The sequence below is a fragment of the Marinobacterium sp. MBR-109 genome (genome assembly GCF_040547565.1).
Lineage (GTDB): Bacteria > Pseudomonadota > Gammaproteobacteria > Pseudomonadales > Balneatricaceae > Marinobacterium.
On record NZ_JBEPPZ010000003.1, the window covers coordinates 167675 to 224946 of the forward strand.

Below are 57272 nucleotides of genomic sequence, written 5' to 3' on the forward strand. Positions count from 1 at the left end.
GCAGGGCCATAACGCCAAGCCGGTGCTGATCGGTCCGGTGACCTACCTGTTGCTGGGCAAGAGCAAGGACGCAACCGATCCGCTGAGCCTGCTGGCGCAGCTGTTGCCGGTCTATGCTGAACTGCTCAGGCTGCTGGCCGAGAAGGGGGTCGAGTGGGTACAGATCGATGAACCGACGTTGGTGACCGAGCTGGCATCGCAGTGGCAGGAGGCGTTCCGCACCGCCTATGCCGCGCTGGCTGACAGTGGTGTGAAGCTGCTGCTGACCACCTATTTCGGTCAGTTGAGTGAAAACCTTGAACTGGCCTGCAGCCTGCCGGTCGATGGCCTGCACCTGGATGCGGTCAATGCCCGCGATGAAGTCGAGCCAGCAATCGAGCGGTTGAGCGCGGAGCAGGTGCTGTCATTGGGTGTGGTCAATGGTCGCAATATATGGAAAACCGATCTGAGTGCGTTGCTGGACTGGCTGGAGCCGGTGGCGGCACGGCTGGGGAGTCGCCTCTGGATCGCTCCGTCCTGCTCGCTGTTACATGTGCCGGTGGATCTTGCCAGCGAACAGAAGCTGGATGCCGAGATTCGCTCCTGGCTGGCGTTTGCCCAGCAAAAGCTGGATGAAATATGGGTTATCCACAGCGCATTGAACAATGGTCGGGCGTCTGTTGCGGCTGAACTGGCCGAGAATCTGGCCGCGCTGAACAGCCGCCGTACCTCGCCGCGGGTGCATAATCCCGGGGTACAGCAGGCCGTTGCCGCCATCGACCCGGGCCTGGGCAAGCGCAAGAGTGCCTATCCGCAGCGGGCAGCGCTGCAACGCGAGAAGCTGAACCTGCCGCTGTACCCGACCACCACCATCGGCTCCTTCCCGCAAACGCAGGAAATCCGTAAGGCGCGACTCGCATTCCGCAAGGGGGAGCTGGATGCCGGTGACTATACAGCCCGTATGCAGCAGGAGATCGAGTTTGCCGTCAAACAGCAGGAGACGCTGGGACTGGATGTGCTGGTACACGGCGAAGCCGAACGCAACGACATGGTGGAGTATTTTGGCGAGCAACTCGACGGCTATGCCTTCAGCCAGTTTGGCTGGGTGCAGTCCTACGGCTCCCGCTGCGTCAAGCCGCCGATCCTGTTCGGTGATATCAGTCGCCCGAAAGCGATGACCGTGGAGTGGATCAAATATGCTCAGTCACTGACTGACAGGAAAATGAAGGGCATGCTCACCGGCCCGGTCACCATCCTTAACTGGTCCTTCGTGCGTGATGATCAGCCACGGTCACACAGCTGCTATCAGCTGGCGCTGGCGATCCGCGAAGAGGTGCAGGATCTGGAGCGTGCCGGTATCGATATCATCCAGATCGATGAAGCAGCGTTGCGCGAAGGTCTGCCATTGCGCCGCAGCCAGTGGGCGGAGTATCTGAACTGGGCGGTGGAGTCGTTCCGCATCAGTGCCAACGGCGTGTCGGACAGCACTCAGATTCATACCCACATGTGTTACTCGGAGTTCAACGACATCATCGAGGCGATCGCGCACATGGATGCGGACGTGATCACCATCGAGACCTCCCGTTCCGATATGGAGCTGCTGGATGTGTTCGACGAATTCCACTACCCCAACGAGATCGGTCCGGGCGTGTACGATATCCACAGCCCCAACATCCCGTCGGTAGAACAGATGGTGAAACTGATGCGTCTCGCGGCGCAGCGCATCCCGGCAGAACGCCTCTGGGTGAACCCGGACTGTGGCCTGAAAACCCGCCAGTGGAGCGAGGTAATCCCCGCGTTGCAGAACATGGTGGATGCCGCCAGGGTGCTGCGTGAGGATCGGGCGGCTGCGGCCTGAAAATGAGGGTGCCCGCTGCAAGGGCGGGCACCTTTGTATCCGTTAACAACTATCAATGGTTCACATGAATCAGCTCATCCACCGGATAACCGGCCTTGCGGGCGATGGCAATCAGCCGCTCCAGCGTATCGGCATCCATATCGGGGCTGCGCGACAATATCCACAGGTAATCCCGATCCGGGCCGCTGACCAGTGAGTACTGATAGCCCTCGTGGTCCAGTTCCATGATCACATAGGCACCGTAGAAGTGACCGAAGAACGAGACTTTCAGGTAGCCGGTGTTGCTGTCCTCAACGAAATACGCCTTGCCTTCGGCCTCGCGCCATTCGCCCCTGGCGGCGTCGTAACCCCGGTTGATCACTTTCACCCCACCATCGTCTCTCAGGCTGTACTCGGCCTGCACCTGGCTCAGGCCGCGCTCGAACGAATGATCCAGCCGGGCGATCTCGTACCAGGTGCCCAGATAGCGGTTCAACTCGAAGTTGCTCACCGGCTCCACCCGATCGGGCAGGCTGGTGCAGGCCGTCAGCGTCAGCAACGTAAGGCCGAGAAAAAACGTGCGCATGGGATCTCCTTGCTCAATGTCCTTAAGGTATTTAAGAATAGCCGACTGAATCATACGCAGAGGGCCAGGAATGGAGCAGATTCGGGTAGCTGTATATGGCACCCTCAAACAGGGGCAGGGCAACCACCACTTTCTCAACGGTGCCGAGTATCTTGGCTCAACACGACTGGATGGGGTCGCGCTCTACGACCTGGGCCCCTGGCCGGCGGCGAAGCGGGAGCTGGGCCAGACGCAGGTCGAGGTGTACCGTGTGAGTGCGGCGACGTTTGCCGCACTGGATGAACTGGAGGAATACTGTGCCCATGCACCGCACACCGGACTGTATGACCGGGTTCAGGTGGACACGCCCCATGGCCGTGCCTGGCTCTATCTCTACAACCCGACGGTTGAGCCAGGGCAACGGCTGATATCGGGTAACTGGGTCAGCCGCTGATCTCTCGGACCTTGCCGTTTGCCGCTTTTTCGGCGGTATCCAGATAGATCAGGGTCCAGTCCGCCCCCGGACTGACCTCGTCGGAATCGGACAACAGCAACAAATGCCGGTCCGGGCTGATCAGCGCAATCGGCATGCGTGCGTCTGTAGTGTCCTGCTGCCACTGATTGAAATCGTAGCTCTCGCTGAAGCGTGTGGCGCGAAAACGTGCACCGCGACTGATCAGGCCAGAGAGCAGGCCGAAGTTCAATGGCTCAGGCCCCAGTGGCTGGCCCTGATGCGCTTCGGCCAGCTTGAGCCGCGCCTGTTGGTGTTTTTCCGTGCGGACCGTGAAGATCTGCCGAGCCGGAAAGTCGCGTCGGAAGTGTTGGCACAACAGGGCGTTCCATTCCCGCTGCGGTGTCAGCGTCAACAGATGCCCCAGTCCGGCCAGGTCCAGCCGATCATCGACCACCGCGGCCAACGGGTTGCCGCACAGGGTTCTGAGTCCGCGCATGCGGGCGTCCCGAATCGCATCCCAGTGGGTGTCCACCACCAACAGAGGAACGTCCTCTTTCTGAAGACACTCGGCCAGGGCCAATGCGGCTGGGTTGGCGCCTATGAGCAACAGGCCGCGCGGTTCCGGTTCGGTCACGTTCAGCGCCTTGGCAACCGGGCGAGCCGTGGCACTCTGAAACACCACGGTGCCAATGATGACGGCAAAGGTCAGTGCACTGATCAGCCCGGCGTCTTCATACCCGGCCTGCTCCAGCTTGAGAGCAAAGAGTGCCGAGACCGCCGCCGCGACAATGCCGCGCGGGCCGATCCACGCGATCAGGCCTCGCTCCGGCCAGCTGAGATGACTGCCGAGCGTGCTGGCCCAAACCGATAATGGGCGGGCGATGAATTGAATAACGGCCAACAGTACCAATGCCGGCCAGCCCAGTGCCAGCAATGCCTGCAGGTCCAGCCGGGCAGCCAGTAGAATGAAAAGCCCGGAAATCAGCAGGGTGGCAAGATGTTCCTTGAAAGCCAGAATTTCGTCGATATCGATCCCTTTGGCATTGGCCAGCCAGATCCCCATCAGCGTCACGGCCAGCAGACCGGACTCATGAGCGAGGTGGTTGGACACTGAGAAGGTCACCAGCACAACGGCAATGGCGGCCAGCACTTCCAGATACTCCGGGATCCAGTAACGTCGCAATGCCAGCGCCAGCAGCCAGCCCGCCAACAGGCCAATGATGGTGCCGGCCAGCGTGACCTTGAAAAAGATCATCAGGCTGGCGAGAAAACCGTTTTCACCGCTGCCGGTGGCGATCAGCCACTGGAACACCAACACTGCCAGCAGAGCACCCAGAGGGTCGATCAGGATGCCCTCCCAGCGCAGCACCTCGGCAATGCGGGGTTTGGCGTGCAAGGTGCGCAGCATGGGTACAACAACGGTCGGACCGGTAACGACCACCAGCGCACCGAACAGGGCGGACAAGGCGGGCGGCAGTCCGATCAGCCAGTGGGTTGCAAGCGTAATCACACCCCAGGTCACCAATGCGCCCAATGTCACCAGCCGGCGGACGACGGTGCCGGTCTCGCGCAGCTCGCTGAACTTCAGCGTCAGGCTGCCTTCGAACAGAATCAGAGCGACGCTGAGTGACACCAGCGGGAACAGCAGCTCATCCAGAAAAAGATCCGGTGACAGCCACCCGCCGATGGGCCCCACCAGAATGCCGGTCAACAGAAGAAACAGAATCGCCGGAAGGTGCAGTCGCCAGGCCAGCCACTGACAGGCCAGACTGGCCAGTGCCAGAGAGGCGAAACCCAATGCGGGGGTGAAAAGATCGTTCAGGGTCACAGGCTGTCCTTGTCGGCAAGTTGGGTGTCATCGGGGCTGCGCCCCGTCGTTACTGTATAGTGTTCCATGCACGCGGTTTCCAGCTGCGGGAAGGTAGGCAGTTGAATATGCGCCACAGCAGTCCAATATACTGGGTGGTCACAGGTATGAGGAGAGTGACAGGTGTTTCGATTTCCCGCCGAACCGCTGAGTGAACACAATCTGGCGGAGCAGCTTGAAATGCTGGGCGGAATGCTGATTCAGCAGGGCGATGTGCTGCAGTTTTCACTGCTTGACCATCACTTTGCGCTCACGCGTATCGAGCAGCCGGAAGCGCTGGCCCGCTGGCTGCAACAGGCCGCTGACGCCGCGCCCGATCTGCGAACCCTTTACATCGAGCTGCCGGCCGGCGAGCATGCAAGCACAGCGCCGCCCGCTCGCTTTGAGCACCGTAGTGTTGCCACTGTCGAAGAGGTGTTCACTTGCCATCGCCGTGTTACCGAGAACCTTGAATGTGACCGTGTTCTGATCAGTCTGGCGCTGCAGGACAGCCCTGCCACACTGGTCTGTGAGTATATCGTTTGAATCCGCAACAGGAGTGATCCCCATGTCATCCACTCAGCCCACCCTTTTTGTGCCGCACGGGGCAGGCCCCTGTTTTTTCATGGACTGGAATCCGCCCGATGCCTGGGATCGGATGGAAGCGTTTCTACGCGGCATTCGCGATACATTGCCGGAGCCGCCCAAGGCGATCCTGCTGGTATCGGCCCACTGGCTTGAGCCCGCGTTCAGCACCACCTCGAGTGAGCAGCCGGATCTGATCTATGACTACTACAATTTTCCGCCACACACCTACGAGCTGACCTACCCGGCTCCCGGCCAGCCGGCATTGGCACAGCGTGTGGTTGAGCTGTTGCAGCAGGCCGAGCTGCCGGCTGCAACCGATGCCGACCGAGGCTTTGACCATGGCATGTTCATTCCGCTCAAGCTAATGTTCCCTGAGGCGGAAATCCCGGTAGTACAGCTGTCACTGCGTCGGGATCTGGATGCCGAGGCGCACCTGCAGGCTGGACGGGCGCTACAATCGCTGCGGGATGAGGGTGTATTGATCGTGGGCAGCGGTATGAGTTTCCATAACATGCGTGGCTATCGCGATCCGCGTTTTGGCCCGATCTCGGATGAGTTTGATGACTGGCTGGCGCAGGCGATCGCAACTGACCCTGCCGCCCGCTGGCAGGCGCTGGCGCACTGGGATCAGGCCCCGAGGGCGCGTGAGTGTCACCCGGAACGGCAAGAGGAGCACCTGCTGCCGCTGATGTTGGTGGCGGGTGCCGCCGGTGATGATCAGGGACAACATGTGTTTGTGGATCGGGTACTGGAGACAAGCCTGTCCGGGTACCGTTTCGGCTGATATCAACCGGGAATTTTTCCCGTCAGATGCGGGATTTTTCCGCTCTGTTGCGAGCGTAGTACCAAAGTACGCCAGTACTGCTACCTGTTGCTGACGACAGCGTTTTGTTGCCCAACACATACTGTGGCAACAATTTTGCCAGCCCTCTCATTGGCAGAGGCTGTCCTCTCGGCAACAGGAGTGACCCCATGTTTTTTCGCAAGAAACTGCTCAGCAGTGCCATCGCCTCTTCGCTGATGCTGGTCCCATTCGCCTTGCAGGCGGAGCAGGTGGACAGCATAAACACACTGACGGTTACCGGCATTTTGCCCGACCGACTGGAAGCGGTTCCCGGTTCATTTGATATTGTGGACGAGCGTGACCTTGAACGTCGTCGTCCGTTTACCGTAAAGGAAGCGCTGAAGACCGTCCCGGGCATCAACGCGGTTGATGAAGACAGCTATGGCCTGGCCCTCAATATCGGGGTGCGTGGCCTCAACCCCCGCCGTACATCCCGCACCCTGTTGATGGAAGATGGCATGCCGCTGTTTCTGGGCCCCTATGGCGATCCCTCGGCACACTACTCGACCCCGCTGGACAGGGTTGAGCGCATAGAGGTGGTAAAAGGCTCGGGGCAGATACTGCACGGACCACAAACCGTGGGTGGCATGATCAACTTCGTGACGCGCCCGGTGCCCACCGATGGCTTTGAAGGCGCTGTCACCATGGACGCCGGTAATCAGGGGTTCAGAGGTGCGCATACGCGCCTGGGCTACGGAAATGACACCGGCGGCATCATGATTGATGCGTTGCAGAAGCAGGGGGATGGCGTTCGTCGTGGACATGATTTTGATGTCACCGAGTTTTCCATCAAGGGGCAGCTCAATCTGACGGATCGGCAAACGCTGATTGCCAAGGTCAGTCGCTTTGAAGAAGATTCGGCCATTACTGAAACCGGCCTGGGGCAGCTGGAGTACGCGCAGGACAAATATCAGGCGCCCACCTCCGACCATGACCGTTTCGAGCATCAGCGCGACAGTGTGCAGCTGAAACATATCTTTGATATCAACGACAGTGCCACGCTCAATACTCAAGCCTATTATGCGGATTCCTATCGCTCGTCTTTCCGGCAGGTCAATGAACCGGGCGATGGCAGCTACATTATTGACGGCGTTGCCTATTCAGAGCTGGATCGCTGTGGCACGGCGGCGACCGCTGCCAATGCAGACGCCTGTGGCGGGCGTCACCGTCCCCGCGACTATGAATACTGGGGTGTTGAATCCCGTTTGGACTTCAATCACACCCTGTTTGGCCTCGACAGTGATGCTGTCGTCGGCGTTCGGTACCACGAAGAGGACATTCGCCGTCGTCAGTTCCGTGATGGTGACCCGCGTGCCCGCGATCTGGACTGGCTCAAGTCGTTTGGCACAGACTATCTGCGTGAAGATATTCGCATCGATGTGGAGGCGATATCCTACTTCGCCCAGAACACGTTCCACCTCGGTGACTGGTCCTTTACCCCCGGGGTTCGGATCGAGGACCTGAGCATCAAGACCGATGTGGTCTGGGCAGAAGGCGACCCACAGGATATTCGTCAGACCAACCGTTCAACCGATGTTCTCCCGGGCTTCGGTATCGCCTGGAATGGCATCGACAACACAACCGTCTTTGCCGGTGTGCATCGGGGTATTGCCCCTCCGCGCCCGGATCGTGATTTGGGAGAGGTGGGTGATGGTGTGGTGCTGTCCAAAACCAGCCCCGAAAAAAGCACCAACTGGGAACTGGGCTTGCGCAGTAACTATTTCGACGGAGTGTCTCTGGCAGGAACGCTGTTCTACACCGATTTTCAGGAGATCGTAATTCAGGACAGTGGCCGTTTCTTTAATGCCGGTGAGTCGGAACAGGCCGGTATCGAACTGGCCGGACGGGTCGATTTCGGCACCTTCTATAACAGTGCCCATAACGTTTATCTGACCGGTTCCTATACCAACCTGTTCAAGGCCGAGTTCAGCAAGGCGGTACCGTCGGAGAATATTGCAGCGGGTAACCGCATGCCGTATGCCCCCCGTCACATGGCCTCACTCAGCCTGGGTTACGAAAACCCCTACGGGTTGGATACCCGCATCGGTGTGGACTACATCAGCCGACAGTTTGTGGATGGCGAGAACACGCGTGTCGAAAGCGCCAATGGTGAAGAGGGCATGATTGACGGCTACAGCCTCTGGAACGCCTCCATCAACTACAGAAAGCCCGGCAGCGATATCACCCTGTTCGGCAGTGTGTACAACCTGACCGATCGCGAATATCTGGTCAGCCGAGTGGATGGCAAGGTAGCGGGGCGTCAGCGCCAGTTCCTTGCCGGTATTCGCTACGAGTTTTAACCCCCCCCTGAGCCTTCAGCCGCCAACTCTGTTTCCCCGGGGTTGGCGGTTTTTTCATTATTGGCTTAATTCTCTATTGCAAATAAGAATGATTATATTTAAGATTAATTCCGTTCATTGACAGGTCTAGCTCACTGTAGGCACTGCAGATGTGTGCCGAAGGTGATTGGCGCCGCTTCCTCCATCTCCCCGGGGGAAGCGGCATTTTTTTGTTCGTTTTCGTTCAACTTCACTTGAACAGCCTCCGTTTGACCTCCTCGCCCCAACTGCCTATTATCCGCGCCTTGCTTCCGGTGTACTGAACAGCTGTTCAGGACTTAAACGGGAAGTCGGTGCGCATCGTTTTATGAAAACCGATGCCATGCCGACGCTGCCCCCGCAACGGTAGAGGCGTGAGGCGATGACGACAGGCCACTGTATCGATCCGATATGGGAAGGTGTCATCCCTCCTGACTGCACAGTCTGACGCCTGAGCCCGGAGACCGGCCAGAAGTGATCATTCATCCATCAGTGTGCGGGTGGCACACATGAGAAAGGTCTTTCCCATGCCGAAACGTTCCACGTTGGCGCTGGCCATTGCGCTCGCGCCCAGTATTGCCTTTGCTGCTGAAACCTCGCTTGATGAGCAGCTGAAACTCTCCACCATCGTGGTGACCTCTTCCCGCCAGCCCCAGCTGCAGCAGGACACGACTGCCGCTACCGAAGTGTTCACTCGGGCAGACATTGAACGCCTGCAGCCTTCAACCGTTGTTGAACTGCTTGATCGGGTACCCGGCGTACAGATGACCCAATCCGGCGGTCGCGGCAGTATGACCGGCCTGTATATCCGCGGCACCAAGTCCTCCCAGAGTCTGGTTCTGATCGACGGTGTCCGCATCAATGGCGCTGACAGTGGCAGTGCCGCGCTGGAAGCACTGGCGGTTGATCAGATCGAGCGCATCGAAGTGTTGCGAGGGGCCCGTTCCGCCATTTACGGGGCAGATGCCATTGGCGGTGTGGTTCAGATCTTTACCCGTCGCGGTGAAGGGGATGGGCTGCGTGCCCGTGTACATTTGGGTTACGGTACGGAGCAAACCTGGGAGCGCGGCCTTGGGCTGTCAGGTGGCAATGCTGAGACGCGTTTCAACCTCAGCCTCAGCAATGACGAGACCAACGGCATTAACCGCACTCATGAATCCACTGGCCCGGACAGCGATCGTGATGCCTATCGCAATACGGCCGTCAGCTTCAACCTCAACCACCGTTTCAGCGACCGGTTTGACGCCGGCGTCAGCCTGCTGGATCAGCGCGGCGAAAGCGAATTCGATCTGAGCTGGGGCGGCGACTACCCCTATAATGACTTCCAGCTGAGCACTGCATCCGTGTATGCCAATCTGCAGGTCAGCGAGCTGTGGCATAGCCGCCTGGAACTGGGCCATGCAGAAAACCGCAGCTGGACGCGATTTGACGATCACGCCGGCAGTGATGCCTTCAATACCTATCGTGACAGCCTGGCCTGGCTCAACACCCTGCAGCTGACCCCGGCACAGCAGTTATTGGTTGGTTTTGATGGACATAAGGAGCGTCTGAACGGCAATGACAGCTTCGCTGAAACCAGCCGCTGGAACCGGGCGGCGTTTGTTCAGCACCGCTATGATCATGCACGCTTCAGTACCGAAGTTGGCCTGCGGCATGACGATAACGAACTTTACGGCAGTGAAAATACGCTGAGTGCGGCACTGACCTGGCGATTCAACCAAGACAATGATTTGATCGTCTCCTACAGCGAAGGTTTCAGGGCACCCACGTTTGTGGATCTGTACTACCCGGGCTATGACAATCCCGCCCTGCAGCCCGAAACCTCGAAGAGTTATGAGCTGCAGTGGCGCAGCCGACTGGGGCAGGGCACCGAGCTGCAGGCGTCCATCTATCGTACCGATATCGATAATGCGATTACGCTGGACTCGACCTTCACACCGCAGAATGTTGGCACGGCACGTATCAATGGTTTCGAGGCACGCCTGCAACATGAACTGTTCGGCTGGCAGACCGCACTGGCACTTGAGCTGGTCGACCCTGTTGATCGGGACACCGACATGACTCTGGCGCGGCGTGCCAAGCGCAGTCTGAGTCTGGATCTGGATCGCACGTTCGGAGACCTGTCTGTGGGCGGCAGCTGGCAGCTGGCCGACAGTCGCTGGGATGATGCCGCCAATACGCGAGAAATTGCCGGCTATGGGCTGGTGAACCTGCGCAGCCGCTGGCAGCTGAATCCCGAGCTGGCGCTCAAGCTGAAAGTTGATAACCTGTTCGATAAAGAGTACGCCACCGCGCTCTACGGTGTCGGCTGGCCCTCAACCTATTACCCCTATCGTGAAATAGGACGTACGGCATTGCTGTCACTGACATGGACACCTGCACTCTGACTCTGGAAGCGGCATGTCTGGCCTGATGCTCCGCTGTTTGCGGGGCCTCGGGCGGTCTCTGTTGCTGGGCCTCCTGCTCGCCAGCACCAGTGCCCAGTCAGCCCCCCAGCGCATCCTGTCGCTGGATCTGTGCATGGACTGGCTGTTGGCGCTGCATGCAGCGCCCGAGCAGGTTGCCGCTCTGTCGCCGATCCATCGGCGCTATCAACTGCCCTTTGATATGCCTGACTGGCCGCTGCACGATGGCTCGCTGGAGCAGATCTATCAATTGCAGCCGGATCTGATTCTGGTGGGTGAGTACAACGCGTTACTGTTGCGTCGCCGTCTTGAGGCGCTGTCACTACCGGTGGTGGACCTGTCCCTGCCGACCAGCCTTGCTGAAATCGAAGGCTATGAGCGCCAGTTTCTTGAGCTTATAGGCCAGCCGCCCTCGCGGGCACGACTGGCTCCAGCGCCCGCGCAGCCGTCGGCCGATGCGCCACGGTTGCTGTTGCTGGGTGCCAACGGGATCGGCACGGGTGCAGGCACCTTCGAAGACCAGATTCTGCGTCAGGCCGGCTGGCGTAACTACCTGACCTCTAACGGCTATATCAGCCTGGATCTGGAAAAACTGGTGGCCGATCCGCCTGACGCGATCCTCTGGTCGGCTCCGGCGAGTCCATCACTGGCGAGCCGGTTTGCCGAGCATCCGGCCCTGCAGCAGGTTGTCACACAGGATGGGTGGTTGAGCACCGACTACTGGCGCTGGCAATGTCCCGGCCCCTGGACCTGGGAGCTGATCGAACAACTGAAACGGAAGCGAGTGCAATGAACGGGATACTGGCGTTGCTGGTGCTGCTGACGGCGCTGCTGTCACTGGCCACCGGCAGCACCGATATAGCACCTTTGACGGGCCTGCTCGACTGGGCACGAGGGGTGCAGAGCATTGATGCCATTGTCAGCGGTGAAATTCGCCTGCCACGCACTCTGTTGGCACTGTTGGTCGGTGCTTCGCTGGGGCTCAGTGGCGCTGCGTTGCAGGGGCTGCTGCGCAACCCGCTGGCAGATCCGGGGCTGACCGGCGCCAGTCAGGGGGCGGCACTGGGTGCAGCCTGCGTGTTCTATTTTGGTCTGTTTCCGGCCCTGGGCGTGGCAGCACCGGCACTGGCGGGGCTGGTGGGTGCAGGGCTGGCGCTGCTGATCATGCTGCTGCTGGCAGGCCCGGCCGGGCAGGCGATGGTGATTATGGCGGGGCTGGCCATCTCGACGCTGACCGGCGCGCTGCTGGCTGCGGTACTCAACTTTGCCCCCAATCCCTTCGCCATGCAGGAGCTGGTGTTCTGGCTGCTGGGCTCGGTGTCCGAGCGCGGGCTGGATCATCTCTGGTTGCTGCTGCCCGCATTGCTGGTCGGTGGCGGTCTGATCTGGGGCCAGCGACGTCTGTTGCTGGGACTCAGCCTGGGCGAGCAGGTGGCACAGAGCATGGGACTGTCTCCCCGGCGCGGAGGTCGTCTGATTGTGCTGGGTGCGGCGCTGCTGGTGGGCACCTCGGTTGCCGTGGCGGGCGCCATCGGGTTTGTCGGTCTGATAGTGCCGCATCTGGTGCGGCCCTGGGTGCAACATCGGCCCGACAGAGTGTTGCTGCCCTCGGCCCTGCTGGGTGCCGTGCTGGTGTGTCTGGCGGATATCCTGGTGCGTCTGCTGCCGCCGGGGCAGGAGCTGAAACTGGGGGTGCTGACCTCCCTGATCGGCGCCCCCCTGTTCATCTGGCTGGTATGGAAGGAGCGCCGACGATGGATCTGATCCGGGTAGAAGCGCTGTCGCTGGCACAGCGTCTGGTATCGGTCAGTCTGGATCTGCAACCGGGCGAGCTGCTGGGCATTATCGGCCCCAATGGTGCCGGCAAATCCTCTCTGCTGGAGTCACTGGCCGGCATCCAGCCCTGTTCCGGTCGGCTCAGCTTCGAAGACCACGACATGAGCAGGCTTGAACCGCTGGAGCGGGCACGCAAGATCGCGTTTCTGCCACAGCGATCCACGGCGGCCTGGACCTTGAGTGTGCGTGATGTGATCGCGCTGGGGCGTCTGCCATGGGGGGATGAGTCAGCACAGATTATTGATCAGGCGGCACGCAGTACCGGCGTAGACGAGTGGCTGAACGTACCGGTGGATCAGCTTTCCGGTGGCGAGCAGGCACGCGTCTGGCTGGCACGATTGCTGGCGGGCGAGCCGCGCATAATTCTGGCCGATGAGCCTTTGGCCAGTCTGGATCTGTATTATCAGCAGCAGGTACTGGGGCTGCTGCGTCGCTATACCAGCCATGCCCGTGCCGTGATCCTGTCACTGCATGACCTGTCACTGGCGGCGGCCTGGTGTGACCGGCTGATATTGATGGATGCCGGCCGTGTCATTGCAGTGGGGGCACCACAGGCGGTACTGACGGCGGAAAACCTGCGTCAGGTGTTCCGGGTTGAGGCCGAAATTGATTTCAGCGCTGCAGTGCCACTGCTGCGCATGCAGGGGAGAGAACCCGTATGAGCATTGCCAACAGCCGTGATCTGGATGAGCTCTGTTACCCCTTCATCCATGAAACCTCCTGGCTGTGTGATTATGAACTGCTGACCGATGAGCTCTGTGCCCAGATCGGGGCGGTGCTGGCGGCGCTGCCGAATGAGTGGGATGACCTGCGTCAGGACCTTGAACAGCTGCAGCCGCTGGTGTTGCACGCCAACGGCTCAATCCGAGGCCGGCTGGCCCTGAAGGAGGCTGATCTCGTCTGGCTCAAGTCGAGACTGCAGCATTATCGCCAGCAGCTGGCAGCGCCACCACAGGGGTTTGTGTTGCCTCGGGGCTCGGCGCCGGTGCCTCAGCTGCATGCCGTGCGCTCCAACTGTAAAAAGGCGATTCGGGCGCTGGTACGGGTCAGTGAAGAGGGGAGAGAGGTGGCGGATATTCTACCGCGTTTTCTGAACCTGTTGTGCAACTTCAGTTTTACCCTGACGCTGGTGATCAACCAGCGCCGGGGCGAAGCGGAGACGGTGTTTGTCAGCCTCAGTTACGGGCCGGTGAAACCGGCATCCGGTCAGGTATCAGGGTAAGCGCAGAAACTGCTGTGCGGCGACCTGTCCCTGACTGGCGGCCCGCTCGGCCCAGAGTCTTGCCTCGTCGGCCTCACCTTCAGCCATAAGATGGCGGGCAAGCTGCCACTGAGCATCGGGCTCGCCGGCGTTTGCGGCCTGTCGAAACCAGTGCAGCGCCCGGGTCTCATCGGCTTCGATGCCCTGACCGTGACGGTAGGCCTGAGCCAGCTCCAGCATGCTGATGGCATCACCGGCCTCGGCTGAGCGCTGATACCAGACGAACGCCAGCGACGGGTTCTGCTCAACTCCAAGCCCTTTGGCGTACATGTTGGCCACATTGAGCATGCCTTGCTGATTGCCGGCTTCGGCCAGCACCTTGTATCGGCTGAAGGCCTCTTCATACTGTCCCATCTTGTAGACGGCATAGGCGTTGAGCACCTGAATCATCTCGCGGGCGATGCGCTGCTGTTCCCGTTCAACATCGTCGTTGGCAACAGCCGTTGTGATCAGCACAAGGCTCAACAGCAGGGTTTTCAGAGTTGATAGGCGGTTCATGGCGGCACTCCACGCAACAGGACAGTTCACGCTAACAACTCTGCGAAAGGCCGTCTTTACTACCTGAGTACCGATTTCGCTTACGCGAGGCCTGCCGATCCGCATTGACACCAGAACAGTCTGAACCGATGCTTGTTGCAGTGCACAATAAAAGGGGCTACGCATGTCTGAAGTGAAACTGAGTCTGGCGTTGCAGGGGGGAGGGGCTCACGGTGCCTTCACCTGGGGGATGCTGGATCGCCTGCTGCAGGAGGATGAGATCCGCTTTGACGGCATCAGTGGTACCAGTGCAGGCGCCATGAATGCCTTAATGCTGACGGCGGGTTGGCAGCAGGGTGGCGCGGCAGGTGCACGCGCACTGCTGTCGGAGTTCTGGCACCGATTGATGCTGCCCGACAGTTTTGATCCGGCAGGATGGAGCCGTCACTGGCCAATATGGTGGAGCGGAGTAACTCGACACCTCTCCCCCTATGACATGAACCCGTTTGATATCAATCCGTTGCGAGACCTGTTGAGTGACTTGGTCGACTTTGATCGGTTAAGGCGTGATGCGCCGTTTCGTTTGTTCATTGCCGCCACCGAGGTCGAAACCGGCAAACTGAAACTGTTTCGCGAACACGAACTGAGCACTGAACACTTGCTGGCGTCTGCCTGCCTGCCGGCGTTGTATCAGGCGGTGGAGATTGAGGGTGCGCATTACTGGGACGGTGGTTTTGCCGGCAACCCGGTGGTGTACCCGTTGCTGTTTGATTGCAAGGCACGTGACCTGCTTCTGCTGTTGCTGCACCCGCAACAGCCGGCTGCACCACCGGTCAGTGCCCAGGCGATTGCTGACCGGGTGGCTGAACTGGGGTTTCAGACTACCTTCATGCGCGAGATGCGGGCGCTGGCGGCCATGCATCAGAGGGCGCGCCGCTCGCCCTGGCGGCTGGGGCGGCCTGAGCGCCGGATACGGCAGATGCGGCTGCACGTGCTGGGACCGGATGAGGGCTTGAGTCAGCTGCACCGAAGCAGCAAGCTGGATGTGCGCCCTGATTTTCTGCTTGAGCTGATGCAGCGTGGTCAGGCGCAGATGGACCGCTGGCTGCAGCAGAGCCGCTCGGCGCTGGGGCGGAGCAGCAGTTGCGATATTGAAGCCGAATTTCTCTGATGCCTGCTGCGGCAGGTACAATCCCTTTTTTATCGGCAATACAGGCAGATACAAGGCAGTTGACTGCTCCCCTCTCTGACACCCAAAGGGTGCGCCGAGGAAGGGGATTCCCAATTCACCGAGAACTGGACACAGGTGCTTGACCTATGCCACTTACATTCTCTCCAAGGGCTAACACCGCCAGCCCGGCGGCTTTAATGTTGGTCGCTGCGTTGATGTCTCGATCATGGCACATGCCGCACTCAGGACAATCCCATTGCCTGATCGACAACGGCAGTGACGACAAGGTATGTCCGCAGCCCGAACACCGTTTCGAGCTTGGGAACCACTGGTCAATGGCGACCAGCAAGCGCCCGGCCCAATCGGCTTTGTACGTCAACTGGCGCACGAATTCACCCCAACCAGCATCGGCAATCGCTTTACTCATCGAGGGGTTGCGGATCATGTTTTTCACTTTCAGGGATTCGACACAGATCACTTGGTTCTCGTTAATCAATCTGCGGGACAACTTATGTAAGTTGTCCAGTCGGCAATCTGAGATTTTGGCGTGAAGTTTCGCCACCTTCTGCCGGGCCTTGGCACGGTTGGACGAGCCGAGCTTTTTCTTGCTCAATCGGCGCTGCGCCTTGGCCAGTCTGGCGGCGTATTTCGCGGTATGGCGGGGATTGCCGACCCGTTCACCCTTGTCGGTGATAAACAGGTCTTTCAAGCCCAGATCAATGCCGGTCATGCTAGGTGTGACCGGCAACTTACTGGGTTCAAACTCGCACAAGCAGCTCACAAAGTAGCGACCAGCCGAGTCCTTGGAAACAGTCACGGTACTGGGTTCGCCGGAAAGTTCGCGGCTCCATCGAATATCCAATGGGGTTTTGCTTTTGGCCAGATACAGCTTGCTGTCCCGGTATTTAAAGGCCGAACGGGTGAACTCCGCCGACTGACGGTGCCGCTTGCTTTTGAATTTCGGGTACTGGGCGCGACCTTCAAAGAAATTTTTGAACGCCCCTTGCTGATGGCGCAGACACTGCTGCAACGGCACCGAGCTGACGTCGCTCAAAAACGCCAGCTCGGGGTCTTTCTTCATCCGCGACAACTGCGCATTGGCTTCAACATAGCCGACTTTGAGTTGTTGCTGATAGAACGTATCGGTACGCCAACGAAGGATCGAATTGTAAACGAAACGCACACAGCCAAACGTCTGGGACAGAATTTTCTCCTGCTCAGGCGTTGGGTAAAAGCGGTATTTGTAGGCGCGTTTAGTCATATCTCACACAATAGACAAAATAATGTAAGATAGCAAACAGATTAAGAGGAGAGTCGCGGGAACAGGGGCGTCCTACAGACGCCGCGCTATCCCTCCCCGGCCTAGAAGTCCGGGGTATCTCGCGCAAGGCAGATGATCAGATTGATTCTCGGAGGCGCCCGTTCGGGCAAAAGTCGGCAGGCGGAGCAGTTGGCACAGGCCTCGGGCCTTGAGGTGATCTATATCGCCACCGCACAGGCGCAAGACTGCGAGATGCATGCACGCATCAGCCGCCACCGGGATGATCGCCCTCGTCACTGGGTAACCATTGAAGAGCCGTTGCAGCTTGCGGCCGCGGTTCTGTCACATCAGGCGTCTCACCGCTGCCTGTTGATCGACTGTCTGACCCTTTGGGTTACCAACCAGTTGCTGGCCGAGGCTGATATGCACGCCGAACGGGAAGCGCTCTGTGCGGCCTTGCGCAACGCCCGTGGCGACATCATTCTGGTCAGCAATGAAACCGGTATGGGCATTGTTCCCATGGGGGAGTTGAACCGCCGTTTTACTGACGAAGCCGGCTGGCTCAACCAGTCCGCAGCGGCCCTGGCTGATCAGGTCATGTTGATGGTGGCGGGAATCCCGATGCGACTGAAAGGGCCAGCACTGGAGGTGTCCGCATGAGCTGGATAACCCATGCGATCAAGCCGATTGACACCCAAGCTGTTGCGGCGGCACAGGCGCGCCAGCAACAACTGACCAAACCGGCCGGCTCGCTGGGTCAGCTGGAACAGCTGGCGACTCGATTGGCCGGGATGCAGGGCAAAGCCTGTCCGCAACTGCAACGGGTCAGCATCGCCGTATTTGCGGCCGACCATGGTGTTGCAGCTGAAGGCGTGTCCGCTTATCCACAGGCGGTCACCGCTGAGATGATTCGCAACTTCTCCCGCGGCGGAGCCGCCATCAGTGTGGCGGCCCGGGTGCTGGACGCCGAGCTGCGGGTCTGGAACTTGGGCACGGTGGTGGAGCTTGAGCCTCTGCCGGCGGTTGAACCCCGCGTGATTGCAGCGCAGAGCGGCAATCTGCTGCATGAGCCTGCGATGACAGAACCTCAGTTGCAGCAGGCGCTGGCGACAGGGCGAGAGGCGGTGTTGCACACCCCGGCCGAGCTGTTCATTGGCGGCGAAATGGGCATTGGCAATACAACGGCGGCCACGGCACTGGCGGCGGCGCTGCTGGAAAAACCGGTGGCGGAGCTGGTGGGCCCGGGCACCGGGCTTGATTCGATGGGTATGGCGCGCAAATGCCGCATCATAGAACAGGCCCTGCAGCGTCATGGCCGCAACAGCGGCGGCACGCACGGGCCTATGGCCCTGTTGGCCTCGCTGGGCGGGTTTGAAATTGCGGCGCTTACAGGTGCCTACCTTGCCTGCGCTCAGGAGGGACTGACGGCGTTGGTGGACGGTTTCATCTGTACCGTTGCGGCGCTTTTGGCCTGCCGGATCAACCCGGCTGTCGCCGACTGGCTGATTTTTTCACATCATTCGGCAGAGCCGGGATATAGACACCTGCGGCCTGCACTGCCATCACCGCCTCTGCTGGATCTGGGGTTGCGTCTGGGAGAGGGCAGTGGTGCCGCTGCGGCTGTGCCCCTGTTGCGAATGGCCTGTGAGCTGCATGCCGGTATGGCCACCTTCGCCGAAGCGGCAGTATCGGAGAAACCGGCTTGAGCGCACTCAGAATCGACCTGTTACGTCACGGCGAAACCGAGGCTGGCCAGTGTTTTCTGGGCCGTACGGATGCTGCCCTGACCGATAGAGGCTGGCAGCAGATGCATGCAGGTTTGGAAGGCGTCAGGCCACAGCATTATGAACGGGTTATCAGCTCACCCCTGCTGCGCTGCTCTGCCTTCGCTGAGCAGTGGGCCGGCCCTGAAGGCTTTGTGACCGACGCTCGCTTGAGAGAATACGACTTTGGCCAGTGGGACGGGCACACGGCGGCCCACATCCACGCCACCGATCCGGCTGCGCTGGGTCGCTTCTGGCACGACCCCTGGCACTGCCCGCCGCCGCAGGCCGAATCACTGGCCGATTTCTTTGCCCGTCTTGAGGCTCTGGTCGATCAACTGCAGCAGGAACATGCCGGTGCCGTGCTGCTGATCTGTCACGGGGGTGTTATACGTGCCTTGCACTGTATTCTGAACGGGCTTCCGATCAGCGAAATGTTCAGCTTTCCGGTGGCGCATGGCAGCCTGCATCAGCTGCAGGATGCGCGCCAATGAAGGCCGTGTGGCAGGCGTTTCTCTGTGCGCTGCAGTTTCTTACCCTGATTCCGGTGCGTTTGGCTGTACCGCCCGATGAGCGAACTCAGGCACGGGCTCTGCTGTGTTACCCGCTGGTCGGCGGGTTGATCGGGCTGTGTTTGCTGCTGCTGGCCACGGTTCTGCAGGGGGTGCCGACCGGGCTGGGCGCGGCACTGCTATTGCTTGTCTGGGCCGGGCTGACCGGAGGGCTGCATCTGGACGGGCTGGCTGACAGCGGCGATGGCTGGATGGGCGGGCTGGGCAGTCGGGAGCGTACCCTTGAAATCATGAAAGATCCGCACCTGGGGGCCAGTGGGGCGTTGCTGCTGATGCTGGTGTTGCTGCTGAAGTGGAGTGCGCTCTCCGCCCTGTTGAGTGCGGCAACGCTGTGGCCCCTGCTGCTGGCCCCTGTGGCGGGTCGTGGTGCTGCGCTGTTGCTGCTGGTCACTACCCCTTATGCGAGGCCTGACGGTATCGCGCGTGACATGTTGCCTCGGCTGCAGCGCCAACACGCACTCTGGGTATGTGCCGCTGTAATACTGCTGCTGGGCCTGTTCAGTCTGTGGTTGCCACTGAGCCTGCTGCTCGCCGGAGCCGGGCTCAGATGGCTGATGCTGCGCCGTCTGGGTGGCACCACCGGTGACACGGCCGGTGCCTCGATCGAGTTGATCGAAACCCTGTTGCTGGTGCTGACCGCGATTATCGGGAGCCACGCTGGTGGTTAATTACTGCTCTGGCGTATAGTCTTGTAGAAGCCCCCAAGCGAGCAGGGAAGATGCTGTGAGAAAGTCCTTGTCCATTCCGATGCTACGGTACGTGATGCTGTCGACAGTCATGCTGTCCAGCGCCTGTATGGCGACATCCGAGAAGACCGTACGGGTCGGCGTGTATGAAAACGAGCCGAAAATCATGCCCGCAGCGGATGGTCGGCCCAGTGGCCTGCTGGGGGATCTGCTACAGGTAATTGCTGAACATGAAGGCTGGCAACTGGAGCCGGTACAGTGTGAATGGCAGCGCTGCCTGAGCCTGCTGGCACAGGGCGATATTGACCTGATGCCGGATGTGGCCAGCAGCCCGGCGCGGCAGGCGCTGTACGATTTTCATCAGGTGCCGGCGTTGCACAGCTGGTCGCAGCTGTTCAGCCGGCCCGACAGCAATATCCATTCACCGCTGGACCTGGACCGAAAGCGGGTCGCAATTCTGGCCGATGGTGTCCAGCATGAATACCTGCAGCAGTTGATGGACGGGTTTGATATTCACCCCCGCATCATGCCGGTGAGCACCCTGCAGGAAACTTTACAGGAGTTGCAGCAGGGCTATGTGGACCTGGCGGTCAGCAACCATCTGTACGGCAACTATCACGCTGCTGAATATGGTGTGATCCCGACCTCTATCGTGTTTCAGCCCAGTCGGCTTTACTACGCGGCTCCACTCGGCAAAGGGTATGAGTTGCAGTCACGCATCGACTACTGGCTGCAGCGCTGGCGTGATGATGCAGACTCCCCCTACTACAGCTTGATGAAGCGCTGGGGCGGCGAAACCCCAGCGGCACTGGTGCCGCCTGCTCTGGTGTGGGGGTTGTCGGTTTCCGCCCTGCTGCTGTTGTTGGCGCTGGCATTTGTGTGGCTGCTGCAGCGACAGGTGCAGGCGCGTACTCGCGCCCTTGAGGCAAATGAAGCTCACTTGAGCGATATTCTGGCCAATATTCAGGCGTTCATATACCACAAGGATACGGACTACCGTTACCAGTATGTCAACGCTGCGCTGTGCAATTTCCTTGGCCGCAATGAGGAGCAGCTGACCGGTGCCAGCGATGCTGACTTCTTCGACCCTGAAACCGTACAGGATATCCGCCAGGCGGACCGACAGGTCATTGAGCAGGGCAAGCGTATGTTGGTTGAGGAGGTGATCACGCCGGTCGACTCAACCGAGCCCCGTGTGCTGATGACCGTCAAAATGCCGCTGTGGGATGCCAAGGGAAGGGTGCGCGGATTGTGTGGCGTATCCACCGATATTACCGAACAGCGCAAGCATCAGCAGCAGTTGCACCAGCTGTCTCATTTTGATCCGCTGACCGGACTGCCCAACCGGCGCCAGCTGCAGGAGCGTCTCAAGGTGGCGCTGCTGGCGGCAGAGCCAATCGGTCAGGAAGGGGCGATTCTGTTTATCGATCTGGACAATTTCCGTGATCTGAACGATGACCAGGGCCATGAGGTGGGTGACCAGCTGTTGCAGGCTGTGGCGGCGCGACTCAATCAGCTGCCACTGGAGCATTTCATGCAAGCCCGTTTTGGTGGTGATGAGTTTATCCTGCTGCTGGAAGGACTCAGCCCCTTCCGGGATCGGGCTCTTGTTCAGGTGGAACAGCATGTCAATACGGCACTTCAGGCACTGAGCGAACCCTTTGAGCTGGATGATGGCAACATCCATACCGGCACCGCGAGTATCGGTGTGGCCATGTTCTCTGATGCTCCCAGTGATATTCGAGAGTTGATCAAAAAAGCCGAGCTGGCGATGTATGCAGCCAAAAGTGCGGGGCGCAGCGGCTTCAGCTTTTTCGACCCCTCCATGCAGGCGCAGGTGCGGCTCAGAGCCGAGCTGGAAGCCGGCCTGCGCCGCGGGCTGGAGCAGGATGAATTCCGACTCTGGTATCAGCCTCAATTCAATCTGGATGGCAAGTTGATTGGTCTGGAAGCGCTGGTGCGCTGGCAGCATCCCGAGCAGGGCATGGTTTCGCCGGCCGACTTCATTCCGGTTGCTGAAACCAGCGGCTTGATCCTGCCGCTGGGGCGCTGGATTCTGCGGACCGCCTGCGAGCAGCTGGTCGCCTGGCAGCAACATCCTGTGCTGGCAAACGTCCGCATCGCCGTGAATATCAGCGCTCGCCAGATGCAGGATGATGGTTTTGTTGCCGAAGTATGCTCAGTACTGGACCAAACCGGTGCCGATGCGGGTGCCCTTGAGCTGGAGCTGACCGAGAGCCTGCTGGTGCAGAACATGGAGCAGACCATCGAGAAAATGCAGGCACTTCGTCAGCGCGGCGTTCATTTCGCCCTGGATGATTTTGGCACCGGCTACTCCTCCATGAGCTATCTCAAACGCCTGCCGCTGGACAAACTGAAGATCGATCAAAGCTTTGTGCGTGACCTGATGACCGACCCCAACGACGCCGCCATTATCCGTACCATTGTGGCGCTTGGCCAAAGCCTGGATCTGTCCGTTGTGGCAGAAGGGGTCGAAACGGATGAGCAGAAACAGGCCCTTGTGACTTCGGGTTGCCGAGGGTTTCAGGGCTACCTGTTCAGCCGGCCGGGCTCGGCACAGGAGCTGGAGCACAGTATACATGGACAGACGTAACCCGTTGCAGGATGCATTTTTCACCCGCCTGTTTCATGGCGTGAGTGATGCGATTTATGTGATTGACCCCGATAGCTCATCGATTCTTGCGGCCAATGAGGCGGGCTGTCGGGCCCTGGGCATGAGCGCAGAAGAGCTGATTGACCAAAGCGTACTGAGCCTGAACCAGGATGTCACCGGCCCCAACCAGTGGCGTGAAATATCAGCCGCCATCATCGCCGCGGGCAACTACACCTTCATGGGACGGCATGTGCGCAAGGATGGCACCGATTTTCCGGTGGAGGTGGTCACCGACTATCTGGAATATCAGGGACGCGGCTATCTGGTCTCGGTGGCACGCGATCTGAGCGAGCATCACCGACATCGTGAACACCTGACCGATGATGAGCTGATTCGTGCGCTGTTGCTGAATGAATCCAGCGACGGCCTGTGGGACTGGAACCTGCAGGACCATAGCCTCTTTCTGAGCCCGCAGTGGTTCCGCATGCTGGGGTATGGTCCGAATGAAATCAGCTCACCCACTCTTGATACCTGGCGCAACTCGGTACACCCGGATGATCTGGATCGGGTCATCGCGTTGCTGCAGGATCATCTGCAGGGCAATACATCGCGCTATGAAGCCAAATATCGTTTGCGCAGCCGTGACGGACACTACCTTTGGGTGCATGACCGAGGGATGGTGGCACAGCATGATCTGGACGGTCGTCCGCAACGGATGATAGGCCTTGTGCTGGATATCACCGAATCCGAACACTATGCCGCCGAGCTGCTGGAGCGGTCCCAGCGAGATGAGCTGACAGGGCTCTATAACCGGCGCACGGGGTATGAGCTGTTTGAACGTTTTCTGCGTGACTGCCGCCGCGACAATCAGCCCCTGCAAGTGGTGATGCTGGACATCGACCACTTCAAACCACTGAATGACAGCTATGGTCATCTGGAAGGGGATAGCGCCATCCGTCATGTGGCCGATGAGCTGCGCCGCTGCCTGCGTGCCGATGAGTGGCTGTTCCGCTGGGGAGGTGAAGAGTTTCTGCTGCTGTTCCCGGGGACGGATCGCCGTGCTGCGCAAGGCATGATGCAGCGCCTGCTTCAGCACTTCAACGCCACCCCCTTTGTCACCAGAGGGGGGGAATCACGGGCCCTGACCTTCAGCGCGGGCATCAGTGGTTACCCGGAAGATGGCAACAGTATCCGACAGCTGGTGGGGGCGGCCGACAGGGCCATGTATCGTGCCAAATCATCCGGAAGAAACCGAGTAGAAGGATAGGCCGAAAGCATTAAACCGGTGATCCCGCTGTTGTCTTCTATACTGAGAGCAGCAATCGGGAGAGCACCATGTTTCTGCTTCGATCGATCTTCTGTCTGCTGCTTCTGCTCGGGCTGCTGCCAGGGCCGGTGGCGGGTGCAGACACCACAGATGCCCGCACCGAAATCCGGGTGATGAGTCTCGACGGTGCGGTGGGACCCGCGACGGCGGACTATCTGGTACGCGGCCTTGAACAGGCGGCGCAAACGCCCACGGCAGCCGTAGTGCTGCGCATCAATACGCCTGGCGGGCTGGACCTGTCGATGCGGGAGATGATTGCGGCCGTTCTGGCCTCTCCCGTGCCGGTGCTCTGTCATGTCACCCCCGGCGGTGCCCGTGCGGCCAGTGCCGGTACCTATCTGCTTTACAGCTGCCATCTGGCCGCCATGTCCCCTGCCACCAATCTGGGTGCGGCAACACCGGTGTCAATCGGAGGGTTGCCCTCGACCGAACCGGACTCGTCTAAGCCTGCTGATGAGTCTGCCCCCGCGGATCAGATGCGGGGTGCCAGCGCCATGGAGCGCAAGGCTACCCATGATGCCGTGGCCTATATCCGCAGCCTCGCCGAGCTGCGCGGCCGCAACGCGGACTGGGCCGAACAGGCCGTACGCAAGGGTAGCAGCCTCAGTGCTTCCGAAGCACTGGAGCAGGGGGTGATCGACCTGATCGCCACCGATCTGGAAGACCTGCTGCGTCAGGCAGAGGGGCGGGAGGTCGTGGTGGACGGTCGCACGACGCAGCTGGAGCTGGCGGGTTTGCCGCGTGTCGAGCATTTGCCTGACTGGCGCAGCCAGTTTCTGGCGGTGATCACCAATCCCAATGTGGCCTACCTGTTGATGCTGATCGGCCTGTACGGACTGATATTCGAGTTTTCCAATCCCGGCATGGGCGTGCCCGGTGTACTGGGTGCGATCTGCCTGATGGTGGCACTGTACGCCTTCCAGATTCTGCCGGTCAGCTATGTGGGGCTTGGGCTGATGTTGCTGGGCATCGGGCTGATGGTGGCAGAAGCCTTTGCCCCCAGTTTTGGCATTCTCGGTATTGGTGGCGTAGTGGCGTTTGCGTTTGGCTCGATCATGCTGATGGATACCGAACTGCCTGCCTATCGGGTTGCGCTGCCGGTCGTTATCGGACTGTCGCTCAGTACGGGGTTGATGGTATTTGCCGTTCTGGGCATGGCGCTGAGGGCACGAAGCCAGCCGCGAGTGGCCGGGCTGGATGCGGCCCAGGGACAGTTTCTACGGGTAAGTCGCGTGCACCACGGTCAGCCGCTGGTGCTGTTTGAAGGTGAATACTGGCAGGTGTACTGCTCTGACACTCTGAATCCGGGAGATCGGGTAAGGGTCATAGGGCATGAAGGTATACACCTGAGTGTTGAAAAGGTGGAGGTGTAAGATGATGACGGGCTTTCCGTACTTCATCACCACGATCAGTGTGGTGGTGATACTGTTGCTGATGTCCATGTTTCGTGTGCTGCGCGAATATGAGCGCGGCGTAGTCTTCCTGCTGGGACGTTTCTATCGGGTAAAGGGGCCGGGCCTGATCATCCTTGTGCCGCTGATTCAGCAGATGGTGCGTATTGATCTGCGTACGCTGGTGATGGATGTACCGACCCAGGATGTCATTTCACGTGACAACGTGTCGGTGCAGGTCAACGCCGTCATCTATTTCCGCGTGGTCGATCCCGAGCGGGCCGTGATCCATGTGGAAAACTACCTTGAAGCCACCAGCCAACTGTCGCAGACCACGCTGCGCTCGGTACTGGGCCAGCACGAGCTGGATGAGATGCTGTCGGAGCGCGATCAGCTCAACAGCGATATTCAGGAGATTCTCGACAAGCAAACCGATGCCTGGGGGATCAAGGTGGCCAATGTGGAGATCAAGCATGTGGATCTGGATGAGAGCATGATCCGTGCGATTGCCCGTCAGGCGGAAGCGGAACGCTCACGCCGTGCCAAGGTGATCCATGCGCTGGGTGAGCAGGAAGCATCGGAACAGTTGCTGAAGGCGGCACAGACACTGTCGCAGCAGCCGCAGGCGATCCAGTTGCGCTATATGCAAACGCTCACCGAGATCGCGGGCCAGCACAGCCATACCATTGTGTTCCCCTTGCCGGTTGATCTGTTCAATAACCTGAATATCAAGCCGGCGCAGGGAAACGGCAAGGTATGACCCGATAAACGGCAGGTTCACCTTTACTGGTCATCATAATGAATGATCGACAACAGCTGGATCGGAACCTCCAGCAACTCTTCAGGCCCGTGGGGAATCTCCGCATCGAATGAGAGGGCATCCCCGGGCCCCATGTCATACAGGTGGTTGCCGTGCCGGTAGCGGATCTGTCCCTGCAGCAGGTAGATGAACTCTTGACCGGGGTGAGAAAAGGTCGGGAACACCTCGCTGGCATCATCCATGGTAATCAGAAACGGCTCGTAACTTTTCTTCTTGCCGCGGTGGTAGCTGAGCAGCTGGTAGGTATGGCCTTTCTCCGTCCCGCGGCGCACCACCTCCATCCCTTCACCTGCCTTGGTCAGCTGTGCCGTGCCCTCGGGGCGGTCATAGTCGGTAAACAGCTGTGAAATCGGCAGTCCAATGGCATCACACAATCGGCTCAGCGTATCCAGGCTGGTGGATACCTGCGCGTTTTCGATCTTGCTCACCATACCCTGACTAAGCCCTGCGATGCGGGCAACATCGGTGATCTTCAGGCTCTGCTCGGTACGTTTGCTTTTCACGCGCATGGCGATGTACTGCTCAAGCTTCAGTTTCGGATTATCGGCATCGCTCATGGGCGTCATGCTCCTTTCTTGTGCGTTCTGTTCACCAATGGTGCGTTTTTTTGGATGCAACCATGAGTGAGGCTTGAACAGCTTAATATTCCTGACAGTATATTTATTTTCACAAAATAAGCCAAAACAATGCCTTAGCCTTGCCATACCCAATTTTTTAGCCGGAAAAGCAAAGTTGGCAAAGAGATTGCTTTTACCTTAAGGAAATAAACTTTCCTTTAAAGAAATCTGGAACAAGGTCATGGCAATCGAAACCCAACATGCACGCAAATTCCGTCTGACCGTCTCCTGCCCTGATCGGGTCGGGATTGTAGCAGCCGTTACCCAGTTCTTCGCCTCTCACAATGGCTGGATCAGTGAAGCGCATCAGTTCGCCGATACCGAGAACTGCCAGTTCTTCATGCGTTATGAAGTGCTGGCCGACTCGCTCCCGTTTGAGCTGGAAGAGCTGAAAGCCAAATTCGCTCCGCTGGCCGAGGCATTCGGCATGCACTGGCAGATCACTGACTCGTCCCAGCGCAAGCGCGTGGTCCTGATGGTATCAAAGGAAGCGCATGCTCTGTCGGATCTGCTGTACCGCTGGCGCTCGGGCGAGATGAACATCGATATTCCCTGTGTCATCTCCAACCATGATGACCTGCGCTCCTACGTTGAGTGGCACGGTATTCCCTATGTACACGTCCCGGTCGACATGAGCAACAAGGAACCGCATTTCCGCGCCGTGCGTGAACAGATCGCGGCAGCGGAAGCCGATGCCATTGTGCTGGCCAAATACATGCAGATCATTCCCGAAGAGCTGTGTGAGCTGTATCCGGGTCGGATCATCAATATCCACCACAGCTTCCTGCCCTCCTTCATTGGTGCACGTCCATACCATCAGGCCGCCGAACGCGGCGTGAAGCAGATCGGTGCCACCTGTCACTACGTCACTTCGGAGCTTGATGCCGGACCGATCATTGAACAGGACGTGCATCGCGTAACCCACCACAACACCACCGCGGATATGGTCCGGCTGGGCAAGGACGTGGAGAAGGCGGTGCTGGCACGAGGCCTGCGCTACCACATCGAAGACCGTGTACTGGTACACGGCAATAAAACCGTTGTCTTTGCCTAGGAGAATATTATGCCCTGGCGCCTGCTTAAACATGGCCTCACGTCGTCTCACAATGAGCCCCGGTTCTTTCCGGAAACCCGGCCACTGAAATCACATTATGACGTGGTGATCATCGGTGGTGGTGGTCACGGCATGGCCTGTGCGTACTACCTCGCCAAGGAGCACGGCATCACGGATGTGGCGGTGCTGGAACAGGGGTACATCGGTGGCGGCAATACCGGCCGCAACACCACCATCGTACGTTCCAACTACCTCACGCCTGAAGGGGTGAAGTTTTACGACACCAGTCTGAAGCTGTTCGAAGACCTGTCTGACGACTTTGACCTCAACATCTTCTATTCCACTCGAGGTCACTTCACGCTGGCGCATACCGACAGTGCCCTGCGCACCATGCGCTGGCGTGCCGAGGTGAACAAGCATCACGGCATCGATTCCGAAGTGGTGGATCGCGATTTCATCGCCAAAGAAGTGCCCTACATGGACCTCGACTGTGCCGGCCACAACCCGGTGATGGGCGCGCTCTATCATGCGCCCGGTGCGGTTGCGCGTCATGATGCCGTTGCCTGGGGCTACGCCCGTGGCGCTTACAACCGCGGTGTGGAGATTCATCAGAAAACCCGTGTCACCGCCATTCGTACCCAGGGCGACAGGGTGACCGGTGTCGAGACCGATCGCGGTGTCATCAGCTGCAACAGGGTGGTGTCCATGGTGGCCGGTTCCACCCCGCGCATTACCTCCATGCTGGGGTTGCAGACCCCGATCGAGATCTACCCGCTGCAGGCCTGTGTGTCCGAACCGGTCAAGCCGTTCATGGACACCATCGTGGTCTCCGGCAGCCTGCATGTCTATGTCAGCCAGTCCTCGCGTGGCGAGATGGTGATGGGGGCTTCGGTTGATCCATCGGTGTTGCACTCCACCCGCTCCAGCTTTGATTTCGTTGAGGGGCTGACCGACAAGATGATCGACCTGTTCCCGTTCATGAGCCGCATGAAAGTGATGCGCCAGTGGGCCGGGATGAGTGACATCACCCCCGATTTCGCCCCGATCATGGGCAAGACCCCGATTGAAGGTTTTTACCTTGATGCCGGCTGGGGTACCTGGGGCTTCAAGGCCACACCCGTCAGCGGCAAAACCATGGCCTGGACGCTGGCCAATGACCGCAACCATGAACTGATTGAACCCTTCCGACTGTCCCGCTTTGCCGACTTCGATCTGGTCGGCGAGAAGGGTGCAGCATCGGTCGGGCACTGAGGAGAGGGCGATGAAAGTATTTGATTGTCCCGTAATAGGCCGTCGACCGATCAGCGAATTTGATTATCTCGGTGAGGTGCGCAAACCGCCGATGGACGCTGATGAAACCACCTGGGCCGAGTATGTATTCAACCGCAATGGTGCACCGGGCCTGCTGCGTGAGTGGTGGTATCACCGTCCGACCGGGCGCTGGTACGTGATGGAGCGCGATACCGTGAAAGACGAAGTGCTTCGATTTATCGATCTGGAGGAGGTGCGCTATGACATCCCGGCTTGATCAGCAACCGCTGGAGTGGATCGACCGCTCGGAATCCTGCGGTTTCGAATTTGAAGGTCGCCATTACACCGGCTACCGCGGTGACAGCATTACCTCGGCCCTGCTCGCGGCCGGCCAGACGCTGCTGGGACGCAGCTTCAAGTATCACCGTCCACGCGGTGCCGTCACGCTGGCCAACCATGACGTCAACGCGCTGTTCCAGAGCAGTGAAGAGCCCAACATCCGGGGTGATGTGACCGCGCTGGAAGCGGGCATGGTACTCAGCGCCTGCAACGTCAATGGCAGTCTCGAAAAAGACCGGGATCAGATCATCGAAAAGCTGTCCCGCTTTTTGCCCGTGGGTTTCTACTACAAGGCGTTCCACAAGCCGAAGAAGCTTTTCCCCATGTGGGAGCGGCTGATCCGCGAAAAGGCGGGTTTGGGACGTATCGATACCGGCTGGGGAGTACGCCGCAAGACCAAGACCTACGGTTTCTGCGACTTGCTGGTCATTGGCGCGGGTGCATCCGGCATGCAGGCGGCTCTGACCGCCGCCGAGCAGGGGCTGGATGTGGTGTTGGCTGACGAAAATCCGCAGATCGGCGGCAGCCTGGACTATCAGCTGGTCCATGATGCAGAAGCCGCCCCGGTACGTCAGCGACTCAAGCAGGCGGTGCAGGCGCATGCCAACATTCGCGTGCTGCCCGGTCATCTTGCCTGCGGCTGGTACACCGATCACTACGTGCCCCTGTCAGGTCCTGACGGCATCATCAAGATGCGTGCTCGTGCCGTCGTGAACGCGACCGGCGTCATGGAACAGCCGGCGGTTTTCCGCAATAACGACTTGCCGGGTGTGATGATGGCGTCAGGTGCTCAGCGACTGATCGCACGCTATGCCGTCAAACCCGGTCAGCGTGCGGTGGTACTGACGGCCAACAATGAGGGCTATCGCGCGGCGCTGGATCTGGTCAATGCTGGCATCACCGTATCGGCCGTGATCGACATGGGCAAGCTGGTCGACCGTGGTGCCTGGGCTGAGGAACTGAAAGCCCTGCAAGTACCGGTACTGGAACGCCACGCGGTTTACGAAGCGCAGGGCAAGGGACAGCTCAAGCGTGTCGTGGTGGCGCCTTTTGATGGCAAGGCCTGTGACGGTTCACATGCCCGTGAATTTGATGTGGACCTGCTGCTGATGAGTGTGGGCTGGGCCCCAGCGGCACAGTTGCTGTATCAGGCCGGCGGACGCCTGGCCTACGATTCGACCCTGGAGCAGCTCCTGCCACAGGAGCTGCCGAACGGGATCTTTGCCTGCGGCCGCCTGAATGGTGCGTTCACGCTGCAGCAGCGCCTGGCGGATGGTGAGCGTGCCGGTACAGAGGCCGCCGCCTTTCTGCAGGGCAAGGCGGTGCCGGCTGCACTGGCGGCCCACCGTGACAGCGAGGCGCACTCCCATCCCTGGCCGATTGTTGAACACCCCAAGGGCAAGAACTTTGTCGATTTCGATGAAGACCTGCAGCTGAAGGACCTGATCAACGCGGCGAAGGAAGGCTTCGACAACATCGAGCTGATGAAGCGCTTCTCCACCGTTGGCATGGGGCCGAGTCAGGGCAAGCACGCCAACATGAACGGCATTCGTGTGCTGGCCGCCGTGACCGGTCGCAGCATCGACCAGACCGGCTCGACCACGGCCCGTCCCATGTTCCACCCGGTGCCGGTACAGGCACTTGCCGGTCGTCGCTTCCGTCCGGAGCGCCTGACGGCGCTGCACCAGTGGCATTTGGACCATGGCGCTCAGATGATGGAAGCGGGTGTTTGGATGCGGCCTGAGTTCTATCTACCTACTTCAGAAGCTGGTGCTTCTGACGCCGCAGGCGCTGGCAACCCTTCAGTGCGTGAACAGGCCATTCTGCGCGAAGTGCAGGCCGTGCGCACGGCGCTGGGCCTGATCGACGTGTCCACTCTGGGCAAGATCGAGGTGATGGGGCCGGATGCCGGCAAGCTGCTGGATGGCACCTACACCATGCGCATGTCCAACATCAAACTGGGCATGACCCGTTATGCCCTGATGGTGGATGACAGCGGCGTCATCGTGGATGACGGCATTGTGGGACGCATCGCCGAGGATCGCTTCTACGTCACTGCCACCACCAGTCATGCCGATGCCACCTTCCGTACGTTGTCGCGCCATATCGTCGAATGGGGGCTGGATGTACGTCTGGTCAACCGCACCGGCACGCTAGCCGCGATGAACCTGGCCGGACCTCATGCGCGCACACTGCTGGCCCCGCTGACCGATATCGACCTGAGCGAAGAGAACTTTCCCTATTTGGGGCTGCAGGAGGGCACCCTCTGTGGTGTGCCGGTACGTCTGATTCGCGTCGGCTTTGTGGGTGAGCTGGGCTACGAGATTCATCTGCCGGTGGATGCCGCCGAGTCGCTGTGGAAGACCCTGATGGAGAAAGGTGCCGAGTATGGCATCCGCCCCTTCGGCGTCGAGGCGCAGCGTGTGCTGCGACTGGAAAAGGGTCACATCATTGTTGGTCAGGACACCGATGGCCTGACAAACCCGTTCGAGGCCAACATGCCCTGGGCGGTGCCGCTCAAGACCAAGCCCTGGTTTACCGGCAAGCCTTCGCTGGCGCTGTTGAAAGAACGCTGCAACCGACATCTGCGCGGCTTCATGCTGCCCAAGGGGTACAGCGGTGAGCGGCCGAAAGAGTGTCATCTTCTGATCGACAACGGCGACATCGCCGGTCGCATCACCAGTATCGCCTACAGCCCGGCACTGGGTCGGCATATCGGTCTGGCGATGGTGGATCTGCCGCTGGCCGCCAGCGACAAGCCTTTCCAGGTGCGGGTCGACAGTGGCGCGCTGGTATCCCTGGAGCCCTGTGCAACTCCCTTCTATGACGCCGAAGGTGCGCGTCAGACCGTTGATCTGACGGAGGTGGCCTGATGAACACACAACAACCGAACACGCTGCAGATCGGTGTGCGTGAACTGAGCAGCTTTCTGCTGACCGGACCTGACAGCAAGGCAACGCTGGCGGCGGCGGGCTTGCCGATACCGGAGGCGGTATTGAGTGCCGAAGAGCGCCCCGGTGCACTGGTGGCTCGAACCGGGCGTGACGAGTACATGGCGATGCTTGCGGACGCTCAGCCGGCCCCGCAGGGGGAGTGGTGCTTTCGCCGCTACGACTGCGTGTTCGAGCTGACCGGGGGCCGCTGGATCACGTTCATGGCACATCTGTGTCAGTACGATTTCCGCCAGCTTCAGCCCGGCAGCTGGTTGATGACCTCAGTGGCCGGTGTCAGTTGCTGGCTCTACCACGAAATTGAAAGCGGCAACCTGCTGATCGGTGCCGATCCGAGTTACCGACACTATCTCAGCGAAATATTCAGCGCGGTCCTTGATGACCTCAGCGCAACCCGAAAAACGACAGGAGGTGCATCATGATGCCCGCAGAGATCGAACGCATTATCAGCCAGAACAACATCAAGTACGTGCTGGCCCAGTTTGTTGATATTCACGGTGTGGCCAAGACCAAGTCGGTGCCGGCCAGCTGCCTCATGGACGTGGTCGAAAAAGGTGCCGGCTTTGCCGGGTTTGCCGTCTGGGGACTGGGGATGGAGCCACATGGCCCCGACTTCATGGCCCGCGGTGATCTGGAAACCTTCAGCATCGTGCCCTGGCAGCCGGGGTATGCCCGCATTGCCTGTGACGGTTATGTGAGCAATGCGCCTCACCCCTACTGCAGCCGTGTGGTGCTGAAACAGCAGCTGGCACGTCTGGCCGACAGGGGCTGGACGCTGAATACCGGTGTGGAGCCCGAGTTTTCGCTGTTCACCCGTGACGAAAAGGGTGCCCTCAATCCGGTTGATGCCAGTGACGTGCTGGACAAGCCCTGCTACGACTACAAGGGTTTGTCCCGCTCCCGCGAGTTTCTGGAAAAGCTGGTCGAGTCGCTGCAGCAGGTTGATTTCGATGTGTATCAGATCGACCACGAAGACGCCAATGGCCAGTTCGAGATCAACTACACCTACAGCGATGCGCTGACCTCTGCTGACCGCTTCACCTTCGTGCGCATGGCCGCCGGTGAGATCGCCAACGAGCTGGACATGGTTTGCTCCTTCATGCCCAAGCCTTCGTCCGAGCGCACCGGTAACGGCATGCACTTCCATCTGTCGATCACCGACAAGGATGGCCGCAACCTGTTCCATGATCCGGACGATATGAACGGCATGGGGCTGTCCAAAATGGCCTATCACTTTACGGCAGGTCTGCTGGCACATGCACCGGCACTCTGCGCCTTCGCGGCACCGACGGTGAACTCCTACAAGCGTCTGGTGGTGGGCGGCAACGCCTCCGGCGCCACCTGGGCACCGGCCTACATCTGCTATGGCGACAACAACCGCTCCGCCATGGTGCGTATTCCCTATGGCCGCCTTGAGTTCCGTCTGCCGGACTCCGGCTGCAACCCCTATCTGGTTACCGCGGCGATCATCGCCGCAGGCATGGATGGCATCGAGCGCGAACTGGACCCGGGTGCGCCGATGAACCTTAACCTGTACAGCCTGACGCTTGATCAGATCAAGGAGAAAGGCGTCGAGATCCTGCCACAGAACCTGAACGAGGCGCTGGACGCGCTGGAAGCGGACACCGTTTTCACCGACGCGCTGGGACAGGAGATCGTGTCCGAGTTCCTCAAGGTGAAACGGACCGAGTGGGTTGAATACAGCCGTCATGTATCAGACTGGGAAGTCAGTCATTACGCCGAATTTTTCTGATCCGGATTTGTTACGAGGAATGTGATTATGTGTGGAATTGTCGGGCTTTATCTGAAAAATCCTGAGCTGGAAAGCCGGATAGGCGAACTGTTCAAGCCTATGCTGATCGCGATGACCGATCGCGGTCCCGACAGCGCAGGCTTTGCCATCTACGGTGATGAAGTGGGCGAAGGCTGGGTCAAGCTGACGCTGCGCCACCCGGAGGCGGACTATGACTGGGAAGCGCTGGCGACCCGCCTGAAAACCGAACTGCAGCTGGAGCTGAGCTGGTTCCAGAATGCCAGCGTTGCGGTGTTCAAGGTACGTGCCGAAGAGGCCACTCTGCGAGAGTGGCTGTCCGAAGAGGCACCGGATGTGTTGATCCTGAGCGTTGGCCAGTCGATCGAAATTCTGAAGGAAGTGGGCCTGCCGGAGAAAATCGCCGAGACCTTCAATCTGGAAGGCATGAAGGGCAGCCATATCATCGGCCATACCCGTATGGCGACCGAGTCGGCTGTCACCATGGAAGGCAGTCACCCGTTTTCCACCGGCATGGATCTGTGTCTGGTGCATAACGGCTCCCTGTCCAACCACAACCGCCTGCGTGAAAACCTCAAGCGTGAAGGGATCACATTTGAAACCCAGAACGACTCTGAAGTTGCCGCCGGGTATCTGACCTGGCGCCTGCAGCAGGGTGACAGCCTGAAAGAGGCGCTGGAGCATGCGCTGGAAGATCTGGACGGCTTCTTCACCTTTACCATCGGCACCCGCAACGGCTTTGCGGTCATGCGTGATCCCATCGCCTGCAAGCCCGCCGTGCTGGCCGAAACCGATGACTACGTGGCGATGGCCTCCGAGTATCAGGCACTGACCACTCTGCCGGGGATTGAAAACGCAAAGGTCTGGGAGCCGGAGCCGGCCACTTTCTATGTCTGGGAACGCAGCTAAGCGCCTGTTTGAGGAGTATTGAAGATGAAAACAATCGATCTGGCTGAATCCAGCATCCGTGAACTGAATCAGGCGCTGCATGACCAGGCACCGGAGTGCCTTGAGCGTGAATTTGAAGTACTCAACCCGAAAGGGCAGCACAACATCGCCTGCGGCATCGATCAGAACCTGTCGGTGGATATCCATGGCCATGCCGGTTACTTCTGTGCCGGTATGAACAAAAAGGCCCATGTGGTGATTCATGGCAATGCCGGCCAGGGGGTGGCCGAGAACATGATGTCCGGCACCGTCCGCGTGAAAGGCGATGCCTCTCAGGCGGCGGGTGCGACCGCGCAGGGCGGGTTGCTGGTGATCGAGGGCAACGCCGGTGCACGTTGCGGCATCTCCATGAAAGGGGTCGATATCGTCGTCAAGGGTGATGTTGGCCACATGAGCTGCTTCATGGGGCAGTCGGGTGCTCTGGTCGTGTGCGGTAATGCCGGAGAGGCGCTCGGAGACTCACTCTATGAGGTCCACATTTTTGTGAAGGGCGAGGTCAAGTCACTCGGGGCCGATTGCGTCGAGAAAGAGATGCGACCGGAGCACCTGGAGGAGCTGACCGATCTGCTGAACCGTGCCGGAGTGGACGAAGACCCGGCCAGCTTCAAGCGCTACGGGTCTGCCCGTCAGCTGTATAACTTCAAGGTGGACAACGCTTCTGCGTACTAATCAAAAGCTACCTGCGTTGGCAGTGCGGCGTTAAAAATCGGCTCAAATCGGTCATTTATAGAGTATAAACTCCTTCATTTCGCCGATTTTTGCCTTGCTCTGCCTGCCTCGCCAACGCTTTTCGGACTGTAGTCTGAATCAAGAGGAATCGATTATGAGCAACGATATCAACGTCAATCCGGGCCTGCGTGAGTCCGCGACCTTTGACCGTACCACCATGGCCGAGATCCGTCGCGCGGCGGACACCGGCATCTATGACATCCGTGGCTTCGGTGCCAAGCGCAAGCTGCCGCACTTTGATGACCTGCTGTTCCTCGGAGCGTCGATGTCACGCTACCCGCTGGAGGGGTACCGCGAGAAGTGCAACACTCAGGTAACGCTGGGCACCCGCTTCGCCAAGAAGCCGATCGTGATCGAAACCCCGGTTACCATCGCCGGCATGAGCTTCGGTGCCCTGTCGGCCAACGCCAAGGAAGCGCTGGGGCGCGGTGCCTCCATCGTGGGCACTTCAACCACCACCGGCGATGGCGGCATGACCCCGGAAGAGCGTGGCCAGTCCAGCAAACTGGTATATCAGTACCTGCCGTCCCGCTACGGCATGAACCCGGACGACCTGCGCAAGGCCGATGCCATTGAAGTGGTGCTGGGTCAGGGTGCCAAACCCGGTGGCGGCGGCATGCTGCTGGGGCAGAAGATCACCGACCGCGTTGCCCAGATGCGCAATCTGCCCAAGGGTATCGATCAGCGTTCGGCCTGCCGTCACCCGGACTGGACCGGCCCGGATGATCTGGCGATCAAGATTCAGGAGCTGCGTGAAATCACCGACTGGCAGGTGCCGATCTACATCAAGGTTGGCGCGACTCGTACCTACTATGACGTCAAGCTGGCGGTGAAAGCCGGTGCCGATGTGATCGTGGTCGACGGCATGCAGGGCGGTACGGCCGCCACGCAGGATGTGTTCATCGAACATGTTGGCATCCCGACCCTGGCGGCGATTCCTCAGGCGGTACAGGCACTGCAGGAGATGGGCATGCACCGCAAGGTGCAGCTGATTGTCTCCGGTGGTATCCGTAACGGGGCCGATGTGGCCAAGTGCATGGCGCTGGGTGCCGACGCCGTTGCCATCGGCACGGCCGCACTGGTGGCACTGGGCTGTAACGACCCGAAATGGAGTGACGACTACCAGAAGATCGGCTCCGCTGCTGGCTTCTATGATGATTACCAGGAGGGCAAGGACCCGGCGGGCATCTCCACACAGGACCCGGATTTGATGCAGCGTCTGGATCCGGTTGAGGGTGGGCGTCGTCTGGCCAACTACCTGCGCGTGCTCACACTGGAAGCGCAGACTCTGGCGCGAGCCTGTGGCAAGAATGACCTGCGCAACCTGGAGCCGGAAGATCTGGTAGCCTTGACCGTTGAGTCTGCCGCCATGGCGCGGGTACCGCTGGCCGGTACCAGCTGGATCCCCGGCCAGGGATTCTGAGGCGTCAGTCAATAATGAAGCTCTGCAACTGAATGCACGGTTGCAGAGCACCCCTCCCGATAATCCCCAACTCAGGAGAGACTCTTGGAAACTCAGTTGATCGATGGCAAGGCCGTAGCGGCAGGGCTGCGGATGGAGATCGCGGGCAAGGTTGCCGCCCGTGTATCCGCTGGCAAGTCACGCCCGGGGCTGGCAGTGGTCCTGATCGGACAGGACCCGGCATCTCAGGTGTATGTGCGCAGCAAGGTCAAGGCCTGCGAAGAGGTCGGCTTTGTGTCACGCAATTACAGCCTGCCGATGGACACGCCTCAGGAACAGCTGCTCGAACTGATCGATACCCTGAACGCGGATGATCAGATTCACGGCATTCTGGTGCAGTTGCCGCTGCCGGATCAGATCGAGGTTCAGGCGGTGATCGAACGCATCCACCCCAGCAAGGATGTGGATGGCTTTCACCCCTACAACCTGGGGCGGCTGGCGGGAAAGGCACCGACCCTGCGTCCCTGTACTCCATACGGCTGCATGCGTCTGCTGGCGGCCTACGGCATCGACCCGATGGGCAAGAAGGCCGTGGTTGTCGGCGCGTCCAACATCGTCGGTCGCCCGGTGGCACTGGAGCTGCTGATGGCACGGGCAACCGTGACCGTCTGTCACTCCAAAACCCAAGATCTGCCGGCGGAGCTGGCCAATGCCGATATTGTGATCGCCGGGGTGGGTATCCCCGAATTCATCAAGGGTGAGTGGATAAAGCCCGGTGCCGTGGTGATCGATGTGGGTATCAACCGGCTGGACGATGGTCGGCTGGTGGGCGATGTCGAATTCGACACGGCACGCGAAAGGGCATCGGCCATCACACCGGTACCCGGTGGCGTGGGGCCGATGACCATTGCCTGCCTGCTGCAGAACACGCTGGAAGCCTGTGAGGCGATGGAAAAGCGCTGATTGACTGAACAGAGACCTGCCCGAAAGCCGTGCATCAATAACCGTTGATGTGCGGTTTTCCTGTTTTATACCCCTCTGATTTTACATACCTGCCCTGGTTTGAAAACGCTTTTGCACTGCAATGGCACGTCTGTATGACAGGCTGCTCGATTTTGGTTCTCACTATTCTGTCTGCATACCGCGCATGAGTGTTTTTTTATTTTAAATCAACAAGATAAAAACATGGCCCGGCATTTGCTTATTCATATCAGGAAATTAAATATCCTTTTGGTAAAGGCTGGTATGCCCTTGAGGGTGTAACCGGATACCGAACAAAAGACGTTAGGAGAGTGCTAATGGAAAGTATGGTGCTGGAACTGGGCTATGCCCTCGACACCTTCTATTTCTTGATGTGTACCGCACTGGTGATGTGGATGGCGGCCGGTTTCGCCATGCTCGAAGCCGGTCTGGTGCGTGCCAAGAATACGGTGGAAATTCTCAACAAGAACGCGTTGCTGTATGGCGTGGCCTGTATTGTTTATCTCGCGGTGGGTTACAACGTCATGTACCCCGCCAACCCGATCAGCTCGGTGATTCCGGGCATCGACTTCCTGCTCGGGGCTGACAACACCACTGAGTCCGTGATTGCCGGTGGTGATGATGCGCCTTACTACTCAGGTATGGCCGACTTCATCTTCCAGGCTGTCTTCGCGGCCGCGACCATGTCGATTGTGTCCGGTGCGGTTGCCGAGCGTATGAAACTGTGGCCGTTCCTGATTTTTGCGGTGTTCATGGTTGCCGTGATCTATCCGGTTGAAGGTTACTGGAAGTGGGGCGGTGGTTTCCTTGATCAGCTGGGCTTCCAGGACTTTGCCGGCTCGGTTGTGGTGCACATGGCGGGTGCCGCCGCAGCGCTGGCGGCCGTCATTCTGGTAGGGCCGCGCAAGGGCAAGTATGGCAAGAACGGTGAAGTGCGTGCGATTCCGGGTGCCAACCTGCCGATGGCGACACTGGGCATGTTCATCCTGTGGATGGGCTGGTTCGGTTTCAACGGCGGCTCCGAGCTGAAGATCGCCAATGTGGAAGAAGCCAACGCCGTGGCCAAGATCTTCGTTAACACCAACGCGGCAGCTGCTGCCGGTATGGTTGTAGCGGCTCTCTTTGCACGCTTCCTGTTCGGCAAGACCGACCTGACCATGACCATCAACGGTGCACTGGCCGGTTTGGTTGCCATTACCGCCGAGCCGCTCCAGCCTTCTGCAGGTCTGGCCAGCTTGATCGGTGCTGTTGGTGGTCTGGTGGTTGTGGGCTCAGTACTGGCGCTGGACAAGCTCAAGCTGGATGACCCCGTAGGTGCGATCTCGGTGCATGGCTCGGCCGGTATCTGGGGCATCTTTGCCGTGATGTTGAGCAACGAGGATGCAACCTTCATGGGGCAGCTGATCGGTACTGTTGCCACGTTCGCCTGGATGTTCTGCGCCAGCATGGTGGTTCTGCTGGTGATCAAAGCAATCATGGGGCTGCGGGTCAGCGAGGAAGAAGAGATGGAAGGCATGGACGTGCATGAATGCGGCATGCAGGCCTATCCGGAATTTGGACCGGGTCACTCATCCATGGGCCTGAGCAGTGGTCCTGGCAAGGCAGGCATGGAGCCGCAGGACCAGGGTATGGCGACCTTCAAGGAAGGAACGGCCACCGGCCGGTAACAAACTCCTCCAGAGTCAAAGGCCCTTCGGGGCCTTTTTTTTGCGCTCGAAAAGTCCTGCAGTCTGCTCCGCTTTGGCTCAGGGCTGTGCAATCTGCCCTGATAGAGGGCTGTTTGAAGCCCGGGCAAGCCAGTGTTTTTGGTTAACGTGTTGTTTATAAATGACTTTCAAGATTTGGCAAGAGAATTGCTATTCCTAATAGGAAACAAATTATACCACTAATAAATTTTGGGTAACCCCAAAGGAGTAGATCCCATGCCAATGAAGTTTGTTGAACAGGCCATCAAGCTGGAACTGCCAAGCATGAACAAACCGGGCAGCAACGCCTTTCTGGATGACGTTATTGCGTCCACCGACCCGGAAAAAACCATTGTGGCGGGCTTCTTCCGCATGGAGAAGTCTGACACTCCTCTCGAATATCACTACCACTACGATGAAATGAAAATCATCGTGCAGGGTGAAATGCTGATTTCGGATGAAACCGGCCAGCAGGTCCACGCCAAGGTGGGTGATGTGCTCTATTTCGAGAAAGGCAGCACCATCACCTTCCAGTCGCCCAACGTCGGAATCGGCTTTTTCTGTGGTCAGCGTCTAGAAGGCGATGCCTGAATAGCCAGAGTTTGAATGGATACCCGGAGGAATAGCGATGCAGATCGATCCATCCATCAAAAGTCGCCCCAAGTATCAGCCGCCGGTTCTGGTGGACTCGGCGCCGCTGCAGGTATTTATCTGTGAGCCTTCTGCTCTCGATCAGTTGATGCCGCTATACGCACAGTGCTCGCCCGAGCAGGCGAGGCTGCTGCTGATCGGTGCCGCTGACGAGGCTGTCAGTGATATTGATCCCTGTACGGTCGAGGCGATGCCCGAGCGGGTGCAGCAGTTGTTGGCTGAAGTGCCCGTTACCACACGTCTGTATGTGGGTGGCAGCGAAATGTTCCTCTGGGATATCCGAAATCAGGCACTGAAAGCCGGGCTGGTGGATGAGCAGATCCAGCTGGCCCCGCCGGTGCACAGGGCGCGCCGTCTGTTCTGTACCCATTGCTACACCGTCACGGAAGGGGTTGAAACCAGCCCCTGTACCTGTGATGGCTGTGGTCGCCTGCTGCTGGTGCGTGATCACTTCTCACGCGTACACGGTGCGTATGTGGGGGTGCAGATCAACGCCGAAGACCCTGACGAGCAACCCGAACAGGAGGTACTGCAATAATGAGTCTGGATAGCCTGTCGGTCCGTGTCAGCGCCATTGAAGTCGTTGCGCCGCTGATTCGAGAATTTACGCTTGAAGCGGTGGACGGTGCGCTGCCGGCCTTTTCACCGGGCAGTCATGTTCAGGTGGTGATGCCGGGGGATGGCCGCGAAATCCGCAATGCCTATTCTCTCTGCAGTGATCCACGCGACAGCGCCCGCTACCGAATTGCGGTGCGTTTGCAGGAGCACTCCCGTGGTGGCTCCGAGTTCATGCACAGTCGGGTCAGGGTGGGCGATCTGCTCAGGATAACGCCCCCTGCCAACCTGTTCAGCCCGTTCAGCCTGGCTCGTCGTCACCTGTTGATTGCCGGTGGTGTCGGCATCACTCCTTTCATGTCCTATATCACCGAGCTGGAGCGTCAGGGCGCCGAGTACGAGTTGCACTATCTCTACCGCAGCAGCCAGACCGGTGCCTACCGTGACGAATTACAGCAACGGCTGGGGTCGCGCTTCAAGGGATATGACTCGGACAGCGGCGTGCGCTGTGACCTCAGCGCATTGCTAAGCGGGCGTGAGCCGGGAACTCATGTCTATACCTGTGGCCCGGAATCGCTGATTGAAGGTGTGTGCAGTACCGCGAAGGCGCTGGGCTGGCCCGAAAGCCTGATCCATTACGAGGCCTTTGCCGCGCCGCAGCCCGGCGAGCCATTTCAGGCCCGTCTGTCTAAAAGCGGCAAGGAGGTTGATGTCAGGCCGGACGAAAGCCTGCTTGAAGCGCTGGAGCGCGAGGGGGTCACAGTCCCCAACCTCTGTCGTGGCGGTGTGTGTGGCCAGTGTGTCACGCGTGTCATTGATGGCACGGTCGAGCACCGTGACGCGTACCTGTCGACCGATGAAAGGGCGGGGGGCGCCTGCATCATGCCCTGTGTATCCCGCGCTGCCGGCAAACATCTGACTTTGGATCTATAGGAGCGACATCATGCGCATGTCACCCAAACCCGTACAGACCTTCCGCGATGACTTCACCTACAGCAACAGCCCCGGTGCCGTTGCACGTTTTCCGTTCCCGTTTCCGGAAGATGAATACCGCTATTCGGTCAATATCGAACCGCATGTGACACCGGGCCCGGAAGGATCGGTGTTTGAGTATCTGCTGGATATTGATGAGCACTACCTGTCAGAAATGGCTGAGCGTGCCATCGTGCTGGAAGAGAATCCCAAACGCTGTCTGGCCATGCCACATATGGATCTCGCGTGCTGGGATATGATCGAGCGATGCATGACATCGCTGGCGGCGGACTACCCCGAACATTTCAGTCTGCAGGTCGATGGCGATCAGTGGACCTGGGAAAACCGTCTGCTCAATATCCACGATACCTTCACCTTTGGTGACAGCAGCACCTTGCCGCTGCCGCCGATGGAGTACATGGGGCGACAGGTGCAGGGTGACTTTGCGCTCATGGACCAGCGTGATGGCGACCTGTTCCTGGATGCAGGTATCGTGACCTGCCCGGCCGACTGGTCACTCGCCTTTGATGCCGGCATGAGCTTTTCCGAGTGGCACGGCCCGGTGCCGCTGGCCCACGAAATGGGGGTGTTCGAGCGCGCCCTGAAATACCTGACGGCCATTCCAGTCGGGCGCCCTGTGCGTCGCCTGAACTGGACGTTGACCGTCAACGCACGCATGGATACTTCGCCGGAAACCTATCCGAACTGGGGCACCGACCGAGCCAGCGTGACCGCCGATAACGTGGGCGAGAAGGTGCACCTGCGGGTGGAGCTGCAGGTGCTGGATCGCATGCCGCGCAGCAATGCGCTGATGTTCAGCATTCGTACCTATTTGATCAGCTTTGACGACCTGGTGACCAACCCGGACTGGGCGCGGCGCATGCATCGGGTACTCAAGACCCTGCCGCCGGAGCTGATCGAGTACAAGGGGCTGGGGCGCTACCACGATCTGGCCGTCGAGTGGCTGTCGCGCTTTGACCCGGCCAACTGAAACGGAGTAATGCATGGGCTGGATCTATCTGCTGATCGCCGGTGTGCTGGAATGCCTCTGGGCGATCGGCCTCAAATACAGTGACGGTTTCACACGGCTGTGGCCCTCGCTGATCACGGCTGCATTGATTGTGGTCAGCCTGGGGCTTTTGTCACTGGCGATGCGCACCATTCCTGTGGGAACGGCCTATGCGGTCTGGTCAGGGATCGGCGCGTCGGCACTGGCGGTTGTCGGTATCCTGTTTATGCAGGAACCGGGCGGCCTGATCCGGATGGGCTGTATCGGCATGATCATCGCCGGCGTAGTGGGGCTCAAGCTGTTTGGCGAAGGGGCGGTCTGACCGTACGTTTTTCAATTAATGCGAAAAGCCTCGTGCTTTTAGGACGGGGAGGATGTCAATCATAGTGGCTCCAAAGTCTGAGGACTTTCACTACTTTCTCGTCCTCCAGCACTTGTATGGGTAAATGGGTCTGTCTTTTTTTTCGGAACTCACAAATCACCATATTCCACCTGCTTCAGCCCGGCTCGGCCACCCGCACGCAGTTGCGCTGATCGGACTTCGCCTGGTACATGGCTGTGTCTGCGGCCTTGAACAGTTGCGCTGAGTCCGGGTATTCCTGATCGAAAATGGCAGAAACCCCAACACTCACCGTCACCCGCCCGCAAGGAACGTATTCGTTGCGGATATCAAGGGCCTCCACGGTCTGACGGATGTGTTCCGCCATTACCTGTGCATCCACTAACCGAGTGTCGATGGCAATGTTGATCAGCTCTTCGCCGCCGTAGCGTGCTGAGATGTCGCCATGGCGACGGGCCGTTTCTTTCAGGACGTTGGCCACCGCCTTCAGACAGTCATCCCCCGACTGGTGACCGTAGTGATCGTTGTAGCTCTTGAAGTAGTCAATATCGACCAGGATCAGCGCGAAGGGCTGCCGGCTGCGCTGATAGCGAGCCCACTCGTTTGCCAGAGCCTCGTCAAAGCGACGGCGGTTGGCCAGGCCGGTCAGCCCGTCGGTGTCGGACAGCGCCTGGAGTTTGCGATTGGCCTGCAGCAGCTTCCCCTCCATATCCTTGAGACGGGTAATATCGATGATATAGCCAATCCAGATATCCACACCGTTATATTGCTCGGGTGTCGGTTTGGATGAGAGTTGCAGCCAGTGCTCCTGACCATTGGGGTGAAAAAAACGCACTTCTGATACGAACAATTCCCGGGTCTTGTTCGCGCGAACGTCCTCAGTCAGGATCTGCTGTAGATCGTTCGGGTGCACCATCTCCCAGAAGCGGTTCACGTCCTCCACGAAGTATTCCGGTGGCCGGCCGAGGATCTCTTTCGATGATGGGCTCAGGTAGAGCAGTTCTGACCTGCTATCTGGATAAAGTACGTACTCGTACAGCACTGCCGGCAGAATACCCAGAAAGGCGCTCAGTTCATGTTTGGATGCCATAGCAACTGAGCCTGATAGTAATCAACAATTTTGACATTTTTTGCACCGGCTTTGGCGTCCTGCTTGATTTGGCTGGTTAAATGTACCCTATAGCCGATAACGATAGATCGGTGATTTGTAGAAATCACTAATCAGCATAGCCGTTTCTGGCTGGCAAGATGGTAAAGCAAAGTAATTGCTTATTAAAAAAACATTGGAGATTTTCTCTGCCGCCAGTTTTTTGGCAACGTCACGCATGCCATCAGTATGCAAAAAACACACAAGTACATCAGCACCAGACAGATCCACCAACAAAAAATCCTTTTTGTGGATTTCGAGGTTGTCCAGCCCAAGTGTTTTCTTGAAAAAGACCGATACCAGCCATGGTACAAACGAAACCTCATACCCCACTATTTTTCGATCAGGGTGTTTTTTGGCCAACCGTATGACAAGCCCACCCCAGCCACTGCCGAGGTCATAAACAGGGCCGGTGCCTGTATTGGCCATCAATCTGATGATGACCTCGCGGGCCTTCCTGGAACTCGGCATAGGCGATATACCTACTTTGGCTGTGCTCCAAACGATGGAGCCTACAACAAGTAATGTACTCACCACGACAACAATCTCTAATATAACCAAACGGGCACTCTCACTCGCTGTGAATACTAAACACCTTGTTCACGCAGCTTCGGTATTCGAGACACCGGCGGCAGACTTCCGATACTGCCATTGGGGCGCTGACTATTGTAGTGATTGATCCAATCGGTCAGTGCCCAAGGGGTTTTACCCCTTTCCCAGATTGTTAAACCCTTTTGTGTACGGTATTCTGTACAGGGTACAATATCCTGTACAGGAGTAGCCTTGTGGATGCCATTAGCTATACAGCCGCTAGAACCAATCTGGCAAAAACCATGGAGCAGGTCTGTGAAGACCATTCCCCGGTGATCATCACCCGCAACAAGTCGCAGTCCGTAGTAATGATTTCCCTTGAGGACTACGAAGCGCTGCAAGAAACTGCATACCTTCTGCGCGCACCAAAAAACGCCCGACGTTTGCTGGAATCCGTTACCGAGCTGGAGCAGGGCGGTGGCCAGGAAAAGGAACTTCTTGAATGAAACTACTCTTCTCCGAGAACGCCTGGGAAGACTATCTGTACTGGCAGAAAACCGACAAAAAGATACTCAATCGAATCAATAAGCTGATCAAAGAGACTAAACGAGAACCGTTTGGAGGTGTCGGTAAGCCGGAGCCTCTCAAACACAGCCTCGCTGGTTACTGGTCTCGACGAATCAACGAAGAGCAGCGAATGGTTTACAAAGTCACGGATGATGCTTTGCTCATCGCCCAGCTCCGGTATCACTACTGATTTAATATTTTAATCGTAAGCGGGCGCATTTTTGCAGCTTTACTGGGGAAAAGGGGTCTGTCCCCAGGGGGCACTGCTGCAGGGTCTACACTACAAGTGACATTTGCACATACTCTGAGTGAGGCAATCCCATGGCAGCGCATGACATCCCCCCCTCAACCGACGACAGCCTTCGTGACAGGGCGATGGGTGCACTGATGGGCGCCTTCATTGGTGACGCCCTGGGGGTTGGGCCGCACTGGTATTACGACCTGGACCAACTGGTCGCCGACTACGGCCCCTGGATCGACACCTACACCCGCCCGCGCCCCGGACGCTATCACGAGGGGCTCGAACCCGGTCAGCCCTCGCAATCGGGCATCCTGTTGGAGATGACGCTGCGCTCGCTGGTGGACTGTGGAGACTATGACGAGGCCGATTTCTGCCGTCGGCTCGATACCGAACTGTTTCCCCAACTGGACGGAACCCCGATGCATGGCCCGGGTGGCTTCACCAGCCAGTCCATGCGGGATGCCTGGCACAAGCGGGTTCAGCAAGGGCTGCCCTGGGGCTCCATCGGCGGCAACGCCGACAACACCGAAGCCGCGGAACGCATCATCGCCATCGCCGTGCGCTACGCCCTCACACCCGGCGAGCTGGCCCGGTCGGTCACGGCCAACACGGCCCTGACCCAGACGGATGGTACCGTCATGGCCATGACCACCGCATTCGGCGCAGTGCTGGGCATGCTGGTAGAAGGCCATCGCCTCGACGGCGACCTCTCAGACAAACTGATGGCCCGGGTCAAAACCGGCGAGCTGCCCTTTCACACCATCACACAAGGCAAACTCGAAGCCCCGTCACGCACGCAAAACGAAAAGCGGCAGGAAGGCCTGTTTGCCTCTCCCGATGCGCTGCTCACGCCGTCCTGCATTGCCCGCGCCGCCCACGCCAGCACCATTCGTATCGAACCCGCTGCACAGGTAGGCCTGCTTTACGGCCTGCCGTGCGCGGTCTACCACCAGTTCCCGGCCGCCTACTATCTGGCGGCCCGCTTCACGAACGACTTTGAGTCGGCTGTGCTGCACGCGATCAACGGCGGAGGACAGAACATGGCTCGCGCCATGCTGACCGGCGCCATGAGTGGCGCGATGGTGGGACTGTCGGGGATTCCGCAACGGTTCATCGATGGCCTGGAGCAGGCTGAGCCGTTGCTGGCAATGGCCGAGGCACTGACTGACGATATGCAACGTGATACGGAGTGAAGCCCACGAGTATTTCAATCAGGCCGGTCCAGCGCCATGGCTTGCTTCCTGGAGTATTCTTTGAGCCAAAATCCATGACCTTCCGTACCATAGAGAAACCATAAACGGAGCCAGCCATGTTTGCGTTTCTCAAGAGCAACCCAACCAAAAAGCTCAAAAAAAGGCACTCACTCCTTCTTGAACAAGCGATGCAAGCTCAAAGAAAAGGAGACATCCGAACATATTCGCAATTAACGGCTGAAGCTGAAAAGGTTTATGATGAAATTCAACATCTAAAAATATCGAAAACGTGAATTTTAATACTGCATGGGTATCGGGTCAGAATAAAATTGTGTGCTTCGAGCTTCCGCTATATATGCCAGCGGGCTAACAGTATGTTCGATCTCTGTTCCAGAACCACCGGCATCAGGAACTGGCCCAAAGCGGACACTAAACGAGCCATGCTTTTGTCAGGCAAAAGCGAAAGAGGGTCATCCATCTAGCGATGTATCAGGTTATCCTGTTGCAACAACTTGGCGAAGAACTCATGTACCACGGGTATAAGTGCAAAACCGTCATGCTCTGCACCAGGAACCTCTGCCAGTTCTACCGAAATTCCCAATTGCTTCCAGGATTTATGCAGTCGCCGTAATAGTGTTTTGCGCGAGTCCCCTGAAATTCTCCATGCATGACTGGGAAGCATGTTGGTGTCCTCGCAGCCCACAGCCATCTGCACTCTGATATCCTTGAGTACTTCCAGACCAGGCACATCTAGGTATTGTTCGGGCAAACATATCTGGCCGGGCGCATGGATAGAGAGCCCCTTAAGGCGCTGGGGGTGTAAATAGGCAAACCTGTGCGCAAACTGCGCACCGCCCGAGAAGCCGTAAAGATAGAAATTTCTCGCTGTCAGGTATTCTGCAGCTACCTCTTCGATGATCGATAGCAGTACCCGATCATAGCGATAACTAAGCGGTGACTGAAGTTTGTAACCGTCGGGATCGTCATCACGAACTGCACCACGAGGAAAGAGTGGTGCCAACACAACGCAACCATGTGTTTCAGCAAACTCGATAAAGGCATCCCTGAAACCCTCGGCCGTGCGCCCCGAGCCATGCACAACCACCAGTAGTGAAACTTCTGACTGCATTTGATCAAGGTGGCTATTCGGTACATACAGGCAATATGAAAAACGGGGATCGGCCTGACAGGCAGTAAAGGGGATACGTCCCCGTTGATAGCGTTTCTGCAACTCCCTCACACAACATCCTTCATCCACGCAGGCACGCGAAGCCTGTTCATCGATCCTTTGGCAAGGCAACAGGGTTTACCATTGGCACGAATTTTCACCTCGGCATCAACGTTAAACACGCTCGCCAGCATCCCCGCTTCAATAACATTTTCGGGTTCCCCAGATGCCAACAGAGCCCCCTGTTCCATGACCAGCACATGATCGGCAAACTGTGCAGCCTGATTGAGATCATGCAAGGACATTACCACCGTCAGCTTCTGCTCAAGATTCAGCTTGGTCAGAAGTTCCAGAACCTCCAGCTGGTGTCCCCAGTCGAGAAAGGTCGTGGGCTCATCGAGCAACAGGATGTTGGCCTGCTGGGCGATTGCCATGGCAATCCAGACCCGTTGCTGCTGGCCACCGGACAGTGCCTGCACAGGCTTTTCTGCGTAACACTCAACACCGGTCTGTTGCATCGCCCAGGCAACCACTTCCCTGTCTTCACGGCTGGCACCGCGCAAGATGCCTTGATAGGGGAAGCGGCCGTACTCGACTAATTCACGCACCCGGATACCTTCGGGCGCCACCGGCTTTTGCGGCAACATGGCAACTTCAAACGCCAACTCTCGGCGAGGCCAATTCTCCAGCAAGCGGCCATTCAATGTAATATGGCCCAAGGTTGGCCTGAGCAGGCCGGCCAGGCTTTTCAGAAAGGTACTCTTACCGCAGCCATTGGGACCTATCAGGGCTGTCACCTGCTGCATGGGAATCGCTACGCTCAGCTCCTTAATAATGGTATTGCCGTCATAGCCCAGCTGCACCCGCTCCACGTTCAGGCTCATTTTTCTCCCCTTGTCTTCAAGGTTGCTGCTTCAAGAGATACAAAAAGGCAGGCACACCAATAAGCGCACAAAGCACTCCAACGGGTAGCTCGAAAGGCACTACCAGAGTACGCCCGGCCAGATCCGCCACCAGCACCAGCAAGGCTCCCAGCAACGCCGAAATACCCAACTGGTGTGACAATTTTCCCGGCACCAGCCCACGCGCCATATGAGGCACTACCAGCCCAACGAACCCGATTGGACCGGCCACTGCCACCGCGCTGGCTGCCAGAAGTGTCGCCACCAGTAGCACCAACAGACGCCAACGCCCCAAATCAAGCCCCAAGCTCAGAACCTGCTCATCGTTCAGACACAACAGACCCAGAGGCCTCAAGGTTATTGCCACCCCTATCAGGCCCACCAGCGTCCATGGCAAAATCACCCATAAATGGTGCCAGTCACGTCCATGCAGACTACCGGCCAGCCAGGCGACCAGTGTTTCGGTATGAGCCTGCCCCCAGAGTGCCAATACCCCCGTCATAAGCGCATTGAGCACCGCTGCACAGACAACACCGGTGACGATCAGCTTGAGCGGTGTCAATCGTGCCGACCCGCTGAGCAGAAACACCCCCACCGCGGCCAAAACACCTCCGGCCAAGGCCCCCCAAGGCAGCCAGGCCAACAGTTGATCACCCTGCAAATAGAAACTAGTACCGGCTGGCAGCATCGAAGCGCCCACGACCAGCATCACCGCCAACAGACTGGCACCCGCGGAAATGCCAAGAACACCGGGATCAGCCAAGGGGTTACGGCTAAGTGCCTGCAACATGCAACCCGAAAGGGCAAAATGCAGCCCGACAACAGTGGCAAGAACAGCCCGGGGCAAACGCAACTCCCAGACTACGCGTTCGCCATGCTCGTTCCCGTTGCCGATCAGCGCCCCGAAAACCTGCTCAATACTGAGCGAAGACGCCCCGAGGGAGAGGCTCAGTAGCAAGCCCAGCACGATAACCAACGGCAACAGAACCCAGCAAACAGCGGGTGTAACACTAACCCTGTTCACCCAGTCCTCCTGATATTCTTGTGCATCAGCAGAAGCAGCCAAGGTCCGCCCAACAGCGCGGTAACGACACCCAGTGGAACCTCCTGTGCTGTCGCAGGTAAGCGCGCCATCAGATCAGCCCAAAGCAACAGTAATCCACCCAACGCGGCATTCAGCGGCAGCCAGGCAGCTGATTGATCTGACAGCAGTTGTCGCGTGATATGGGGTACCACCAATCCGATGAACCCAACCGGCCCAGCCACGGTTACCGCCCCTGCCGTCATTACCACTGCCAACAGCATAAACATCAGCCGCCAGCGAGACACTGAAATACCCAAGCTGCGGCCTACTGCATCATCCAGCAACAACACTCTGAACCACCGAACCAGAAGCATTGCCAGGAGCAGCGGAGGGCCTGTCCAGATGACAACCTGTGCCAGCTGCGCCCAGCCCCTGCCGCTGATGCCACCTGCCAGCCAGAAAAACAGCTCACCCGCCTCGGCTCCCGAGAATACCAACAGGCCGGTCATCACGGCGACACACATTGAGCTCATAGCCACACCGGCCAATACCACACGAACAGGCATGAGGCCATTTTTCCAGGCAATCACAAACGTCAATGCGCCCACAAACGCACCTCCCGCAACACCTGCCAGCGGGTACCAGGCCGCATCCACGGAGGCCAGTGTACTGAGAATGACCACCATGCAGGCCGCACCCGCAACGACGCCAGTAAGGTCCGGTGCTGCCAGGGGGTTACGTGTTACGCCCTGCATAAGGCCACCGGCCGTGGCCAGGGATGCCCCCACCAGCAAAGCCAGCAAAGTACGCGGCAAGCGCAACTCCCAGAACAGGATCCATTGCAGTAATTCGCCCTCGCCCTGGCTCAGTCGCCAAAGATCAGTCGGCGTAAATGCCTGCGCGCCCATCATCAGGGACAGTACAACAGCGATTATGGAGATAGCGGCCATGATGGCGATAAGCCTAGTATTCACCAACAGGACCTAACGGTAGGGTTTGCTGCGCAACGACTCAGGCAGCTCCGGCATTGTGAAAAGTTCGGGATAAAGCCTGTGCGCCATCTCCTGCAAAACCAGCGATCGAGCTATAGGACCGGCCGCTTCTTTCCAGTGTTGTCCGACTTCGTATACCTGCCCCCGGCGCACCGCTTTCAGGTAGGGCCAAATCGGGTTTTGGGTAAAGGCGCGCTCCTTATTGGACTCAAACAGGAAAATCACATCGGGATTTTGCTTCAGCAGGTCTTCAAGACGCATACGATAGCCCAGAGGTAGCCCCTGTTCGGGCTCACTAAGCTCTCCCCCCAGATTATCGACATTGAGCCAGTTGAGCAGTTCAGCCGTTAGAAAATGATCGTAGTAGATAAAAGGCGCCTCGCCCCCGGTCACCAGCAAGGCGGCTGACAACCCACCGGGGGCTTGCTTGCGGTATGTTTCGAGCTGCCTTTGAAATGATCGGTTAATCTGTTCGGCATCCGCAGTCCTGCCCACCAGTTCACCCGCAATGGATACTGCTCGGATGCTATCATTCAGGGTCACAAGGTTCAGTGCGGCATAGGGCGCTATTTCGGCAAAACGAGTGGCGTCCTTTTCTGTATAGCGACGAATGGCCAATACCAGATCCGGCGCCACTTCTGACAGCAGCTCCATGTTGACCTGTGAGCGGCTTCCGATGACAGGGACACCCTGAAGACTACCCGCAAGATAATCCGGCTGATCAAAGGGACCAAATCGGGTAATAGCGGCCGGCTTCATGCCCAGAGCCAACAGCAGATCAGCGCCAAAGGTTGAAACACTGGCGACACGCTCGGCAGGCCGAGACAGATGCACCGGCTCACCTCGGTCGTCTTGGACCGTAATGGCTGATGCCATCAGTGGCACAAGCATCAGACACAGCAGGAGCTTGTGGAATAGCATTCTAGGCATCCATAAAACCCAATTAGAATCATTCACATTAAAGGGGCGCATTATGGCATAATTGGCGCCAAAATCGATTGCTTTTTTTTGATGCCTGTATCGGCACCATCACAAACTAAATTCCGTCAACACCGACAAGGATAGATATGAGCAGCAAGGGTAAACCGCTTTCCGATCAAGCCACCCAGGTACTGGTCAGTAAACTCAAGCAAGCTATTGGCTCGGGCTGTTATCGTCCGGGCGAGTGGCTTAAACAGATCGATGTGGAGGAGACCTACAACGTCAACCGCTTTACCGTCCGCTCGGCACTCAGTGAGTTGCACGGCAGTGGTTTCCTGCAGCATGTCCCCTACAAAGGCTACAGAGTAATCGAGCACTCCCTGCAGGAGCGCATGGCTATTACCGAAGCACGCGAACTGATCGAGTGCGCAGTCGCCGCAAAGGTAATGCTCAACATGGATGAGTCTGGCCTTAATGAGCTGGAGTCTCTCGCTCGGGCATTCAGTGAAGCCGTTCAACAGCAAAATCAGACGCGCATGATGGAACTTAACTTCACCTTTCATCGCTTCTTCAACGAATACTGCCGTAACCCTCACCTGTCCAGGGTAGTAGATGATATGCGTGAGCGTGGCGTTGGAAGCGCCAACCGTGGCTGGACCAAACGCAGCACACAGGAGGCCAGTGCCCAGGATCATTTGGACATGGTCGATGCCCTGCGAGAGAAAAATCTGACCCGCCTGCAGGCGTTGATACATACCCATCTCAACCGTTGGCGCGAAAGCTATAGCCAACTAAGCTCCTGATCTGGTCGTGACTTGGAATCGATTCGTCACAATCGACCAACGACAATTATCACGCATAGTAAAACAAGTGATAATTATTATCATTCTGTTGTATTGGCGCCAATTTGCTTTTATGATCCCGCCCTGATCGTTTCGTGTAACTGCTGCCAGACAAGCCTACGCCCCTGATTCGACCAGTCTGGACCGATATCAACGACTCGATGTTCGTCTTAACCAACATGGGAATGCAGTTTGATGAGCAAAATGAGCACGCCACCTAAACCCCTCTTTAACCGCAAGGCTCTGTATTGCAGCTGCCTGCTGGCCAGCCTCTCGACTCTGGTTCAAGCCGAGACTAACCAGGAAACTCTGGTAATTACCGCTGATTGGCTAGGTAACGCAACATCAGAAGAGATCAAGGTCTATCCCGGATCACGCGACCTGATTACTGAAGCAGAACTGCATGAGCGAGGGGCTCTCAATTTGGAAGATGCCTTGCGCAGTACCCCTGGCCTGCAGATTCTGGATGAAACCGGCACCGGCATTCTGCCCAACATCGGCGTGCGCGGCATGAACCCGCTGCGCAGCGAGCGTGTTCAATTTCTTGTGGACGGCTATCCGATCGCCATTGGTCCATACACCAACGTGGGCGTTTCCCTGTTTCCGGTAACTTTCCCCAGTATTCAGAGTATCGATGTAGTGCGCGGCGGTGCAGCCGTTCACTACGGCCCCAACAATTTGGGGGGTGTCATCAACCTACATACCCGTCCCATCCCACATGAACTGTCACAGACCATCCGTGAACAGGTGGCCATCAGTGAAGAGACAGGTCATCTGCTGAATGACTTCTATTACCGTGTAGGCGGTGCAGTAAATGAGCAACTGGCCCTACAGCTGCAAGTAAACTTGCAAAACGGCGAAGGCGCACGCGATAATGCGGACACCGATGTGGGCAACATCATTCTGGATGCGCGTTATACACCAAACTTGGAGCACGAAGTTGCGGCACAACTGCAGTACTACGATGTTGATGCCGGCCTGCCCGGCGCTCTTAGCCCAGCAGCCTACCAGGATGACCTCACCCAATCGCAGCGACCACACGATGGCTATAACGCGGACATGCTGCGTGGCACACTCACCTGGACCTTCACACCCAACGACGATGTCGAGTTCCAATGGCGCAATTTTGCCCACGACGCGGATCGTACCTTCTATTTCGGACAGCGTTTGGGGACGGGTGATCACTGGGCAGACCCATCACTGCCATCCACTCACCTGGCAGACTCTCCCCGCCTGTTCACCGTTTATGGCACTGAGCCACGGCTAACCCTGCGTCAGAACAACCACACCTTTACGCTGGGCGCCCGTTATATTCACGAGGAGGTCGAGTTTGATGTCAACCGGCTGGAGTTCGCGACTGATAACTATGCAAATGTCCGTGACTGGAATTTTGAAACAGACGCCTGGGCGGCCTATGCCAGTGACACAATCAGCCTGATGAACGGGCGTTTGGATGTCACACCGGGCATCCGCTATGAAAATGTTACAACCAACTACAATGATGGCATCTCTGGAACAGTCGACGAGAATAACGTCAGTGAGTGGCTTCCGGGCCTGACGGTCGGTTTCCAGGCCACCAAGGATCTCTTCGTCTACACCAATGCCCAGCGTTCGCTGGTGCCGGTACAAACTGCCCAAGTAACCAAACCGGGAGAGGTGGGCAACGAGCTGGCCTGGAACTACGAACTGGGTGCTCGCCTGCAGGCAACAACTAATCTGTCTGCCGGTGCAACCCTCTTCCGAATCGAACATGAAAACCTGATCCAGTATGACAAGCCGAGCGATACCTATATCAATCTGGGAGAGGCGCGCTCTCAGGGCATCGAGCTCAGCAGCGACTGGCAGGCTAGTGATCAGCTCAAGTTGGCACTCAGCTACACCTACTTGGAAACCGAGCAGCTAAGTGGCGCCAACGTTGGCAATGAATTTCCAAATGCGCCTCATCATCATTGGGGTGCCGAAGCGGTTTACCAGCACAACCAGTGGCAAGGTAGCCTGACCGGCACCTATGTCAGCAGCAGTTACAGCGACGCTGCCAATACTGAAGCGGAAACAGCCAATGGCAGCGCCGGAAAACTACCGAGCTATACGCTGGTCAACGCCCGTATTGCACGTGATTTCAACCTGGGTAGCAACAAGCAACTGCAACTGGCACTCTCCGCCAACAATCTCCTGGACGAGGATTATTACTTCCGGGGGGCCGATGTCAGCCCGGTTGGCCGCCTGCCTGGCCCCGGTCGTGCATTTATCCTGAGCGCCCAGCTGGATTTCTGATCTGAAGTATCAGTTTTAAGCTGGGTCACTCTCCCCTTCGTGGCCCAGCTTAAGCTTCAAACCTGCAATGCTTGTCTTCTACATACGCTGGGTTGCATCCGTGGCTAAGACTGCAGCTGGCCCGAAGCGGTCATTAGACGTACCGTGCGCCTGATTGGCTAACAGCACGGTGCAACTAATGTTAAATGTTACTCTAGCCCCAATTCTTGACCCCAATTCTCGTTTGCTCTGTTTGCCCACATCCTTCGTGCCAAATTGGCAAGTGCTCAAGCGTGATTGGAATGTTGATCGAGGAACACCTCATACTCAGTCACAATCTCTCCATGGATTTCGAATTTCAGAAAACTCATCAGGAGACACGCCTGCTTCACGCCATTTTTCAACTACTTCTGGAACGGGCAAGCTCCGTGAGTTGTAATATGTCCAGAGCGCTGCTGCCATAGTTGATGAGATACGTCGAACTTCCAGTTTCTCGTCAAAATTCAGATATAGATTGTCACTATCGTAAGCTGTATCGGTAAGCAGTCTATCAAGTCGCCTTTGGACAGCCGCCTCCAAGCGGTGGGAGAAACTGGTTGGTGATTTTTTCAGAATACGGGTGATGATCCAAAGCGCTGAGCTTATGGAATTTATTGGACACCATCTGAGGTATTGGATAAGCATTGATGCCGGATCAGGTTCCATAGAACTCGCATCGGCCTCGTTGCCATCGAAAATAACTTTTGCAATTGCATTGAGAGCATCTCTTTGGATGTTATCCTGATTCGAAATCAATGCTTCATTGATTCGATTATAAACATCCGCCTTCTGATCGGGATATATGTGAAGACACGCCGCTTCAGCAGCAAGGCTAGGTAATCCGTACTCCCGAACTTCTTTAAGGAGTCGGCTGAGCGATGTTTTGATGTCGTCAGGTGAATCTTTGCTGAGCTTGGGACCTATGACCTCAGCGAGCAGTTCGAGCATGCGGGAAAATCTTGCCCGAAACTCCTCTGGTATGGATGACAAACCTTCAAACACATTTTCCTTTATACTCAGTCTGTCCTTGTCAGCATCCCACCATTCGAGCAGGCGTTGCTGAATCTCGGCAGCATCTTCCGCTGTCCAGGTGCTTCCGTAATTGCCATTTGCACCAATAATCTCGTGCACGATGGGGAGATCCCCCCCCGTTATGCTGATTCCCTTGTCTTGCTTGTTTTTTTGAATAGGGAAAGATGTGGACTTGACATAGTTTTTGAAAAGCTGAGTAGGATCAACCTCTTCGGGATGGGGAAGTCCCAGAAACGCAAATTTGTAAAAATCAGTACGATACGGCAAGCCATGCTGGTCAGTTACACGCCAAATAGCTTCTGCGAGTTTTTTGCTCTGGTCGTCGTCGAACAGCTGTAACTTGTGTAGTGTTACTAGGGAGGTCACCGCCCAACGTCGACGGTCGGAGTTATCCGACGCTGCTTGACGGAACAAATGGTCTACCAGGCCGGGTTGAATTTCCACTGTGGGGGCACATTTTGGCTTCTTATTGAGTTCGAGCAGCAGGAAGGGGTTCAGAAACTCATTATTAATAATCTGATTCAGGTTCTCGGGGAAAGGAATTTTCAGCAAATCTGGTACCAGAGTGTACTGATCCACTTCAGACATAGAGATTATGAGCCGCTCGATCAGACTCCTCACATTCCGGTAATTCGTTTTGTCGGGTGAAGCATAGATTCCGGTAATAAACTCAAGGACGCGGCTCTTCGACTCTCTTGAACATTTGCAGCAAAGTCTCGATATGACTTCAGGCAGCAACTGGGCGAGGCGCACACCGTAGTTTTCATTTCGAAAAGCATCGCCCGCATGAATGTCATCCCTGCATTTATTGAGCGCATCCAGATAGCCGTGAATGAGCTGATCTGACTCATGGGCTGTGAACCTGTAGACTGCTTCGCGGCTGAACAGGCTATCAACAGCTTTAGCATCTCCCAGTCTGGCGAGTGTGGAAATAGCCCAAAATGATGAATATTTTGAGATGCGTTGCAGGCTTGCCAATGCGGTTTTTGTCGCCATCGTGCAGCTGCCAACTCGATATGGCATGCCGACCTCTTCACAGAATCGAAGAAATGAATAGGCACTGATCACCTCTTGATCTGCACCGTGAAAATGGCGTGTCCTAGAGACTCGGCCGATATCAAATTCACGTTTCTCCGTGAGAGTTTTTCGC

Annotated in this window: 54 protein-coding genes and 1 riboswitch (2 of these 55 running past the window's edge); of the genes, 41 read left to right on the forward strand and 13 right to left on the reverse strand. The window is 58.0% G+C overall.

Annotation, left to right across the window (positions count from 1 at the left end):
- Nucleotides 1-1837 carry the 3' portion of a 5-methyltetrahydropteroyltriglutamate--homocysteine S-methyltransferase gene (metE, locus tag ABIE60_RS05750; RefSeq protein ID WP_354468460.1) on the forward strand. It extends 515 nt beyond the left edge of the window, so only the last 1837 of its 2352 coding nucleotides appear in the window; the start codon falls outside the window, past its left edge; its stop codon occupies nucleotides 1835-1837.
- Between the two features lie 52 nt (nucleotides 1838-1889).
- Here metE and ABIE60_RS05755 read toward each other — a convergent pair whose 3' ends face one another.
- Complete coding sequence (locus tag ABIE60_RS05755; protein ID WP_354468461.1) at nucleotides 1890-2402, reverse strand: lipocalin family protein; 513 nt, start codon at nucleotides 2400-2402, stop codon at nucleotides 1890-1892.
- A gap of 70 nt (nucleotides 2403-2472) precedes the next feature.
- On the opposite strand from ABIE60_RS05755, the gene ABIE60_RS05760 reads away from it, so the two are divergent.
- A complete protein-coding gene (locus ABIE60_RS05760; RefSeq protein ID WP_354468462.1) occupies nucleotides 2473-2835 on the forward strand; it encodes a gamma-glutamylcyclotransferase family protein in 363 nt (120 codons plus the stop codon).
- Here ABIE60_RS05760 and ABIE60_RS05765 read toward each other — a convergent pair.
- On the reverse strand, nucleotides 2825-4663 hold the full coding sequence (locus ABIE60_RS05765; RefSeq protein ID WP_354468464.1) for a cation:proton antiporter: 1839 nt from the start codon (nucleotides 4661-4663) through the stop codon (nucleotides 2825-2827). The two genes, ABIE60_RS05760 and ABIE60_RS05765, sit on opposite strands and share 11 nt — an antisense overlap.
- Before the next feature lie 162 nt (nucleotides 4664-4825).
- Here ABIE60_RS05765 and ABIE60_RS05770 point away from each other — a divergent pair, with 162 nt between their 5' ends.
- The 8 genes from ABIE60_RS05770 to ABIE60_RS05805 all read left to right on the forward strand — a co-directional run bounded on the left by ABIE60_RS05770 (nucleotide 4826) and on the right by ABIE60_RS05805 (nucleotide 13894).
- Nucleotides 4826-5227, forward strand: coding sequence for a hypothetical protein (locus ABIE60_RS05770; protein WP_354468465.1), 402 nt, complete (start codon nucleotides 4826-4828; stop codon nucleotides 5225-5227).
- A gap of 22 nt (nucleotides 5228-5249) precedes the next feature.
- On the forward strand, nucleotides 5250-6053 hold the full coding sequence (locus ABIE60_RS05775; RefSeq protein WP_354468466.1) for a DODA-type extradiol aromatic ring-opening family dioxygenase: 804 nt from the start codon (nucleotides 5250-5252) through the stop codon (nucleotides 6051-6053).
- A gap of 188 nt (nucleotides 6054-6241) precedes the next feature.
- Nucleotides 6242-8413 (forward strand): TonB-dependent receptor family protein, encoded by a 2172-nt coding sequence (locus tag ABIE60_RS05780; RefSeq protein WP_354468467.1) that lies wholly within the window; start codon nucleotides 6242-6244, stop codon nucleotides 8411-8413.
- A 274-nt stretch (nucleotides 8414-8687) separates the two neighbouring features.
- A riboswitch (cobalamin riboswitch) is annotated at nucleotides 8688-8918 on the forward strand.
- Nucleotides 8919-8940: 22 nt separating this feature from the next.
- Entirely contained in the window at nucleotides 8941-10818 is a 1878-nt protein-coding gene (locus tag ABIE60_RS05785) for a TonB-dependent receptor domain-containing protein (RefSeq protein WP_354468468.1), read from the forward strand.
- 13 nt (nucleotides 10819-10831) lie between these two features.
- On the forward strand, nucleotides 10832-11629 hold the full coding sequence (locus tag ABIE60_RS05790) for an ABC transporter substrate-binding protein (RefSeq protein ID WP_354468469.1): 798 nt from the start codon (nucleotides 10832-10834) through the stop codon (nucleotides 11627-11629).
- Nucleotides 11626-12600 carry a FecCD family ABC transporter permease gene (locus tag ABIE60_RS05795; RefSeq protein WP_354468471.1) on the forward strand — a complete coding sequence of 325 codons (975 nt, stop codon included), beginning with the start codon at nucleotides 11626-11628 and terminating at the stop codon, nucleotides 12598-12600. Before ABIE60_RS05790 ends, ABIE60_RS05795 begins: the two co-directional genes overlap by 4 nt.
- Nucleotides 12591-13334, forward strand: a complete 744-nt coding sequence (locus tag ABIE60_RS05800; protein ID WP_354468472.1) for an ABC transporter ATP-binding protein — start codon at nucleotides 12591-12593, stop codon at nucleotides 13332-13334. The genes ABIE60_RS05795 and ABIE60_RS05800 overlap by 10 nt, the downstream gene beginning before the upstream one ends.
- On the forward strand, nucleotides 13331-13894 hold the full coding sequence (locus ABIE60_RS05805) for a cobalamin adenosyltransferase family protein (RefSeq protein ID WP_354468473.1): 564 nt from the start codon (nucleotides 13331-13333) through the stop codon (nucleotides 13892-13894). Before ABIE60_RS05800 ends, ABIE60_RS05805 begins: the two co-directional genes overlap by 4 nt.
- On the opposite strand, the gene ABIE60_RS05810 is transcribed toward ABIE60_RS05805, so the two are convergent.
- A complete protein-coding gene (locus tag ABIE60_RS05810) occupies nucleotides 13886-14431 on the reverse strand; it encodes a tetratricopeptide repeat protein (protein ID WP_354468475.1) in 546 nt (181 codons plus the stop codon). The genes ABIE60_RS05805 and ABIE60_RS05810 overlap by 9 nt on opposite strands.
- A 163-nt stretch (nucleotides 14432-14594) precedes the next feature.
- Between ABIE60_RS05810 and ABIE60_RS05815 the strand changes: the two genes are divergently transcribed.
- Nucleotides 14595-15581, forward strand: coding sequence for a patatin-like phospholipase family protein (locus tag ABIE60_RS05815; protein WP_354468477.1), 987 nt, complete (start codon nucleotides 14595-14597; stop codon nucleotides 15579-15581).
- 115 nt (nucleotides 15582-15696) lie between these two features.
- Here the strand turns inward: ABIE60_RS05815 and ABIE60_RS05820 are convergent, their stop codons facing one another.
- Complete coding sequence (locus tag ABIE60_RS05820) at nucleotides 15697-16842, reverse strand: RNA-guided endonuclease InsQ/TnpB family protein (protein WP_354468478.1); 1146 nt, start codon at nucleotides 16840-16842, stop codon at nucleotides 15697-15699.
- A gap of 132 nt (nucleotides 16843-16974) precedes the next feature.
- On the opposite strand from ABIE60_RS05820, the gene cobU reads away from it, so the two are divergent.
- The 8 genes from cobU (at nucleotide 16975) to ABIE60_RS05860 (ending at nucleotide 25955) form a co-directional block, all read left to right on the forward strand.
- Nucleotides 16975-17502: a bifunctional adenosylcobinamide kinase/adenosylcobinamide-phosphate guanylyltransferase gene (cobU, locus tag ABIE60_RS05825; RefSeq protein WP_354468480.1), complete on the forward strand. Its 528-nt coding sequence runs from the start codon at nucleotides 16975-16977 to the stop codon at nucleotides 17500-17502.
- A complete protein-coding gene (gene cobT / locus ABIE60_RS05830; RefSeq protein WP_354468482.1) occupies nucleotides 17499-18548 on the forward strand; it encodes a nicotinate-nucleotide--dimethylbenzimidazole phosphoribosyltransferase in 1050 nt (349 codons plus the stop codon). Before cobU ends, cobT begins: the two co-directional genes overlap by 4 nt.
- Nucleotides 18545-19099: a histidine phosphatase family protein gene (locus tag ABIE60_RS05835; protein ID WP_354468484.1), complete on the forward strand. Its 555-nt coding sequence runs from the start codon at nucleotides 18545-18547 to the stop codon at nucleotides 19097-19099. Before cobT ends, ABIE60_RS05835 begins: the two co-directional genes overlap by 4 nt.
- Nucleotides 19096-19845 carry an adenosylcobinamide-GDP ribazoletransferase gene (gene cobS, locus ABIE60_RS05840; protein WP_354468485.1) on the forward strand — a complete coding sequence of 250 codons (750 nt, stop codon included), beginning with the start codon at nucleotides 19096-19098 and terminating at the stop codon, nucleotides 19843-19845. The genes ABIE60_RS05835 and cobS overlap by 4 nt, the downstream gene beginning before the upstream one ends.
- 55 nt (nucleotides 19846-19900) lie before the next feature.
- Nucleotides 19901-22477 (forward strand): EAL domain-containing protein, encoded by a 2577-nt coding sequence (locus tag ABIE60_RS05845; RefSeq protein WP_354468487.1) that lies wholly within the window; start codon nucleotides 19901-19903, stop codon nucleotides 22475-22477.
- Nucleotides 22464-23744 (forward strand): sensor domain-containing diguanylate cyclase, encoded by a 1281-nt coding sequence (locus ABIE60_RS05850; RefSeq protein ID WP_354468489.1) that lies wholly within the window; start codon nucleotides 22464-22466, stop codon nucleotides 23742-23744. Before ABIE60_RS05845 ends, ABIE60_RS05850 begins: the two co-directional genes overlap by 14 nt.
- 68 nt (nucleotides 23745-23812) lie before the next feature.
- Nucleotides 23813-25177, forward strand: coding sequence for an NfeD family protein (locus tag ABIE60_RS05855; RefSeq protein WP_354468491.1), 1365 nt, complete (start codon nucleotides 23813-23815; stop codon nucleotides 25175-25177).
- A 4-nt stretch (nucleotides 25178-25181) separates the two neighbouring features.
- Complete coding sequence (locus ABIE60_RS05860) at nucleotides 25182-25955, forward strand: slipin family protein (protein ID WP_354468644.1); 774 nt, start codon at nucleotides 25182-25184, stop codon at nucleotides 25953-25955.
- Nucleotides 25956-25978: 23 nt separating this feature from the next.
- Here ABIE60_RS05860 and ABIE60_RS05865 read toward each other — a convergent pair whose 3' ends face one another.
- A complete protein-coding gene (locus ABIE60_RS05865) occupies nucleotides 25979-26572 on the reverse strand; it encodes a helix-turn-helix domain-containing protein (RefSeq protein ID WP_354411064.1) in 594 nt (197 codons plus the stop codon).
- 241 nt (nucleotides 26573-26813) lie between these two features.
- Here ABIE60_RS05865 and purU point away from each other — a divergent pair, with 241 nt between their 5' ends.
- From purU to ABIE60_RS05945, 16 genes are all read left to right on the forward strand, one after another.
- Nucleotides 26814-27686: a formyltetrahydrofolate deformylase gene (purU, locus tag ABIE60_RS05870; protein WP_354468492.1), complete on the forward strand. Its 873-nt coding sequence runs from the start codon at nucleotides 26814-26816 to the stop codon at nucleotides 27684-27686.
- A gap of 9 nt (nucleotides 27687-27695) precedes the next feature.
- The gene (locus ABIE60_RS05875; protein WP_354468494.1) at nucleotides 27696-28937 is read left to right on the forward strand and encodes an FAD-dependent oxidoreductase; all 1242 of its coding nucleotides are present in this window, start codon (nucleotides 27696-27698) and stop codon (nucleotides 28935-28937) included.
- A 10-nt stretch (nucleotides 28938-28947) separates the two neighbouring features.
- On the forward strand, nucleotides 28948-29214 hold the full coding sequence (locus tag ABIE60_RS05880) for a sarcosine oxidase subunit delta (protein WP_354468495.1): 267 nt from the start codon (nucleotides 28948-28950) through the stop codon (nucleotides 29212-29214).
- Entirely contained in the window at nucleotides 29198-32149 is a 2952-nt protein-coding gene (locus tag ABIE60_RS05885; protein WP_354468497.1) for a 2Fe-2S iron-sulfur cluster-binding protein, read from the forward strand. The genes ABIE60_RS05880 and ABIE60_RS05885 overlap by 17 nt, the downstream gene beginning before the upstream one ends.
- Nucleotides 32149-32649, forward strand: coding sequence for a hypothetical protein (locus ABIE60_RS05890; RefSeq protein WP_354468499.1), 501 nt, complete (start codon nucleotides 32149-32151; stop codon nucleotides 32647-32649). Before ABIE60_RS05885 ends, ABIE60_RS05890 begins: the two co-directional genes overlap by 1 nt.
- Nucleotides 32646-33980, forward strand: coding sequence for a type III glutamate--ammonia ligase (glnT, locus tag ABIE60_RS05895; protein ID WP_354468501.1), 1335 nt, complete (start codon nucleotides 32646-32648; stop codon nucleotides 33978-33980). Before ABIE60_RS05890 ends, glnT begins: the two co-directional genes overlap by 4 nt.
- A gap of 27 nt (nucleotides 33981-34007) precedes the next feature.
- The gene (locus tag ABIE60_RS05900) at nucleotides 34008-34907 is read left to right on the forward strand and encodes a class II glutamine amidotransferase (RefSeq protein ID WP_354468503.1); all 900 of its coding nucleotides are present in this window, start codon (nucleotides 34008-34010) and stop codon (nucleotides 34905-34907) included.
- Between the two features lie 24 nt (nucleotides 34908-34931).
- A complete protein-coding gene (locus ABIE60_RS05905; RefSeq protein WP_354468505.1) occupies nucleotides 34932-35615 on the forward strand; it encodes a GltB/FmdC/FwdC-like GXGXG domain-containing protein in 684 nt (227 codons plus the stop codon).
- A gap of 154 nt (nucleotides 35616-35769) precedes the next feature.
- Nucleotides 35770-37098, forward strand: a complete 1329-nt coding sequence (locus tag ABIE60_RS05910) for an FMN-binding glutamate synthase family protein (RefSeq protein ID WP_354468507.1) — start codon at nucleotides 35770-35772, stop codon at nucleotides 37096-37098.
- A gap of 84 nt (nucleotides 37099-37182) precedes the next feature.
- Nucleotides 37183-38040 (forward strand): bifunctional methylenetetrahydrofolate dehydrogenase/methenyltetrahydrofolate cyclohydrolase FolD, encoded by an 858-nt coding sequence (gene folD / locus ABIE60_RS05915; protein ID WP_354468508.1) that lies wholly within the window; start codon nucleotides 37183-37185, stop codon nucleotides 38038-38040.
- 335 nt (nucleotides 38041-38375) lie between these two features.
- Nucleotides 38376-39725: an ammonium transporter AmtB gene (locus ABIE60_RS05920; protein ID WP_354468510.1), complete on the forward strand. Its 1350-nt coding sequence runs from the start codon at nucleotides 38376-38378 to the stop codon at nucleotides 39723-39725.
- A 255-nt stretch (nucleotides 39726-39980) separates the two neighbouring features.
- Nucleotides 39981-40334 carry a cupin domain-containing protein gene (locus tag ABIE60_RS05925; protein ID WP_354468511.1) on the forward strand — a complete coding sequence of 118 codons (354 nt, stop codon included), beginning with the start codon at nucleotides 39981-39983 and terminating at the stop codon, nucleotides 40332-40334.
- Between the two features lie 37 nt (nucleotides 40335-40371).
- Nucleotides 40372-40932 (forward strand): dimethylamine monooxygenase subunit DmmA family protein, encoded by a 561-nt coding sequence (locus ABIE60_RS05930; RefSeq protein ID WP_354468513.1) that lies wholly within the window; start codon nucleotides 40372-40374, stop codon nucleotides 40930-40932.
- Nucleotides 40932-41882: a PDR/VanB family oxidoreductase gene (locus ABIE60_RS05935; protein WP_354468515.1), complete on the forward strand. Its 951-nt coding sequence runs from the start codon at nucleotides 40932-40934 to the stop codon at nucleotides 41880-41882. Before ABIE60_RS05930 ends, ABIE60_RS05935 begins: the two co-directional genes overlap by 1 nt.
- Nucleotides 41883-41892: 10 nt before the next feature.
- Nucleotides 41893-42912, forward strand: a complete 1020-nt coding sequence (locus tag ABIE60_RS05940) for a heme-dependent oxidative N-demethylase family protein (RefSeq protein WP_354468517.1) — start codon at nucleotides 41893-41895, stop codon at nucleotides 42910-42912.
- A gap of 13 nt (nucleotides 42913-42925) precedes the next feature.
- A complete protein-coding gene (locus tag ABIE60_RS05945; protein ID WP_354468519.1) occupies nucleotides 42926-43252 on the forward strand; it encodes a DMT family transporter in 327 nt (108 codons plus the stop codon).
- 175 nt (nucleotides 43253-43427) lie between these two features.
- Here ABIE60_RS05945 and ABIE60_RS05950 read toward each other — a convergent pair whose 3' ends face one another.
- Nucleotides 43428-44360, reverse strand: coding sequence for a sensor domain-containing diguanylate cyclase (locus ABIE60_RS05950; RefSeq protein ID WP_354468521.1), 933 nt, complete (start codon nucleotides 44358-44360; stop codon nucleotides 43428-43430).
- An 87-nt stretch (nucleotides 44361-44447) separates the two neighbouring features.
- Nucleotides 44448-44951 (reverse strand): class I SAM-dependent methyltransferase, encoded by a 504-nt coding sequence (locus tag ABIE60_RS05955; protein WP_354468523.1) that lies wholly within the window; start codon nucleotides 44949-44951, stop codon nucleotides 44448-44450.
- A gap of 251 nt (nucleotides 44952-45202) precedes the next feature.
- Here ABIE60_RS05955 and ABIE60_RS05960 point away from each other — a divergent pair, with 251 nt between their 5' ends.
- From ABIE60_RS05960 to ABIE60_RS05975, 4 genes are all read left to right on the forward strand, one after another.
- Nucleotides 45203-45454, forward strand: coding sequence for a type II toxin-antitoxin system prevent-host-death family antitoxin (locus ABIE60_RS05960; RefSeq protein WP_278350186.1), 252 nt, complete (start codon nucleotides 45203-45205; stop codon nucleotides 45452-45454).
- Entirely contained in the window at nucleotides 45451-45705 is a 255-nt protein-coding gene (locus ABIE60_RS05965) for a Txe/YoeB family addiction module toxin (RefSeq protein ID WP_354468525.1), read from the forward strand. Before ABIE60_RS05960 ends, ABIE60_RS05965 begins: the two co-directional genes overlap by 4 nt.
- 131 nt (nucleotides 45706-45836) lie before the next feature.
- Complete coding sequence (locus ABIE60_RS05970; RefSeq protein WP_354468527.1) at nucleotides 45837-46949, forward strand: ADP-ribosylglycohydrolase family protein; 1113 nt, start codon at nucleotides 45837-45839, stop codon at nucleotides 46947-46949.
- A gap of 116 nt (nucleotides 46950-47065) precedes the next feature.
- Nucleotides 47066-47242: a DUF6435 family protein gene (locus tag ABIE60_RS05975; protein WP_354468529.1), complete on the forward strand. Its 177-nt coding sequence runs from the start codon at nucleotides 47066-47068 to the stop codon at nucleotides 47240-47242.
- Nucleotides 47243-47427: 185 nt separating this feature from the next.
- Here ABIE60_RS05975 and ABIE60_RS05980 read toward each other — a convergent pair whose 3' ends face one another.
- The 5 genes from ABIE60_RS05980 to ABIE60_RS06000 are packed head-to-tail and all read right to left on the reverse strand — an operon-like array spanning nucleotide 47428 to nucleotide 51956.
- Nucleotides 47428-48180, reverse strand: coding sequence for an alpha/beta hydrolase family protein (locus ABIE60_RS05980; protein ID WP_354468531.1), 753 nt, complete (start codon nucleotides 48178-48180; stop codon nucleotides 47428-47430).
- A gap of 5 nt (nucleotides 48181-48185) precedes the next feature.
- Nucleotides 48186-49001, reverse strand: coding sequence for an ABC transporter ATP-binding protein (locus ABIE60_RS05985; protein WP_354468532.1), 816 nt, complete (start codon nucleotides 48999-49001; stop codon nucleotides 48186-48188).
- Nucleotides 49002-49017: 16 nt separating this feature from the next.
- On the reverse strand, nucleotides 49018-50043 hold the full coding sequence (locus ABIE60_RS05990) for a FecCD family ABC transporter permease (protein ID WP_354468533.1): 1026 nt from the start codon (nucleotides 50041-50043) through the stop codon (nucleotides 49018-49020).
- A complete protein-coding gene (locus ABIE60_RS05995) occupies nucleotides 50040-51017 on the reverse strand; it encodes a FecCD family ABC transporter permease (RefSeq protein ID WP_354468534.1) in 978 nt (325 codons plus the stop codon). Before ABIE60_RS05995 ends, ABIE60_RS05990 begins: the two co-directional genes overlap by 4 nt.
- Nucleotides 51018-51026: 9 nt before the next feature.
- Nucleotides 51027-51956, reverse strand: coding sequence for an ABC transporter substrate-binding protein (locus ABIE60_RS06000; RefSeq protein WP_354468535.1), 930 nt, complete (start codon nucleotides 51954-51956; stop codon nucleotides 51027-51029).
- Between the two features lie 146 nt (nucleotides 51957-52102).
- Between ABIE60_RS06000 and ABIE60_RS06005 the strand changes: the two genes are divergently transcribed.
- Nucleotides 52103-52759 (forward strand): GntR family transcriptional regulator, encoded by a 657-nt coding sequence (locus ABIE60_RS06005; RefSeq protein WP_354468536.1) that lies wholly within the window; start codon nucleotides 52103-52105, stop codon nucleotides 52757-52759.
- Nucleotides 52760-52993: 234 nt separating this feature from the next.
- Nucleotides 52994-55072, forward strand: coding sequence for a TonB-dependent receptor family protein (locus tag ABIE60_RS06010; RefSeq protein ID WP_354468537.1), 2079 nt, complete (start codon nucleotides 52994-52996; stop codon nucleotides 55070-55072).
- Between the two features lie 306 nt (nucleotides 55073-55378).
- Here the strand turns inward: ABIE60_RS06010 and dsr2 are convergent, their stop codons facing one another.
- Nucleotides 55379-57272, reverse strand: the 3' portion of a protein-coding gene (dsr2, locus tag ABIE60_RS06015) for an anti-phage defense-associated sirtuin Dsr2 (RefSeq protein WP_354468538.1). It continues 2036 nt past the right edge of the window; 1894 of the gene's 3930 nt are visible here — the last part of the coding sequence; its start codon lies off the right edge, out of view; its stop codon occupies nucleotides 55379-55381.

Bases quoted from the DNA above. Each gene is read 5' to 3' on its own strand.
- ABIE60_RS05950 (WP_354468521.1), bottom strand. From the start codon at position 44,360: ATGGCATCCAAACATGAACTGAGCGCCTTTCTGGGTATTCTGCCGGCA.
- ABIE60_RS05890 (WP_354468499.1), top strand. From the start codon at position 32,149: ATGAACACACAACAACCGAACACGCTGCAGATCGGTGTGCGTGAACTG.
- ABIE60_RS05900 (WP_354468503.1), top strand. From the start codon at position 34,008: ATGTGTGGAATTGTCGGGCTTTATCTGAAAAATCCTGAGCTGGAAAGC.
- ABIE60_RS05850 (WP_354468489.1), top strand. From the start codon at position 22,464: ATGGACAGACGTAACCCGTTGCAGGATGCATTTTTCACCCGCCTGTTT.
- ABIE60_RS05930 (WP_354468513.1), top strand. From the start codon at position 40,372: ATGCAGATCGATCCATCCATCAAAAGTCGCCCCAAGTATCAGCCGCCG.
- cobT (WP_354468482.1), top strand. From the start codon at position 17,499: ATGAGCTGGATAACCCATGCGATCAAGCCGATTGACACCCAAGCTGTT.
- ABIE60_RS05810 (WP_354468475.1), bottom strand. From the start codon at position 14,431: ATGAACCGCCTATCAACTCTGAAAACCCTGCTGTTGAGCCTTGTGCTG.
- ABIE60_RS05885 (WP_354468497.1), top strand. From the start codon at position 29,198: ATGACATCCCGGCTTGATCAGCAACCGCTGGAGTGGATCGACCGCTCG.
- ABIE60_RS05875 (WP_354468494.1), top strand. From the start codon at position 27,696: ATGCCCTGGCGCCTGCTTAAACATGGCCTCACGTCGTCTCACAATGAG.
- ABIE60_RS05795 (WP_354468471.1), top strand. From the start codon at position 11,626: ATGAACGGGATACTGGCGTTGCTGGTGCTGCTGACGGCGCTGCTGTCA.
- ABIE60_RS05985 (WP_354468532.1), bottom strand. From the start codon at position 49,001: ATGAGCCTGAACGTGGAGCGGGTGCAGCTGGGCTATGACGGCAATACC.
- ABIE60_RS05905 (WP_354468505.1), top strand. From the start codon at position 34,932: ATGAAAACAATCGATCTGGCTGAATCCAGCATCCGTGAACTGAATCAG.
- ABIE60_RS05815 (WP_354468477.1), top strand. From the start codon at position 14,595: ATGTCTGAAGTGAAACTGAGTCTGGCGTTGCAGGGGGGAGGGGCTCAC.
- ABIE60_RS06010 (WP_354468537.1), top strand. From the start codon at position 52,994: ATGAGCAAAATGAGCACGCCACCTAAACCCCTCTTTAACCGCAAGGCT.
- ABIE60_RS06005 (WP_354468536.1), top strand. From the start codon at position 52,103: ATGAGCAGCAAGGGTAAACCGCTTTCCGATCAAGCCACCCAGGTACTG.
- glnT (WP_354468501.1), top strand. From the start codon at position 32,646: ATGATGCCCGCAGAGATCGAACGCATTATCAGCCAGAACAACATCAAG.
- ABIE60_RS05940 (WP_354468517.1), top strand. From the start codon at position 41,893: ATGCGCATGTCACCCAAACCCGTACAGACCTTCCGCGATGACTTCACC.
- cobS (WP_354468485.1), top strand. From the start codon at position 19,096: ATGAAGGCCGTGTGGCAGGCGTTTCTCTGTGCGCTGCAGTTTCTTACC.
- ABIE60_RS05860 (WP_354468644.1), top strand. From the start codon at position 25,182: ATGACGGGCTTTCCGTACTTCATCACCACGATCAGTGTGGTGGTGATA.
- ABIE60_RS05790 (WP_354468469.1), top strand. From the start codon at position 10,832: ATGTCTGGCCTGATGCTCCGCTGTTTGCGGGGCCTCGGGCGGTCTCTG.
- ABIE60_RS05880 (WP_354468495.1), top strand. From the start codon at position 28,948: ATGAAAGTATTTGATTGTCCCGTAATAGGCCGTCGACCGATCAGCGAA.
- ABIE60_RS05975 (WP_354468529.1), top strand. From the start codon at position 47,066: ATGTTTGCGTTTCTCAAGAGCAACCCAACCAAAAAGCTCAAAAAAAGG.
- ABIE60_RS05805 (WP_354468473.1), top strand. From the start codon at position 13,331: ATGAGCATTGCCAACAGCCGTGATCTGGATGAGCTCTGTTACCCCTTC.
- ABIE60_RS05775 (WP_354468466.1), top strand. From the start codon at position 5,250: ATGTCATCCACTCAGCCCACCCTTTTTGTGCCGCACGGGGCAGGCCCC.
- ABIE60_RS05945 (WP_354468519.1), top strand. From the start codon at position 42,926: ATGGGCTGGATCTATCTGCTGATCGCCGGTGTGCTGGAATGCCTCTGG.
- ABIE60_RS05965 (WP_354468525.1), top strand. From the start codon at position 45,451: ATGAAACTACTCTTCTCCGAGAACGCCTGGGAAGACTATCTGTACTGG.
- ABIE60_RS06000 (WP_354468535.1), bottom strand. From the start codon at position 51,956: ATGCTATTCCACAAGCTCCTGCTGTGTCTGATGCTTGTGCCACTGATG.
- ABIE60_RS05925 (WP_354468511.1), top strand. From the start codon at position 39,981: ATGCCAATGAAGTTTGTTGAACAGGCCATCAAGCTGGAACTGCCAAGC.
- ABIE60_RS05820 (WP_354468478.1), bottom strand. From the start codon at position 16,842: ATGACTAAACGCGCCTACAAATACCGCTTTTACCCAACGCCTGAGCAG.
- cobU (WP_354468480.1), top strand. From the start codon at position 16,975: ATGATCAGATTGATTCTCGGAGGCGCCCGTTCGGGCAAAAGTCGGCAG.
- ABIE60_RS05970 (WP_354468527.1), top strand. From the start codon at position 45,837: ATGGCAGCGCATGACATCCCCCCCTCAACCGACGACAGCCTTCGTGAC.
- ABIE60_RS05755 (WP_354468461.1), bottom strand. From the start codon at position 2,402: ATGCGCACGTTTTTTCTCGGCCTTACGTTGCTGACGCTGACGGCCTGC.
- ABIE60_RS05910 (WP_354468507.1), top strand. From the start codon at position 35,770: ATGAGCAACGATATCAACGTCAATCCGGGCCTGCGTGAGTCCGCGACC.
- ABIE60_RS05855 (WP_354468491.1), top strand. From the start codon at position 23,813: ATGTTTCTGCTTCGATCGATCTTCTGTCTGCTGCTTCTGCTCGGGCTG.
- ABIE60_RS05780 (WP_354468467.1), top strand. From the start codon at position 6,242: ATGTTTTTTCGCAAGAAACTGCTCAGCAGTGCCATCGCCTCTTCGCTG.
- purU (WP_354468492.1), top strand. From the start codon at position 26,814: ATGGCAATCGAAACCCAACATGCACGCAAATTCCGTCTGACCGTCTCC.
- ABIE60_RS05920 (WP_354468510.1), top strand. From the start codon at position 38,376: ATGGAAAGTATGGTGCTGGAACTGGGCTATGCCCTCGACACCTTCTAT.
- ABIE60_RS05865 (WP_354411064.1), bottom strand. From the start codon at position 26,572: ATGAGCGATGCCGATAATCCGAAACTGAAGCTTGAGCAGTACATCGCC.
- ABIE60_RS05785 (WP_354468468.1), top strand. From the start codon at position 8,941: ATGAGAAAGGTCTTTCCCATGCCGAAACGTTCCACGTTGGCGCTGGCC.
- ABIE60_RS05935 (WP_354468515.1), top strand. From the start codon at position 40,932: ATGAGTCTGGATAGCCTGTCGGTCCGTGTCAGCGCCATTGAAGTCGTT.
- ABIE60_RS05760 (WP_354468462.1), top strand. From the start codon at position 2,473: ATGGAGCAGATTCGGGTAGCTGTATATGGCACCCTCAAACAGGGGCAG.
- ABIE60_RS05800 (WP_354468472.1), top strand. From the start codon at position 12,591: ATGGATCTGATCCGGGTAGAAGCGCTGTCGCTGGCACAGCGTCTGGTA.